Below are 54,241 nucleotides of genomic sequence, written 5' to 3' on the forward strand. Positions count from 1 at the left end.
GAACCGGTACGAAGATCAACTCCCTACCGCTAATTTCTGCACGCAGCCTCCTCGAAGGCCAAAAGGCCGCGGTCGATGTGGATCCGGTCTTCGGGAGCGCCGAGCGTCAGCTGGGGTACTGGGCTGAACGCTCGCCCGGAGTCCCTCGATCATCACGGAGAGTCACATTCCCCCGGGTGACGCCGAGCGCCGGACCCTGGCTTGTCAGCTCTTAATCGTACGGACTAGTCTGTTTGATTAAGGAGGTGTGGTGATGGCGACGCGAGTCAGGAAGACGAAATCCGAGGAGAAGATCCTCACTGCGGCGGCCGAGCTGTTCTACGCGAACGGGCTGCGCGGTGTGGGCATCGATCAGGTCATCGTGGCGTCGGGCGTCGCGAAATCGACGCTGTACGTGCACTTTCATACCAAGGAGGAGCTCGTCGCGGCGTACCTGCGCAGGACCGACGACTCCTGGATGGCGCAGCTGCAGGATGCCGCCGCACGCGCCGGGGACAGCCCTCGCGAGCAGCTCGTCGGGTTGTTCGACGCGCTGACGGACGCCTTCGACCGGCATGGCTTCTTCGGATGTCCGTTCATCAGTGCGGCGGTCGAGGCGGACCTCGACTCGCAGGCCCGGACCATCACCGTGCAGCACACTCAGCGCCGTCAGGCATGGCTGACCGAGCTGAGCGAGAAGGCCGGCGCCGCCGCCCCGCAGGCGCTCGCCCGGCATATCGGGCTCCTGATCGATGGCGCCCTGGCCTCCGGGCGCCTGCTCCAGGACCGCACCGTCGTGGATGAGGCGAAATCCGCGGCCCGCCTGCTTGTCGCCGGTTGCACCTGATCGCGCCCGAACCAGCCAGGCACCGTAACCGACATACGCGGCACCGGCCTTCATGGCAGCCGTCTCCGACGCCCCCGGCCCCACACCCACCTGACAGGACAAGAAGAAGGCACAGTCATGCGCGCAGTGGTTCTACAAGAGTTCGGCACTCCGCTGATCCTCAGCGAGATCGACAAGCCCGACGCCGGCCCGGGCCAGGTTCTGGTCAAGGTCATGGCCAGTGGCGTCAACCCGCTGGACACCAAGATATGGGCGGGCAAGGCCGCCCACGCCAAGCGCACGCTACCAGCGGTCCTCGGCCTGGATCTGGCCGGCGTGGTCGAGGCGGTCGGCACAGGCGTCAACGACTTCACGCCCGGCGACGAGGTCTACGGCATGACCGGCGGCGTCGGTGATCTGCAGGGCTCGCTCGCCGAGTACGCGGCCGTCGACGCCCGACTGCTCGCCCGCAAGCCGACCGCGCTGAGCATGCGCGAGGCCGCGGCCCTGCCCCTGGTCGTCATCACGGCCTGGGAGGGGCTGATCGACCGGGCACAGGTCCGCCCGGGGCAGAAGGTCCTCATCCACGGTGGGGCCGGCGGCATCGGTCATGTGGCCGTGCAGATCGCCCGGGCCCGCGGCGCCGAGGTCTTCGCTACCGCCTCGCCTTCGCGGCTGGAGGTCGTTGAGCGCCTGGGGGCCACCCCCATCGACTACACCACCACCGCGGTGGAGGAGTACGTCGCCGAGCACACCGGCGGCCAGGGCTTCGATGTCATCTTCGACACCGTCGGCGGGGCCGTGCTCGACGCATCCTTTGCGGCGGTACGCACCTACACAGGTCACGTTGTGAGCGCCTTGGGCTGGGGGACCCACAGCCTCGCGCCCCTGTCCTTCCGCGGGGCGACCTACTCCGGTGTCTTCACCCTGCTGCCCATGCTGACCGGTCGGAACCGGGAGCACCACGGCGAGATCATGCGCGAGGCGGCCGCGCTCGCCGACGCGGGGGCGCTCAAGCCGCTGCTCGACCCCAGGCGCTTCACGCTCGCCGACGTCGTCGACGCCCATGCGGCCGTGGAGAGCGGCGCCCTCCACGGCAAGATCGTGATCGACGTCGGCTGAGGCGGACGTCCCGAGTTCGGCCACCGTGGCGTGCACGGTGTGCGGGACCTTCTCCACCGCCGCCAAGGAGGCGCGGAGCCGGGTCCATACGTGCAGGTCGAAGCCGTGCTCGCCGATGACCTCTGCCATGGGGGCGCCCTGGTCGCCGAGACCGACGAAGCCGACCTTCCTGATCGGCACCTTCGTTGCGATGTTCTTTCGTCGTACGGGTGAGAAACGAGGACTGGAGAGCGTGCTCAGCAGACGATGTCGCTCGCCAGCTCCCAGAGGCGTTCGGCGTTCGCCGGGTCCAGCGCGTAGCGGGCCACGGCGGGAACGCCGAATCGCGTGGGCCGGGCATCGACCACCGGCGCCTCGTTGACATCCTCGAAATAGCGCCCGCCGACTCCTTCGACCAGTGGGGACGCGGCGAGGAACACGCTGGTCGCGGCACCCTGCTCGACCGTCTTGCGGTAGGGCTCCGGCGTCCTCAGGCCGCCGGTGTGCCGCTGCAGGTTGGTGGCGATCGCACCGGGGTGCAGGGCGTTGGCCATGATGCCATCGCCGGCCCAGCGGCGCTGTGCCTCGACGGCCAGGAGGACCTCCGCGGTCTTGGACTGGCCATAGGCGGTGAGCGCGTCGTACGGGCGGAAGCGGAAGTCGATGTCGTCGAAGACCACGGGGGAGAACAGGTGGCCGCCGGAGGACACCGAGACCAGGCGCGCACCGTCCGCCTCGGCGAGGGCGCGGTGCAGCCCCAGGCTCAAGGCGAAGTGCCCCAAGTAGTTGGTGGCGAACTGCTGCTCGTGGCCGCCGGTGCCGCGCTCGAGCTCCGGTGGCATCATGATTCCGGCGTTGTTGATCAGTATGTGCAGCGGGCCCTGCCAGGCGGCGGTGAACGCGCGTACCGACTCCAGGTCGGAAACGTCCAGGCGGGCGACGTGGATCGCGTCGTTCCCGGTGGTCTTGCGCAGCTCTGTCGCGGCCTGCTCGCCGGCGTCGGAACGGCGCACGGCGAGCGTGACCTCGGCGCCGCCGGCCGCCAGAGCACGGGCCGTCTCGACACCGATGCCCGAGTTGGCCCCCGTGACGACCACCCGCCTGCCGGACAGGTCGACGCCCTCGATCACATCGGAGGCGGTGCTGGTGCGGTCGAATGGGGTGGTGAAGAGCTGGGACATGTGACGTATTCCTCCCTGGTGCTCGGACTTTGCCGTCATCCTGCGCCGAACGCCGCCAGGCGGACCAGGACGGGCTGAGACTGGGACCGGCAGGGCCTCCCAGAGAACCGAAAATGCCTCCTAACCTGGAAACATGACCGCCGCCGGAGACGCCAACACACTGGGCCGATATCTGCGCGCCCGCAGGGAACTGGTCCAGCCCGACGAAGCCGGGGTTCTGGATCAAGGCAACCGGCGCGTCCCCGGGCTGCGCCGCGAGGAGGTCGCCTTCCTCGCGGGAATCAGCTCCGACTACTACAACCGCTTGGAGCAGGGCCGCGACAAAAACCCCTCCGAGCAGGTCCTGCGCAGCATCGCCCGCGCACTGCAGTTGGACGAGGAGGCCACGGCCTACCTGCTGCAGATCGCCGCACCGGCGAGAGCTCGGCGCAAACGGCCCCGCAAACCCGAGAGGGTCGGCGAGGGCATCCGCGCCCTCATCGACACGTGGCCGCTCACCCCGGCGTACGTCCACGGCAAGTACATGGACGTACTGGCCGCCAACAGCCTCGCCATCGCCCTCTCACCGTTCAACGCCCCGGGCCGCAACGGCATCCTCGCGGCTTTCCTGGAACCAGAGATGCGGGAGCTCCATCAGGACTGGGAGGACATGACCGCCCGGGTCGTCCCTTATCTGCGCTCCGTCGTCGGCGCGGACATCGACGACCCGCGCCTGGTCGAGATCCTCGGTGAGCTCTCCCTGCGCAGCGAGCGGTTCCGCAGGCTCTGGGCCCGGCAGGATGTCAAGCACAAGGCCAGCGGCACCAGCCTGCTCCTGCATCCCCAGGCCGGCCCTCTGGAGCTGCGCTACGAAAAGCTGCTGGTCCCGGGCACAGGCGGGCAGACGCTGATCATGTACCATGCGGAGCCGGGCAGCGCTTCCGAGGAACGCCTGCGCCTGCTCGCCGGCATGTACGCCCCCGAGCACGTCACCGGTACACCGGCTACAACCGTCCGACCCGTCCCCCGGCGCACCAGGCCATGACAACCGCGGACGACACACATCCGGCAGCCGCACCGCTGTTCTGAGTTTCCGTTACTGATTCCGTGGTCGGATATCAGCAACGGAGCAGGAGCGGGCCGAAGCGGGCCGAGGAACGGCAGGCCGGTGCGGCCGGGCGTCGCGCTCGTCAGAGGAAGGGCGCCGGCTCAGCGCGGCGGCCCGGTGAGGAGGGCCTCGGCCGCCTCGGTGCGCGCGTAGAGCACGAACCTTCCCGACCGGTGCGCGCCGGCCAGCCCCGCCGCGCGAAGCGCGGTCAGGTGCCGTGACACCCCGGCCATGGACATGCCGGTCCGCCGGCTCAGCTCGGTGGTGGAGGCGGGAGCCGACAGCTCGCCCAGCAGCATCGCGCGGGAGCGGCCGAGCACCCCCGCCAGCGCCTCGGGCACCTCGGTCCGGCGGTGTTCCCACAGCGTGGCGATCCCGCGCGGCGAGTAACGCAGCGTGGGCTGCCACGGCGGGACGGTGACCGAGAAGACCCGCGGCCAGATGAAGACCGAGGGCACCAGCAGCAGCCCCCGCCCGCCCAGCCTCCGCTCGTCCGACACGTGCCGGTGCCTGACGAACAGGGCGTCGTCCTCCCACCGGACGGCCGGGTCCAGGTCGTCGAGCAGCCGGCCCACGCCGCCCTCGGCCAGCAGCCGGGCCCGGTGCAGGATGTCGCCGTCGAGCAGGGCGCGGATGCCCGGCCAGTACGGTGCCAGCGCCACGTCCCAGTAGGCACGGATCACCTCCGACAGCTCCGCCAGCCCGCGTACGGGGTCCTCGCGCAGCACGGCCAGGCGGGAGCCGTCCATCCCGGTGAGGTCGGCGCGGACCCGCTCGGGCGGGGTGGCGCGCATGGTCGCCAGCTCCAGCTCCAGGCCGGGCGAGGTGGTGACCGGCGGCGGGCAGACGAACGCCGGGATCACCCGGGTGGGCACAGGCACCAGCTCGGCGAGCATGCCCCAGTCGACGCCCGCGGCCCGCAGCCTCGGTGCGACGGCCGACGTCCAGGGGCGGTGCAGCGGGTGCTCGCCGGGGCTCCTGAGCACCCGTGTGCTCGCCACCACCTCCCACAGGGGTGAGAACGCGAACCGCGTGCAGGCCAGATCGGCCAGCCCGAACTCCAGTCGCAGCACGCCGCGGCCCTCCTCGTAGGCGTTCCGGCAGCCCTCCATCGGAGCCGGAACGGTACCGCGCACCGGCCGATTCGCTCCAGCGCGAATCGATGGAGCGGACCGGGAGGCGACGGCAGGGTCGGGCGCATGACGACTTCGACGACGTCCGGCGGCGCGGTGTTCGCCGACGCCGATTTCCGGCGGCTGTTCGCCGCGGCCACGGCCAGCAGGCTGGGCACCTCGATCGGGCAGCTGGCGCTGCCCCTGGCGGCGGTGACGGCGCTCGGCGCCGGGCCCGCGGAGGTCGGGGCGCTCGCGGCGGCGAGCACCCTGGCGTTCCTGCTGATCGGCCTGCCCGCGGGGGCCTGGGTGGACCGGGTGCGGCGGCGGCCGGTGCTGGTGGCGGCCGATCTGGCGCGGGCCGTACTGCTGGGGTCGGTGCCGCTCGCCTGGTGGGCGGGGGCGCTGACCCTGGCACAGCTGTACGCGGTGGCGCTGCTGTGCGGGGCGGCCACGGTGTTCTTCGACGTCGCCGACCAGAGCTACCTGCCGCACCTGGTCGGGCCCGGACGGCTGACGGCCGCCAACACCGCGCTGGTCAGCATGGACGCGGCCAACCAGCTCGCCGGCCGGGGCGTCGGCGGCCTGCTGGTGGAGCTGCTGTCGGCCCCGGTGGCGATCGCCGTGGACGCGCTGAGCTTCCTGTGGTCGGCGCTGTGCCTGCGCTCCATCCGCCGCCCCGAGCCTCGGCCCGGTACGGCGGGGGCGAGCCTGGGCCGCGACATCGCCGAGGGGGTCCGGCTGGTGGCTCGCCACCCGATCCTGCGGGCCTTCACCGCCGAGGGCGCGCTGACGAACCTGGGCAGCCAGATCGTCCTGACGATGCTGCCCGTGCTGTTCGTCCGGGAACCGGGCCTGTCCCCGCTGTGGCTCGGCGCGTTCCTCACCGCGGGCGGGGCCGGCTCCCTCCTCGGCTCGGCCGCCGCACGCCGCCTGGGCACGCGGCTGGGGGAGGGGCGGCTGATCCTGCTGACCAGCGTCGGGATCGTGCCCTTCCTGCCGCTGGTGCCGCTGCTGGACGGCGGCGCCGGACTGTGGGCGGCCGGGGCGGCGTGGGCGGTGCTCACCGTCAAGGTCGGCGTCAGCAACGTGATCAAGGTGAGCTACCGGCAGCGGGTCACCCCGGATCGGCTGCTGGGCCGGGTCGGGGCGACGATGCGTTTCCTGCTGACCGGGGCGCTGGCGATCGGCGCCGGGGTGTCCGGCCTGGTCGGCGAGCTGGCGGGGGTGCGGGCGGCGCTGTGGGCGGGGGCAGGCGTGCTGGCGGTGAGCTGCCTGCCGATCGTGTGCTCACCGCTGCGGACGCTGCGCGACCTTCCTGCGGGTGAGGGTCCGGCGTGACCCGGCTTCGCGGGATACGGCCCACCGGTGTCCTCGCGTCCGGACGGCCGACGGCGTCTGGGACGCTGTCCGTCCTCGGCCCGGTCGATGCGGCCGGCCGCTACGGCGTCGAGTCCGGGTGACACCCCGGCGCCGCCCGGCGGAATCGACCGGGGTTGTCGTATCCGGGCCGCGTCGTTCGTAGTCAGGGTGAACGGTCGCCCACGAGGGCGCCGTCACGACCGGCTGTCACGATCAGCTGTCACGACCAGGGGAGATGCCGACCGATGCAGCAGCACCCACAGGCCAGGATCCGCCGCATGTTCGAGCTCGTCGAGCCGATCGCCACCGTCACCTTCTCCGAGGTGGTGAACGAGGCGTTCCTGGCCCTCGGCATGCGCGACTACTGGGACGGATACTTCGCGGGCCGGGCCGCACCGCTGGGGCCGGCGCCGGCCGCGGTGGTACACGCGGTCTTCTACAACTTCGCCGACGGCGAGGTGGCACGCCACATCCCCTGGGTGTGGGGAAAGGTCACCCCGCAGGAGGCGATCACCGTACGCGAACGGGGCAGCGCCGCCGCCCTGCGGCAGATGATCGGAGAGCTCGCCGACTCGCCCGGCCTGGTGCGGGCCGCCGACCTCGCCACCCGGGCGGCGGTCAGCGCGCCGGCCGAGGGCCGGCCACTGTACGCCGGGCTGCGGGCGCTCGACGTGCCCGAGGAGCCGGTGGCCAGGCTCTGGCACGCGGCGACGCTCCTGCGGGAGCACCGCGGGGACGGCCACAACGCCGCCCTTCTCGCCCACGGCATCGGCGGCACCGAGTCCCACGTCCTCATGGCCGTTTCCCTCGGAATGAGGGCGGAGGAGTTCGGCCGGATCCACCACCTGCCCAAGGCACGGCTGGCCGCCGTGGTCGACGGGCTGCGCGGCCGCGGCCTCGTGGACGCCGCCGGCGGGTTCACCGACGCCGGCCGGGAGACCAAGCGGCGGATCGAGGCGCTCACCGACGAGCTGGCCGCGCCGGCGTACGGCGTGCTCAGTGCGGACGAGCTCGACGAGCTGGCCGCGGGACTGGAGCCGATCGCCGCGGCGGTACGGGCCTTCGGCGACTGAGCGGGCACGTCAGGCCGCCGGGACGGCCACGACCTGGCCCGGCGCCAAGCTGCTCGGCGTCGGCCCGGGAACGCTGTACAACCACATCCCCGAACTGCGCGAACCACGAACCAGCCAGGCGCAGCAACTGCCGCGCTGAGACGGATCACCATTCCAGCGGAGGTCTACGCTGAGATCTTGAACAGCGGTGATGCGTTGATCCCTTGAGATCACCACCGTTTCAGAGACGCTCCTCAGCCTCCTTCGTCCACCGGGCAAGGCTGGCGCGGGCAGCTAACACCTCCGAATGCTTCGGACCCATTACCCGTTCGAGCACCGGCAGCAACGCCTCGTACTGGTCTCGGGCACCGGCCGCATCCCCCGCCTCTGCCGTCACGGCTGCGAGGTTGGTCCGGGCGGTCATTGTGCCCATATGCTCGGGACCCAGCACCCGCTCAAGTACCGGCACCAGGGCTGTGTACCGATCCCGAGCACCGGCCACGTCCCCCGCCTTTCCCGTCCAGAACGCCAGGCCGGCCCGAGCCATCAGTGTGCCCGGATGCTTCGGACCCATCACCTGCTCAAATGTCGGCAGGAGTGCCGCGAGCTGGTCCCGGGCGCCTGCCGCGTCCCCCGCACTTCCCGTCCAAGACGCCAGATTGCCCCGCGCCGTCAACGTCTCCGGATGCTTCGGACCCATCACCTGCTCAAATGTCGGCAGGAGTGCCGCGAGCTGGTCCCGGGCGCCTGCCGCGTCTCCCGCATTTCCCGTCCAGGACGTCAGGTTTGCCCGGACCTTCAACGTTTCCGGATGTTTCGGACCCATTACCCGTTCGAATACGGGCAGCAGTGCCGTGAGCTGGTCCCGGGCGCCTGCCGCATTCCCCATCTGCCCCGTCCAGGACGCCTGGTCGGCTCGGATGGTCAGTGTCTCCGGATACTCCGGACCCAGTACCCGCTCGGCAACTGGCACCAGGGCCGCGTATCGATCCCGAGTACCGACCGCATCCCCCGCCCTCCCAGTGACAGCTACGAGGTGCATCCTGACGATCAGCGTGCCCGGATGCTTTGGGCCCATTACCTGCTCGAATACGGGCAGCAGTGCCGCGAGCTGTTCCCGGGCACCTGCCGTGTCCCCCGCTCTCTCCGTGAGGAACGCCAGGTTGACCCGGGCGCCCAGCGTCTCCGGATGTTCAGGTCCAAGGGCGTGGTTCAGCACGATGTAGCGGCGGTGTTGCAGGGTTCGGGCGGTGCGGTAGTCGCCGCTGGCGTTCAAGTAGATAAGGACGGCATTCATGGCGTCGGAGCCGGCGTCCAGGACAGCCTGGGCATGTGGCAATAGCCGGGCGTAGGTCGGCCAGGAGGAGATGTGCTCGGGATTGTCGGGCAGTGCGGCCTGCAGCAGGTCGGCGGCGACGGCGCGGGTAACGGTCCGGGCGTCATCAGGCAGGGCGGCCAGGGTGACGGCTTGGACCAGGCGGTGGACGCTCACCGCCTGCCCATCCCGCGATCGGTTGATCATGCTGTAGGAGGCCAGAGTTCCCAGGGCGTCGGCGATGGCGGCGGCGTCGGTACCCTCGACCCCGGTCAGCACCTCGCACGGCAGGTCATCAGGGGCGTAGCAGGCCAGCACGTGCAGCAGCCGCATCGCCCGTGGGTTGATCCGCTCGATCCGCGCACACGTCACCTGCCATACCCGGGTGACGACCCGGTCGGTCGCCGCATCGTGCCGTGGATCGGCGCTCAGTGCCCGCGCCGGGGTGGTGCGCAGCAGGTCCAGGTAGGTGGCCGGGTCCATGCCGGGGGTGGCGGCGAGGTAGGCGCCGGCTTGCTTGAGCGCCAGCGGCAGTTCACCGAGCTCCGCCGCCAGCTCCCCGGCCACCGCCCGGTCAATGGTGGTCTCGGTGCCGATCATCTCCAGCAGCAGCTCCACCGCCTCGGCGCGCGGCAGCACCTCCAGCCGCAGCACCTCACCGACGTCCCGCCAGCCGACGGCGCGGCGGCTGGTGACCAGCACGTGTCCGGTGCGCAGGCGACCGAGGTATGGTTGCAGGTCCTCGGCATCCGCTGCGTTGTCGAAGACCACCAGCCAGTCGTCATGGGCGGCCAGCCAGGCCAGTGCCCAGGCCTCGGCCTCCTCGGCCGGCGCCTGGGCCGCAGCCGTGGAGGCTACGCCCGCGCACAGCGCCCGGCCCAGCCCGGCCAGCCCGGCCTGGATCTGCTCCGGGATCTCGGCGGTGATCCACCACACCAGCCGGTAGGCGCCTTGGTGCCGCTCGGCGTACTGCAGGGCCAGTTCGCTCTTGCCGATCCCGCCCAGCCCGACCACCGCCTGGGTGATCACCCCGGGGCCGGAGCGCAGCGCCGCCTCCAGCTGCCCCAGTTGCTCCTGCCGTCCGACGAACACTCCCGCCGGGCGGCGCGGCAGCCCGGCCAGCCCGCCCACCGGCACCTGCACCGCGTCGGCGGGCGGCAGCGGCGGCCGCACCTCGGCGGTCGTCGTGGTGATCGTGGCCCCGTCGCCGGTGATGAGCATTCCGGCGGTGAGGTCGCCGGTCACGGCCACCGCCCGCTCCGCCCCGGCTGCGGCGCCGCCCGGGCCGGTCACCGTACCGCCGGAGACCTGCCCGACGACCATGCCACCCGCCATCGCCCCGCCCACCACCGGCGACCCCGGCCCCGAGGAGGATGCTGCAGGTACGGCGGGCGCATCGGATGACGGCGTGGCCTGTTCGCGCAGTTGGGTCAGCAACCCCACTCCGGCCACCACCAGGCTCGCGACGCCGACGAACAGGCTCAGCACGCTAGCCCGCTTATCCAGCACGTCCAGCACCGCATCAGGCAGGTGCAGCGGGTCGGCGAAGAACCCCACCAGCCCGACGGTCAGCGCCAGCACCGACACGGTCACGCCCACGGCCGTCACCGCCCGACGTCGGCGGTTCCGGACCGGTGTCGGAGGTGTGCTCTGGGGCTGCGAGGCGGGGGAAGTCGACACCCTTCCAAGATTGCCGTTTGCGGCCGATACCGCGTCAAGGTGTCACGAACCCGTTACTGACATTGTCACCTAGCGGGCACCGCGTGAAATTCGACCCGGGCCGATCCCGGTCGCTGAGACTTGTCACGAACTGGTATATGTGGCGGTTCTGACCGGCCAGAACCGCCGCACTGTCCGGTATTCCCCTCGGAGGCGCCACCGCCAGCCCACCCCCCGATCTGGCCCTCGGGGCGGTCGTCGCGCAGGCGGGCGGCCAAGATGCGCTGGGTGGTCGGCCGTACCTGCAGCTCGCCCTCCCGGTCACCGTCTTCTTGCCGCGGGGCGGGTTCGGCGGGCAGGGGGACGCCGGTGCGGGCGACCCGATAGCGGCCCCGGTCGATCATGAATCGGGCCGGGGCGAGTACGCGGATCCGCAGCCGAGCGCACCCCAGGCTTCCGGGCGGCGTCACGTGACAAGCACGGCGGTGAGCATTGAGAGATACGACTCATGAGCGAGACGCAGGCCGCCGAGGTCGGACGTCTCGAACCACGCCACAGCGTCGTGCTCGTCCGGCGCGGCGTTGACGGGTGTTCCGTTCCAGCCGTCGACCAGCCAGATCCGCATGTCGAACGCCGCGGTCAGGATCCGACGCATCGGCGGGCCGGACGGCTCCGGCGCCGTGATCCCCAGCTCCTCCCGGAGCTCGCGGACAAGGCTCTCCTTCGGATCCTCCCCCTCCTCGACATGACCGCCCGGCAGGTCCCACACGTCGGGATACCAACGGCGTGCGGCGCTTCGATGACACAGCAACACCCGATCGCCGTCGCGAAGAACGGCCGTCACGATCCGGACCGGACCTGAGGCGTCGGCGGAGGTCGTCATCGGCACATTCTCACCCATGCGGATCCGCCGCGGACAAGGCGCGTCCTGGCGGCACCCGTCACCGTGCGTGAGCCGAGGCGTGGGCGACGGCCGCGGAGGCGAACGCGGTGATGGCCGGATGCGGCCTGCCGCCGTCCCCGGCCAGCTCCGGCTGGAAGAGGGTGGCGAGGAAGAAGGGGTGACCGGGCAGCTCCAGGACCCGTACGGCCCCCTCCGCGCCGCGGCCGGTGAACCTCAGCCCGCCCTCTTCGAGCACCGGCACGTAGGCGGGGTCGAGGCCGAAGCCGCAGGAGTACTTCTCCACGGTGCGGTCCGCGCCGACGATCCTCTCGATCAGCGAGCCCGGCTCCAGCCGTACCTCCTCCTCGTGGCCGGCGAGCGAGCAGGCCAGGGGGACCAGCAGGAACTCCCCGGCTCCGGGGTCGTTCTCGGCGTGCGCGACCCGCAGGCCCAGCATGTCGCGGGCGTACTCCAGCAGGGTGTGCTGGAAGCCCCCGCAGGTGCCGAGGAACGGGATGCCGTTCTCGCGGGCGGTGCGGGCGGCGTTCACCGCGCCGGCCTCGCTGCGGTAGGGGCTGCCGGGCAGCATCCAGACGCCGTCGAACCCCTCCAGCCCTTCGGCCTCGTCGGTGGGGATCCAGTAGGCGTCCACGGTCAGTCCGTCGCGCTCACGCAACGCGGCGAGGAGGGCGGGGACACGGGTGTGGGCCTGGACGGCGGGTGATCTGTCGCCCACCAGGGCGATTCTCGCGATGGTCACGCGCCCATCCTGACCGCCGCCCGCCGATGAGGGCCAACGATGATTCCTGCTGCGGCGATAAGTGATACTGATGCGCCGTGGATCCGCATCTGCTGCGCACGTTCGTGACCGTCGTCCGCCGCCGGTCCTTCTCCGCCGCCGCCGAGGAGCTCGGCTACACCCAGTCGGCGGTGTCCCAGCAGATCGCCGCGCTGGAGGCCGATCTGGGCCTGCCGCTGCTGCGCCGCCGTCCGGTGGCGCCGACCCGGGCGGGGGAGCGGCTGCTGGAGCACGCCCGGCCGCTGCTGCTGCGGCACCGGGCGGCCCGCGCGGACGTGCTGCGTGCCGCCGCCGGGCCGGCCGGGCGGCTGACCGTGACGGCCTCCCCTCTGGCGCTGGTCCCGGCGGTCGTCCGCGCCCTGGAGCCGGGCGGTCCGGCGGTGACGCTGCGTACGGCCGACCGCGATCGCGTGGCCGAGGAGGTCGCCTCCGGTGACGCCGACCTGGGGTTCGCCGACGGGATCGCGGCTCCGAGCGATCCGCTGCGCCTGGCCGGCACGGGGGCGCCGACCGGCGTGGGGATCGCGGAGGAGGAGTTGGTGGTGGTCCTGCCCGCGCGGCATCCGCTGGCGGGCGGGCGGGGGCTCGCGCTGGCCGGCCTGGCCGACGCGCTGTGGCTGCACGCCCCCGCCTTCGTGCCGGTGGAGCGGCTGCGCGAGGTGGCGGGCGGCGGCGCCTTTCGGACCGGGTTCCGCTACGACGGCCATGACCTGCGCACCGTCCTGAAGCTGGTGGCCGCCGGGCACGGCCTCGCCCTGCTGCCCGCGTCGGCCGCGGCCGACGCGGGAGCGGGAGCGCTGACGGCGGTGCCGCTGACGGCGCCGCGCCTGGTGCACCGGGTGGAGATGCTGTGCGACCCGCTCGCCTCCGGCGAGGTGCGGGCCGTCGCCGACCGGCTCGGCGCCTGACCGGGCCCCTGCGGCGTATCACGAAAAACCCGGAGAGAAGCGATGTTCGCCGTCATAGGGTGCGGGCGTGGACAATCTTGAAAGGCTCATCATCACCCGGCGGCTGCGGGTCCCCCTGGACGCTCCCGCCGGCGCCGTGCCGGGCTGGGGGGAGACGGCCGCCCGCCAGCTCGACGCGGCGCTGCTGAGCGTCGGTTTCACCTGCTCGCCGGCCCTGCTCGGCCGCCTGGCGGAGCTGCCCGGCGCCACCGTGGTGGACCTGGGCGTGCGGATCCTGGCCGCCGTCCGTGAGCTGGTGGGCGACCACGTACGGCACAACGCCTACTTCATCGACTTCCCCGCGAACGTGCCGGACACCCTGGAGTTCTGGGCGGGCCTGATGCGGGAGGCGCTGCTCGACCCGGTCACCGCCGACGGCGGCCGGCCGCCGTCGCTCGACCTGCTGGCCCTGCCGGGCTACGGCCGCTACCGGCACTCCTACGCCGACCTGCTGGCCGCGCACGCCGAGCTGGTCCCGCTGGCCGCCGACCGGGTGACCGTACTGGAGCTCGGCGGCAGCCTGGAGGCGGAGGCGTCCGCGCTCTACCTCTCGCTGGCGGGCGCGGAGACGCCCCTGGCCGCCGAGGACCTGACGGCGCTGCGCGCCCTGGCCGGGTTCTGCGCCGACCGGCCCGAGCAGCCCGAGCGCATCCCCGTGCGGGAGAACCGCGCCGTCCTCAACGAGGTACGGCTGGCCGCCGGCCGGCCCCTGCTCGTCGACACGGTGACCGACGTGCTCCGGCTCGCCTGCGGCTGCTCCGGCGGCGACGTCACGCTGGCCGTGCCCACCCGGTTCCGCTCGTTCCGCCGCGCCGAGCGGCGGATCCTGCTCGAGGCCCTGAACACCGTCGCCTCCCCGTCCGCGCTCGGCGACGTGCCACGGCACCGGGAACGGTGGAAGCGGCTCGGCGAGCGGCTGCACCCCCACGAGTACCCGCACCTGGCGCGTGCCGCCCGCGTCTTCGAGGTGGCCAGGGGCGAGCGCCGGGCGGTGAGCCTCGACGGGCGCGTCGAGGCCGCCCTGTCGGCCGGCCGTACGGCCGAGGCCGTCGAGCTGCTGGGGAACGCGCCCGGCGCTCTGCTGCGCCGCCTGGACCACCTGCTGCGGGCGGGTTCCGCGTCCGCCGTGCTGGACGCCGCGGAGAAGGCCGCCGCGGGCGCCTCCGGCCGCGTGCTGCTGTCCCTGCGCGAGCACCTGCAGAACCGGATCGCCCCCGCCGCGGGCCGCGTCTTCGCCAACCGGCACGGCAGGGCGTGGACGGCGCCCGACACCCGCCCGCCGCTCGCGGAGGAGGTCGTCACACGGGCGCTCGCCGTCCTGGACGAGGAGATCACCCGCCGCCTCCCCGACCCCGGCGAGCTCGTCGTCGACCCCGACGTGCTCGACGTCGCCCTGCCGTTGTCCGGCAAGGCCGTCGCGCCCGGGATCGGCGTGCTGCCCCGCGGCTCGCTGTCGCCGGTGGACGGCGAGCTGTTCCGGTTCTTCGTCCACTGGCGGCAGACCGCGCGGCGCACCGACTACGACCTGTCGGCCCTCATGCTCGACGCCTCCTACGGCGACCCCGAGCACATCTCGTGGACGAACTACGGCAACGGCTTCGCCGCCTACTCCGGCGACCTCACGCAGGCGCCCGACGGCGCGTCGGAGTTCATCGACGTCAGGCTGGCGGAGGCGACCCGGCCGATCATCATCCCGCAGGTGAACGTCTACGCCGGGGAGCCGTTCGACCAGGCCGCCGAGGCGTTCTTCGGGTACATGACCAGGGACGCCGCGCAGGAGGGCAGGCCGTTCGAGCCGCGGACCGTGCGGATGAAGTCCGACCTGCGCGGGTCGGGCCGCGTCGCCCTGCCGTTCGTGCTGCTGCGCGGTGACGACGGCCGGTGGCGGGTGAAGTGGCTGCACCTCTACCTGAGGGGGTTCCCGCACTTCAACCAGGTGGAGGGCAACCGGGTGACCACCTCGCTGCTGACCCGCTCGATCGTGGAGCGCGACTACCTGCGGGTCCGGTATCTCACCGATCTGCTGCGCGCCCGGGGTTCGACGGCCGCCCACACCACCTACATCGGGCTGGAGACGCCGGCCGGACTGCCGCCGGGCTCGCGGGTGTACACGCCCGGGACACTGCACGAACTGATCCCCGCCTGATACGGTCGGGGTGCGAGGCCATGGGAGGGCTTCCTTCCACCTTCTTTGGATCGGCAGGCAGGTTTCGGCCTCCTGCCGACGGTTCCAGTCTTCCCGCTTTCCTCGCACACCGGCCGTGAGGCCATTCGGGGGCTTCCTTCTTCCTGGTTCGATTCCAGGTAGGCCCATGGGCCTACTGGTGCTCTCAGCTCCCGGGCCCCCCTCACGACCGGCCGCCCTTTCCCTCCGTCTCGGTGTCAGCCGGGGGCACGCGTTCGAGCCTGGTCCAGCCCGTCCAGCCTCGCCGGCTCAGCAGCTCGATCAGCCGGCGTGCCGCCGGCACGGTGTCGAAGGCCAATCTGTCCATCAGCTCGACGAGGGACGGCTCGATATCGGTGTCGTCCATGTAGTCCTCGCCGTGCTCGCCGGCCAGCCACGTGAGGTAGGCGGCCAGCCTCTCCGCGAGTCCGGCCAGCCGCGGGTCGTCATCGGCCCGGTCGAGAGCCTGGCCGAGGGCGAGGTAGAAGTCGACGAGCCGTGGATCGGCGATCTGCTCCCGCTTGCGGGCCATCCACTCCGGGACCCGCTCGGGTGAGCGCGCGGCCAGCGGGATCCAGCCGTCGTGCTCGGCCCGGACGATCCGCTCGTCGACCCCGAGCGCCCGCAGCCGGCCGAGATACCCGACCACCTCCGGGGGCAGCGCCAGGCCGTCCCCGGAGGTGAGCCGGGCGATCCGTTCGCGGTGCCGTTGCCGCTGCCGGATCTCCGTCCGCAGCCGTTCGTCGATCTCCGCGACCGCCGCGGCGAACTCCTCCTCGCCGGCCCGCAGCAGCTGCCGCACCCGTGCGAGCGGGACCCCGGCCTCGGCGAGCGTCCGGATCCTGATCAGCTCGACCACGGCGCCGGCGTCGTATCTGCGGTAGCCGGAGTGGTCCCGCTCCGGCTCCGGCAGCAGCCCCTTGGCGTGATAGTGCCGCACCGTGCGCACCGTCACCCCGGTGTACGACGCCAGCTCGCCGATGGTCAGCATCGCACCAGTCTCCTACGGGGAGTTCAGGGACGCGCCTGGCGCACACCCCGGATGATCCGGGCGATTTCCGAGGCGTGGGTGAAGACCAGTCCGTGGTCGGCGTCGATCCAGGAGACGGCGATGTCCGGGTGTTCGCGGACGAGCCGTTCGATGCCCGCGCGCCAGTTCCGGTTGAACCGCGGTGCGTGCCCCTCGCCGCCGTCGCCGGCCATCGAGGTCGACATGATCATGCTGATCGGCCGGTCGATCCTCCTGTAGCGGTCGAGGATCCCGGCGCGCACCGCGTCGATCTCAAGGTTCACGTCGAGGATCTCCTGGGCGGTGAGCAGCACCTGACGCGCGGTGCCCCGCTCGGCCTCCCGCAGGGTCGCCATGTCCTCCCACATGGCGCGGAACTCCGGCAGGACGGCATCGGTGACGAACGGCTCGGGCACCGGGTTCGCCCCGTCGATGAGAACGAGTCCGGCGACGGAGCCGGGATGCGCGGAGGCGTGGTGCACGGCCAGGTCGGCGCCCAGCGAGTAGCCCACCAGCACGGGCGCCGCGGACAGGCCCAGGTTTCCCAGCGCCGCCATCACCGTGGCGAGGTCGCTGAGAAAGGCGTCGAAGGAGTACCGGCCGGCGGCCGAGGCGAGGCCGTGGCCCCGCAGGTCGAAGGTCACCACGTCGTGGTCGCGCCGCAGCAGCCCGGTCAGCTCGCGCAGGCCGGCCTGCGTCGAGTTCAGTCCGGGGCACAGGACCAGCGGTCGTCCCCGGCCGCCGCGGGACACCGGGATGGTGACGCCGTCATGGTGGATCGTGAAGTGTCGTGTCGTTCCGCCGTCTCTTCCTGCCCGCACGCCCTCGTCGCCGTGCTCGCCGTACCGCTCATGAGGTCCGGCGACCTCGATCGCCTCGGTTCTCTTGTTCATGCCGCCATGCTGGGAGCCTGACGCTGCGTCAGGGTCAAGCGGCGCGGTGACAGGACGTCCGCGTCCCGGCCCCGGGCTCACGCGCCGCGGGCTCCTCCGGCGGAGAACCCGGCGTCGCGTCCCCCGGGGCTCAGCGGCGCACCCGGAACCTCAGATGCAGCACCCCCTCGCTCTGGATGACCACGTGGGGGTCCTCCAGCAGATGCCGCCCATCGATGTCGCCGAAGTAGCGTCTGCCCGACCCGAACACCACCGGCACCACGTCCATCGCCACCTCGTCCACGAGGCCGGCCTCCAGGATCCGGCCGCCCACCTCGCCGGCGTTCACCGCGACGGTCCGGTCCCCGGCGAGTTCCCGGGCCCGGTCGATCGCGGCCGTCACATCGCCGGCGAAATGGCACGACGCCTCCGGGTGCCAGCCCTCGGGCTTGGGCCGATGGGACACCACGACGATGTGGTCGCCCGCGGGCGGCCGCCCCTCCCAGCCGTTCACCAGGTCGAACAGGCGCCGGCCCATCACGGTCGTGCCGATCGTCTCCCATGTCGACCGGACGTACTCCGCCGACGCGCGTGGGACCTTGACGCGGCTTCCTGAGCCGGAATGGTCGTATCCCCGGCCGTCGTCTTCGGTGACCGGGGCCTCGCCGTTGAAGTACCAGTCATGGAGCGGCCCGACGTCGTCGTTCTCGTCGGCGATGAAGCCGTCCACCGACATCACGCTGTGCATGATCACTTTTCCCACAGGGTCTCCCGAAGTCCTCTCGCGCGTTCGCCCCCGATCCTTCCGCCCTCGCAGGCCGGCGGGCTTGTAAAAAATCAATCGGCGGGCATCGGGCCGCTGTCCGGAGGGAACCCCCGTTCGGCGGGGAACCGGCGGCGCAGGGCCAGGTAGTCCGTCGGGGTGTGGCCGGTGAAGTCCTTGAACTCCCTGATGAAATGGGCCTGGTCGAAGTAGCCCGCCGTCTGGGCGAGCCGCGGCCAGTCGACCGGGCCCAGGGCGTCCACGGACACGATCAGCCGTGCGAAACGGTAGATCCGCGCCACCCGCTTGGGGGTGACCCCGACATGGGCCTTGAACTGCGCGGCCAGGTGGGTGCCGCTCACCCCGGCGGCGTCGGTCAGCGCGGCGATCGGGACCGCGCCGTGTGTGGTCTCCAGGCGGCCGCCCGTGTGCCGGACCAGGTTGAGACCGCGCGCCGGCGGCTCGGCGAGTCGTGACAGCAGTTCCTCCTCCACTGCCCGCAACCCCTCGGCGGCCGATGCGAGGCCGCCGACCCGGTTGCGGATCCGGTCCAGGGACCGCCGCCAGACGGCGTCGACCGGCACCCACCGGTTCCGCAGCTCGGCCGCCGGTACGCCGGCGAACGGCGAGAGTCCCCAGGGCTTGAAGTGCACCCCGACGAGCCGCACCGGTGTGGGGTACTCGAAGAGGAAACGTCTGGTCCACACGCCCATGAACCACCCGTCGGTGAGCGTCGCCGGCGGCGTCGAGGGGTCGGAGTCCCACAGGCGGACGGGTCCGCCCAGGTTGACGAACAGGTACGCCGACGGCATCGGCGGGACGTTCATCCGGCGGTGGCGCGGCGTCCCGGTCAGGCAGTAGATGTCGTCGATGAACCGGTCGAGCGGCGGCGGGGGCACCCGGGCGACGTATTCCATCGCGTCAGTGTGGCCGATGGGCGTCCGGCCTCGGGGGTTCACGAGCCACGGGTGCCCCGCCGGGCGGCGGAGATCACATTTCGGCTGCTCGCCCGGCGTGGGCACGGCGGCGGACGGCGGCGGACGGCGGCGCGGAACGCCCCGTTCCCATGCGAATACGGCGGATCCGCTTGAGAAATGCATACCGAATATGCATACTCAGTATCTGTGTCCATCAGGCACGGGCTGCTCGCCCTGCTCAGTAGGGGACCCCGGCACGGCTATCAGCTGCGCGCGGAGTTCGAGGCGTCGACAGGGGCGGCCTGGCCGCTCAACATCGGCCAGGTCTACACGACGCTGTCCCGCATGGAACGCGACGGCCTGGTCGCGCCGGGGGAGCCGGACGAGCAGGGCCGGGTCGTCTACACGGTCACCGCGGCCGGCCGGACGGAAATGGCGCGATGGTTCAGCACCCCCGTCGTCCAGTCCGACCGGCCGCGGGACGAGCTGGTCATCAAGCTGGCCATGGCCGTCGCCGCCGGGGAGGTGGACGTCGCCGACGTCATCCGCAGGCAGCGCACCGCGACCATGACGGCCCTCCAGCGGCTGACCAGAGCCAAGCGGGCCGCCACGGAGGGCGCGGCCCAGCGGCTCGTGCTCGATTCCATGATCTTCCAGGTCGAGGCCGAACAACGGTGGTTGGACCACTGCGAGGCCGTTCTCGAAGAGGAGCGAAGATGACGGTCGTACGGCTGGCCGGGGTGGCCAGGGTCCACGGTGAGGGGGCGACGGCCGTGCACGCCCTGAGGGACGTGAGCCTCCAGGTGGAGCCGGGAGAGCTGGTCGCGGTCATGGGCCCGTCCGGGTCCGGTAAGTCGACCCTGCTCAACGTCGCGGGCGGGCTCGACCGGCCCACCTCGGGGACGGTGCACGTCGACGGGCGGGACCTGGCCGGCGTGCGCGACCTGGCGGCACTGCGGCGCCGCAGCGTCGGCTACGTCTTCCAGGACCTCAACCTGATCGCGTCGCTGACGGCGGCGGAGAACGTCATGCTGCCGCGCGAGCTCGACGGCGTGCGGTCACGCCCCGCCCGCGAGGAGGCCGTGGCCGTGCTGGCGGAGGTCGACGCGGCGGACCTGGCCGACCGCTTCCCCGACGAGCTGTCCGGCGGCCAGCGCCAGCGGGTCGCGATCGCCCGCGCCCTGGTCGGCGAGCGGCGCCTGCTGCTGGCCGACGAGCCGACCGGCGCGCTCGACACGCGCACCGGCGACGAGATCATGCAGGTGCTGCGCGCCCGCTGCGACGCGGGCGCGGCGGTCCTGCTCGTCACCCACGAGCCCCGCTACGCCGCCTGGGCCGACCGAGTGGTGTTCCTCCGCGACGGGATGATCGCCGACTCCACGGACGTGCCGCTGGCGAGCGCCCGGTGAGCGCCGTCGCCGCCGCGCTGCGCATCGCCCACCGGACCGCGTGGCGCTCCCGGGGACGCAGCGCGCTCATCATGGTGATGATCGGCCTGCCCGTCCTGGTGATCACGACGCTGCTCACCCTCACCGAGACCATGAGCGTCACCCCGCGGGAGGGGCTGACGGCCGAGCTCGGCGCGGCCGACGTCCGCCTCGTCCAGACGCCCGCGGGCACGGAGCTTCAGCAGCAGCCCGGCGGGGCGAGCTGGAGGACGGACGGCGAGAAGACCGCGCCCCGGACCGCCGCCGAGGTGACGGCGCTGCTCGGACCCGGAACCCGGCTGATCCCCTTCGGCACCGGCGTGCTCCGGCTGGACGGCGAGCGGGTCGAAGCGCTGGAGACCGACCTGCGCGACCCCCTCACCCGGGGGATGCTGACGCTGAGCGAGGGCAGGCTCCCCGCCACCGGAGAGGTCGCGGTGACCCCCGCGCTCGGCCTGCGGCCCGGCGACCTCCTGCGGCCGTCCGGCGCGGCGCCGCTGACGGTGACGGGCGTGGTCGAGCACCCGCACCTGCCGTCGCTCAAGCGGGTCGTGGGCCCGGACATCCCGGTGGAGACGCCGGATGAGCTCTGGTCTCCGCACCATTACGGCACCGGCTGGCTCGCCGACACGCCCAAGCCGGTGACCTGGGCCGACGTGCCCGCGCTGAACAAGGCCGGCCTGGCCGTCACCTCCCGCGTCACGCTCACCGACCCGGCGAACGCCCCGGTCCGCGCCTCGGACCTCGGCGCCCGGCAGGCGGTCGGGCTCGGCGCCATGGTGATCATGGTGGTGCTGGAGACCGTGCTGCTGGCCGGGCCCGCCTTCGCGGTCGGGCTCCGCAGGCGGCGCCGGGAACTGGCGGAGATCGCCGCGCAGGGCGGCTCGGCCCGGCACCTGCGGACGATCGTGCTGGCCGACGGGCTGGTCCTCGGCGGTACGGCCACCCTCGTGGCGACGGCGCTGGGCATCGGGGCCGGAACGCTGGGCGCCCCGATCGTGGCGCGCTGGGGAGGACGGGTCGGCCCGCCGGAGGTGCCGTGGCCGCCGGTCCTCGGCGTCGCCGCGCTGGGCCTTCTCGCCGGGCTCGTGGCGGCGCTGGTGCCCGCCGTGCAGGCGGCCCGGCAGGACACCGCGACCGTGCTGGCCGGCCGCGCGCCCGCGACGGCCGACCGACCGGGATGGCCTCTGGCCGGAGCCGTGCTGGTGCTGGCGGGGCTGGGGGCGACCGTGGTGGCGCGGCGTCAGCCGGACTCGATGTGGGTGTCCGCCTCCGCGGTGCCGATCCTGCTCGGGCTGGTGGCGTTGACGCCGTGGCTGATCGGCCGCACGGGACGGCCGGCCGCGCGGCTCTGGCTCCCGCTGAGGGTGTCCGTCCGCGACGCGGTCCGCCACCGATCCCGTACGGCCAGCGCCGTGGCGGCCGTCATGGCGGTCACGGCCACGGTCGTGGCGGTGGGCATCGGCGCCCACAGCGCGTACACCGACCAGCGCGACGCCTACACCTCGGCCCGGCCGACCGGCATGCTGGCGATCTGGGGCGGCAGCATGGGCGACGCCACCTGGAACAGGCTGCGCGCCGAGGCGGAGCGTCTGCTGCCGGGGGTACCGCTGACCGCCGGCCACCAGGTGAGGGACGCCGAGGGCCACCGCTACGCGCTGCGGTACACGGTGCGGTGGAACGGGATACGGAAGCGCCGCACGGTGGTCGTCGGGGACCGGGATCTGCTCAGGCTCCTGCAGGGCCGCGACGATCCGCGAGCGGCCGCGGCGCTGGCGAGCGGCAAGGCCGTGGTGTTCGACGCGGCCGCGGTGCGCAACGGCAGGCTGGCGCTGCGGGCGGGCTCCACGGGCGGCCCCCCGCGCAAGCTGGAGGTGCCCGCGGTGGTGGCCACGCCCGCCGACGAGCACCAGGGCGGCGCCCTGCTGCCGCGCGCCCTGGTCGAGCGGTCCGGTTTCTCGACGGTGGAGCGCCAGCTCTACGCCATGCACCGGTTGCCGGCCGACTCGACACTGGGACGCGATCTCACCAGGGTGGTCCCCCGGGTGACGGTCGCCTCCGAGGAGGGTTACCGCAACCTGCCCGAACCCGGGCTGTGGGGCTGGCTCGCGGGCGCCCTCGTCCTCGTGGTCGGCGGCACGCTGGCCGCCACCCGCCTGGCGTCGGCCGACATGGGGCCCGAGCGGGCGGCGATGTCGGCCGTCGGCGCCCCGCCCCGGACGTTGCGGGCGGTCGTGGCCGGTCAGGCCCTCTACATCTCCGGGCTCGGCGCGCTGGTGGGGCTGGCCGCCGGAACGGTGACGGGCGTGGCGCTGAGCCGGCCGATGACGACGCACGGCGCCGGGGATCCCGCCACGATCGCCGTGCCGTGGCCGTTCGTGATCGCCGTGGTGGTGGGCCTGCCGGTGCTGGCGACCGCGGCGGCGCTGGTCACCCGGGTCAGGACGCCCGTCGCCCGCCGGCTCGTGTGACGCCGGCCCCGGACCGCCCGCGGCCGTGGCCCCGGACGGGCGGCGCGTCAGCCCGCGGTCCAGGGCCGGAGCTTCTCCGGATTGCGCACCGCCCAGATGCGCGTGATCCGGCCGCCCGCGACCTCGAACGCCACGACCACCACGGTGACGCCGTCGTGCCGGACCACCAGGCCGGGCTGGCCGTTGACCGTACGCTCCAGGAACGTCAGGCCGGGCACCCCGGCGGTGATGCCGGCGAAGGCGCGCGCGATCCGCCCGGCGCCCTCGACCGGGAGCAGCAGGGCGCTGGCGACGCCGCCGCCGTCGGCGACGACCGTGGCGCCGGGGTCCAGGAGGCAGATGAGGGCGTCGACGTCGCCGGCCGCCCACGCCCTCCTGAAGGCGCCGACGACGCCGGTCCGGTCGGCCACCGGGGTGACGGGGGCCTGGGAGGCGCGGACGCGGCGGCGGGCCGAGGAGGCCAGCTGACGGCACGCCGCCGGGGTACGGCCGACGATCTCGGCCACCTCGGCGAAGGAGTAGCGGAAGACGTCGTGCAGGACGAACGCGACCCGCTCGGCCGGGGTCATCGCCTCCAGCACGACCAGGAAGGCCATGGTGACCGACTCGTCGAGGGTGACCTGGTCCGCCGGGTCGGTGGCGATCTCGCCCGGCCGCCCGCCGGGCCATTCGCCGCGGTCGGGCAGCGGCTCGGGGATCCATTGCCCCACGTACCGCTCCCGCCGGGCCCGCGCCGAGCCGAGCACGTCCAGGCAGACGCGGCCGGCGACCCTCATCAGCCAGGCCCCCGGGGACTCGACGGCGTCCCGCCGTTCGAGGGGCATCGCGTACCAGCGGGCGTAGGTCTCCTGCACGGCGTCCTCGGCCTCGGCCAGGGAGCCGAGGAGCCGGTAGGCGAGGTTGATCAGCTGACGCCGCTCGCTCATGATCGCGTTCAGGCCCGGATCGGGCCGGCCGTCTCCCGGCCCGGACGGGATGGTCATGGTGCCCCCGGCTCTCCTCGGTGCGTCGGCGTCTCACGGGACCGACGAGACGGCCCCGCGGAATGTGAGGCCGGATTGTTCGGAAAGCCCGCCGGGCCCCGCGGCCTGCGGGACCCGGCGGTCAGCCCTGCAGATAGCGCAGGACGGCCAGCACCCGGCGGTGGTCGCCGTCGGACGGGGACAGGCCGAGCTTGGTGAAGATCTGCGCCACGTGCTTCTCCACCGAGCCGTACGACAGGAACAGCGCCGTGGCGATGGCGTTGTTGGAACGCCCCTCGGCCATGAGGGAGAGCACCTCGCGTTCCCGGGGGGTGAGCGCGGCCAGCGCCTCGGCGCGATGACCGGCGCCCATGATCTGGGTGACCACCTCGGGGTCGAGGACGGTCTGCCCGGCCGCGATCCGGTCGAGGGCGGACAGGAAGTCCCCGACGTCGGCGACCCGCTCCTTCAGCAGGTAACCCACCCCGTGAGCGCCGTCGGCGAGCAGCCGCGCGGCGTAGCGCGTCTCGATGTACTGGGAGAACACCAGCACGCCCAGACCCGGGTGGGCGCGGCGGACCCGGAGCGCGGCCCGCAGTCCCTCGTCGGTGTGGGAGGGCGGCATGCGCACGTCCACCACGGCGACGTCGGGCCGGTGCTCGGCCACGGCCGCCTCCAGCGCCTCACCGTCGCCCACGGCGGCCGCGACCTCGTGACCCCGGGAGGTGAGCAGCATGCACAGCCCGTCCCTGAGCACCGCCGCGTCCTCGGCTATCACGATGCGCATGGGCGTCTTTTCCGTTCAGATGTGGAGGGGAAGCTCGACGGTGACCACCGTAGGCCCTCCCGGCGGGCTGTGGACGTCGATCGTCCCGTCCACCGGCGCCACCCGGCCGGCCAGGCCCCGCAGCCCGGACCCGGTGTCCGCCGCCGCGCCGCCGTCGCCGCCGTCGCGGACGAGCAGGGTCAGCAGGCCGTCCGATGCCCGCACGCCGAGTACGGCATGCCGGGCTCCGCTGTGCCTGGCCACGTTGGCGAGCAGTTCCGCGGCGCAGAAGTAGGCGACGGCCTCGATCGCCGGGTCGGGCCGTTCCGGCAGGTCGGCGTCGAACCGGACGGGGACCGGGCTGCGCGCGGCGAGCGTGGCCAGGGCGGTCTCCAGCCCCTCGCCGAGCGCGGACGGGTGGATGCCGCGGATCAGGTCGCGTAGCTCGGCCAGGGTCTCCTTGGCGTCGCGGTGCGCGTCCCCGACCAGGGCGCGGGCGCGGGCCGGACGCTCCGGCCGGTCGGCGCGCTCCAGCTCCTCCAGGGCCATGCCCAGCCTCATGGCCAGCGTGACCAGCCGCGCGGCCGTGCCGTCGTGCAGGTCGCGTTCGATCCGGCGCAGCTCGGCGGCCGCGCCGTCCACCGCCATCGCCCGCGCCCGCTCCAGCCTCCGGGTCCTGGCCTCGCCCGGAGCCGGTCCCAGCAGCGTCCGGGCGAGCAGCCGCTCGGGGGCCAGCGCGAGATGGACGCCCCACGGAGCCGACAGCAGCAGCGCCGCCCCGGCGGCACTCGCCGTCACCGCACCCGGCGGGCCGTCCGGAAGGACCGGCAGGGCGCCGGAGTGCCACAGGGGGTGGCAGAGCAGGGCCAGGCCGCCTCCCCACAGCCCGGCGGCCACGGCGAGGGCCAACAGGGCCGACGGCAGCCGGACCAGGCCGTGGATGACGGCGCGCCATCCCGTCAGGTCGCCGAGCGCTGCCACGAGCCGGTCCGCCAGGCCCGGACCGGACCGGAACGGGGCCGGATCGGCCACCCGCACCCCGGCCAGCGCGCGGGCCAGCCATCTGTTGGCCGTGCCGAGACGCCTGGCCGCCGGGACGCCCAGCGCCAGCAGCGGCACGCCGACGACGCCGGCCGCCGAGGCGACGCCCAACGCCACCACCACGGCGTAGACCAGGCCGATCACGGCCATCAGCGGCGCCACCAGCGCGTAGGCGAGCTCACGCCACGCCCGCGCCCACACCGGAGCCGCGACCATCGCGCGCCGCATGTCCGGGAGCCCATCTCCTGCCCGGCTCCCCATGCCCCTCGTCACCGTTCCTCCTCACCGCGCGGCGCCGCCGGCGGCCTCTTCGCGGTGGCGACGCCGTACAGCCTGGCGGACGTGCGGGCGCGGGCCCAGCCGGACGGCACCCGGGGGACATCCCGAACCCGGTACGGAGGACATCCCCGTGGCGGGCGCCCGCCCGGCCCGGCCACGGTGGAGCCATGACGACGACGAAGCGACGACATTCCTTCGGCAGGACCGGATGGCTGGTCATCGGCATGGCCGCGGCGGCGCTGGCCGGGATGACCCCGGCGGCGTCGGCCGCCCGGGACGACGGGCCGACGTGGGGCGACTGCGCCGGGAAGGACGCGCCCCAGGACATGCGGTGCGCCGCGATCGAGGTGCCGGTGGACTGGTCCCGGCCGGACGGGGCGAAGATCACGCTGAAGCTGGCCCGGCTGGCGGCCACCGAGCCCGCGCAGCGGATCGGCAGCGTGCTGGGCATCCCCGGCGGGCCCGGCAACAGCGGGATCGACGACCTGAAGCGCGCCGCCGCCGACCTCACCGACCTGCGGCGCAGGTTCGACATCGTCGCCTACGCCCCCAGGGTCACCGTGTGGCTCGGTCAGATGCCGCCGGTCTGCGGGCGCCCTGGGACGACGCTGCGCGAGCCCCGCGACCGCAAGGACTACACCGCGCTGACCACGGCGATGACCAAGGCGTTCAAGGCGTGCCGGGACGCGGACCGCACCGGGCTGTTCGAGCACCTGGACTCCCTGTCGGTGGCCAGGGACATGGAGGCGATCCGGAAGGCCCTGGGGGAGGAGCGGCTGAGTTTCATGGCCAATTCCTACGGCGGGGTCCCCGCCGCCGCCTACGCCCGGCTGTTCCCGCGGCGCATCCGGGCCATGTATCTCGACGGCACGATCAACCATATGAACGGCTGGACCGACCAGGCACTGCGGACATATCCCGTCGTAGAGAAGAAGTTCGCCGAGTTCACCCGCTGGTGCGCGGAGACCCCCGCCTGCGCGCTGCACGGGCAGGACGCCGGGAAGGTCTGGCGCCGGCTGGTCCGCGACGCCGACCGCAGGCCCATCCAGGTCACCTCCGCACAGTTCGGGAAGGGCGAGCTGACCGGCTGGCACCTGAAGATCTTCGGCTTCAGCGCAGACCCCGGGCCGGGGAACTCCCGCTGGCTGGCCTTCGCCGAAGCGGTGGACAAGGCCCGGCGCGGGGACGGGTCCGGCTTCGCCGACGTCGCCCTGGGCAACGCGCAGGTCTGGGCCATGCCCGGGGTGCCGGCGATGAGTTGCGGGGACGGCCGGGGATACGCCGGGTACACCGAGCTCCAGGCGCACCTCCGGAAGGTGCGGAAGGCCTCGCCGAACTTCGGGGCGGCCGGGTTCGACGGGCTGGCCTGCGCCGGGTGGCCGTTGCCGGTGGCCAACCCGTCCCGCCCGCTGCCGGTCCGCGGCCTGCCGCCGTTCCTGGGAGCGGGCAGCACGTGGGGCGACTACGCGTGGACCGAGAGCTTCACCCGGCTGGTGCCGGGGTCGGTCACCGTCGCCTACGACGGGCCCGGTCACGCCCTCTACCTGTCGGGGAAGAAGTGCCCGATCCGGCACGCCACCCGGTACCTGACCGACCTCACGCTGCCCGCGCCGGGCACGGTCTGCCCCGCGGAGTGACTCGTCCGGTGTCCGCCGGGCCACGGTGGGGGAGCGGGGCGCGGACCGGCACACCCGGCTTTTAATGAAATTTCCGAATATTTCGTCTATCATCTAATATTTCCTTATTCGGGAAATTTTAGATGAGAGGGGGATGGAAAAAATCGAAGAAACGCCGAACCTCGGGAGCCGGAAGGCCATCTAAAAGGCCGTAGAGCGGAAGGGCGAGGCCCTTCCCCGGATTTACCGGAAAGGACGGCGAATGACTCACCGAAGGATTCGCAACGGCGCACTGGCCCTGTCCGCGGCGGCACTGCTGACCGTCGCCGCCGCAGGTCAGGCCGGCGCCGGCACCGCCGCGTCCACGTCCGTCGCGTCCGCGCGCGCCGCGAACTGCGTGCACGTCAGCCACTCGTCCGGCTACGTCACCCAGACCGTGAAGGTCACCAACGACTGCGCCTCCACCATCTCCTTCTCCGTCCGGCGGGTCGGGCCGGACAGTCCCTGCTTCATCGTCGGCCCGAACCGCTGGCGGTCGTACAAGTGGGGCAACGGGCTGAACTACCAGGGCATCAGGTGGAACTGCTCCTGAGCTCCGCTTGGCGGGCGTCCGCCGCCGCGGGCGCCCGCCACGCCGGAACGAGGCGGGCGCGAGAGGAGAGCCGTACGCGGGCCGGCCGGAGACCGGATGCGTCCTCGCCGGATCCGGGTCAGGTCCGGGCGGGCCCCGTCCCCCGGCGACGGTGTTCGGCGAGCATCCGGCCTCCGAGGTCGACATAGCCGGCGAAAAGGCCGATCACATCATGAAGCCGTTCCTGCGCCGGACCGCTCCGCACCAGTGACTCACCCTCCCGCAAGGCGGCGATCAGAGTCCTGGCCCGCGCCTGGCTGGCCTCAAGCAGCGACTCGATCCCTCCCGTGGCCTCGACCAGGAGCCGCCGGCTGCCAGGCTGCGGGATCACCCTGGCCAGCCCCCAGGAATCCAGCTGCCGTACCGCGGTGCTCACCGCCCCCTTGCTCAGTTCCAGCTCGGCGGCGATCATGTCGAGAGAGATCGGCTCCTCGCTGAGGAGCAGCAGGCCGTAGGCGCGCCCGGTCGCGTGCGGCAGATTCCAGGAGGCCAGCAGGTCACCCACCGAGGTGATGAACGCCCGGCGCCCGTCCGCGCTCATCGCCGTGCTCCCTTCTCCGCCGGGACCGTACGCAGGAACGCGCCGATCGCCGCGTTGACCGCGTGGGGGTCGTCCTGGCCGGCGATGTGACCCGCGCCGGGGATGACGATCTCCTCGATCCCTTCGGCCTCGGCCCACCGGGGCATGGCCGAGGCGATGTTGCCGGTGCGGTCCCGCTCGCCACGGATCAGGCACAGGGGAACCGGCGTGCGATAGCCGGGGTCCGGGATGAGAAACCCGACGGTCGCCCGCCACACCTGGACGAACTCCTTCTTCGACAACTGGCCGAAGGCCCGCCGGGCATCCGCTCGCGCGGCCGGGGTGACCGCGGAGGCATCGGCCATCACCCGCGGGAAGGCCCTGGCCGGGATCATCGACAACATCGGCGCGGCCGACCGCAGCAGCAGGCGTTCGTTCCAGGACAGCGGCGCCGTGTTCGGCGTCGCGCCGATGACGACCAGGGCGCGGGCGAGATCGGGATGCCGCCGGACGACGGCCTGGCTGAGGTTGCCGCCGAGGGAGTGCCCCACGAGCACCGGCCGGTCCACCCTCAGGTGCCCGATCAGCGCGCACAGGTCCGCGATCGCCTCCTCGGCGGTGAACCGCACTTCGGAGGGGCGGGAGAGGCCGTGACCCCGCAGGTCCCAGGTGACGACGCGATGCCCCCGCTCCCGCAGGTACTCCCGCTGGGCGTCGAACATCACGTGGTCGGCTCCGGCCCCGTGGGTGAGCACCACCGGCACGCCGTCACCGCCGCTGTCGGCGTAACGCAGGTCGCAGCCGCGGAGGGGGAGGGCGGACGTCATATTCACCATGGTCTAAATATAGTGAATATGGACCTCGTCCTTCGCCGCTCGCGCGAGTCGCGCGGGATCGGTCCCGTCCACCGGGATGCGCCCCATGCCCGTCCGGCTGAGCGGCCGTGGCGGCGCGCTCCTGGCGGAGCCCGCGCTCGAGCCCCTCGCCGCCCGCTGTGCCGGCGAGGCGTCACGAGGCGTTATGAGGTCTTATGAGACTCCACCGGATATCGGCCGCACCGCCGGGACGCCGCGCCCGCTGTCACCCGGCGGTCCCGCGGCGGGCTCGATCTCCGGCGGGGTGGCGGCGCCGCCGGAGACCTCGCGCAGCCGGGTGAGGGTGCGGTCGAGCTGGCTCGCCAGGTGGGGGATGGTCGCCGGCGGCAGGTACGCCTCCGCGCCGGCGTCCAGCATGCGCCGTACCGGGCCGTGGTAGTTGACCCCGAGTTCGTCGTCCTCGATCTCGGTGATGACGACGCGAGCCTTCGGATACATCGACCGGAGGCATGCGATCAGCTGGGGGCTGGACGGCGGCGCCAGCAGCACGTCGGTCGTCTTGGGGGCGGCGTGCATGTCGAGCACGACGTAGTCGGGGCCGAGCCGGTCGGACAGTGCCACCCGGGCCGACGCCGACAGCTTCATCGCCGTGGCGACGACCGTCACGCCGTCGTAGTCGGCCGCGGGCTCTTCACCCGCGTCCTCGACGGCCTCCTCCGCGGCGGGATCGACGACGGCGCCGTCGAGCACGCGCAGGGTGCTGGAGATCACCGCGATCGTCTCACCGTCCCGTGTGACGGCCAGTTCCTCCCCGGGTTCGAGGGCGTCGACGAGCGCCAGGACGTCCTCGGGAAGGCGGGTGACGTCGATCGACCGGGCGGCCCGCGCGGCGCGCCTGCCCGCCATCAGGGCGGTGATGGACGGAAGCGTGGCCATGGCCCGGGATTCTTCCACATCGACCGGACGCTCTCCCGGATCCCGGACGGAAGGCGCGCCGCGCGCCCTCGCCGCAGCGGACCTAAGCGCGGAGGCCGCGCAGGACCCTTTCCACCGTGCGGGCGCAGAGCGCTCTGAAGTCCTTCTCGTCCATGCCGACGCGTCCGCCGAGATACAGCTGGACGAGGCCCTGGACGGACGAGGTCAGGGCCAGGGCGGTCTCCAGCGGGTCGTCGGGACGCAGCAGGCCCAGGCGCATACCCTCCTCGGCCAGTTCGACGACGCGGGCGAACGCCGGTGACCCGTTCCGCCGGAAGTCGTCGGGGAAGCGCCTGACCCTGTCGCGCCGATCGGTCATCAGGAACGTGTACAGATGCGGGCGGCCGAGGGCGAAGTCCAGGAAGTCCTCCAGCAGGCACCTCACGCGGGTCTCCCAGTCGCCGTCCGGGACCCTCGTTCCCCAGCCTTCGCCCAGTTCGTCGAAGGTACGGTCCGCCACCACGGCGAGGAGGGCCTCGCGGCTGGGGTAGTGCTTGTAGATCGCCATGGCGGTGACACCGACCATCTCCGCCACTCTGCGCATGGTGACCGCGTCGGCTCCTTCGCCGGCGAGGATCGTCCGCGCGGCCTCGGCGACCCGCTCCCTTGTCGCGTTCACGGTGTACAACATAAACGACGTGCGCCTTCGGAAGGTTCTCGAAGAGGCCGTCGCGGAGGATGTCGAGAACGGCTCGGCGGCTCCGTCCCAGGAGTGCACGCGGCCACCGTGGCCGTACCGGACCGGGGAGACCCGCATGACCATTCAGCGGATGGACAACGTCCTCATCGTCGTCGAAGACCTCGACGCCGTCATCGCGTTCTTCGTCGAACTCGGCATGGAACTGGAGGGCAGGGGGCCGATCGAGGGACGCTGGGTGGAGCGCGTCATCGGGATCGACGACGTCCGGCAGGACGTCGCGATGCTGCGGACCCCGGACGGCCACGGCCGGATCGAGCTGGCGATGTTCCACGCGCCGAAGGCGATCCGTCCCGAGCCGAAGGACGCGCCGGCGAACACGCTGGGAATTCGCCGCGTCATGTTCGCCGTCGACGACATCGAGGACGCCGTCGCCCGCCTGCGCGCCCACGGCGCCGAACTCGTCGGCGAGGTGATGCGGTACGAGGACGTCTACCTGCTCTGCTACGTCCGCGGCCCCGAGGGAATCGTCGTCGGACTGGCCGAGCAAATCGGCTGAAGGGGACCGCACGCCCGGACGGGGGACCTTCCGGGCCCCGGGCACGGGGTCGGGCGCCGTGCCCGGAGTGTCCTCCCGAGGAGGGGCCTCCGGTCGGGCCGGGCTCATCCCTCCGGGGCCGGCGGGGGATCGCGTCTTCGGGCGAGGGCGGCCAGCAGGGCTCGCCGTTGCCGTTCGGTGAGGTCGGCGACCCACTGCCGGCCGTCGAGTCCGGTACTCATCAGCAGGGTGTGGACGGTGACCGGGGTGGCGCCGGGCAGGGCGAGCAGGATCCGGCGGATCGGGGTACGGCGGGTGATCTCATCGTCGCGCCGGAAGACCTCGGCCAGGCCGATCCGCCCGGCGGTGAGCTCCTCGCGGAGCTGCGCCCTGCTGAGCGGGACGGCCGGCGCCGGGCCGCGCGGCGGCGGAGCCTGTGCGGGCGCGGGCAGGGTGGCGTCCGGCCCGGGGCGGGGGAGGCCGGCCGGGGGAGCAGCCGTCGGGGCGGGGTGGGACGCCTTGGCGGGGCCGTCGCCGCCGCCCAGGACGTTCGCGGTGACCAGCAGGACGCCCGCGCAGGCCGCCGCGGCGCCCGCGACGGCGATCTGCCGCCGGGACAGCCGGCCGCTCCGCTGCTTTCCGGCGGCGAGCTTCATCCCGACGATCGCGGTCCGGCACAGCACGCCCATGACCATGCTGAGCAGGATCGGCACCAGGGCGGCGGGCAACGGGCTGATGGTGGCGACCACGACTCCCGCGGCGGGGCTGAGGCAAGAGACGATCAGCCAGGGGGTCAGGCGCTGTTTGGCGATGTCCAGCAGCGCGGCCAGGGCGAGGCCCTCGCTGGCCGAGTGCACGACGAGCGCGATGATGACGACGACGGACGCGGTCAGTGCCAGGGCGGCGCCTTCGATGGCGCGGTGCAGGGTGAGCGCGGCGGCGGTGCCCATGCCGCCGAACACCGCCGCGTCCATCCCCTGCTTGATGCGGCGGTGCAGTCCGGGACCGTGCAGCGCGGTGCGGGCCGCGGCGTCCTCGGGGCAGGCGCAGCCGCGGCGGGTGAAGTAGGTGATGACCAGGAACCCGAACAGGGCGGCCAGCGCCAGGCCCCACAGCGGGACGCCGGTTTCCGCCGCTTCGCCCCAGGCGTCGGGCAGCAGGTCGACGAGCGCGGTGACCAGCATCATCGCCGAGGCGACGGCCAGCCACAGCGTCATCCGTTCCGAGTCGCGCCGGGCGAGGTAGGCGCCGACGAGGGTGGAGACGCAGACCAGGAGCACCGCGCCCCAGGCCGCCTGGCGGGGAGGTTGTGCCTGCAGGGCCGGCCCCATTGCCCAGACCAAGGCCGATGGTGGCATCGGTGAGCACCTCCTGATGATCTGAAGGGGTGGGTGAACACGGTGGAAGGAGAGCGGGAGGCGGGGGGACCGCGTGGCCGGAGGATCTGCCGTCCGCCCGCGGGAAGAGGGCGGAACAGCCGGTGGTCGTCAGTCGGTGGGCCGTTCGGGGGCGGCGTGCCGGGCGGACGGCGGGGCCTGTCCGGGCCGGGTGAGGTCCCGCAGTTCGTCGAGCAGGGTGTGCAGCCTGCTGATCTGGCCGTCGATCGCGTCCCTGAGGCCGCTGCCGGACGCGGCGACGGCGGTGTGCAGGCGCTGGATCCGCTCGTCCAGTGCCTCCGGGGAGACGGAGGGGCTCCGGGGGTGCCGGGCGGAGGCGTTGCGCCAGGCGGCGCGTTCCAGCTGCTCGGCCGTACGGCGGGCCTGTTCCAGGATCGCCCGGGCCTCCTGGTGGGCCAGGGCGAGGGTGCGGTCGGCCGCCCGCCGGGCGATGCCGGAGACGCGCTCGTCCTCACCGCCGCCCGCCCGTCCGCCGTCCCCGTCCGCCGCGCGGGCCCGCAGGTCCGCGTTGTCGCACAGCACCCTGATCAGGGTGGTCTCGACCTGCCCGAGGAACTGGTCGACCTCGGCCAGGTCGTAGCCCTCGCGCAGCCGGACGACGGTGAACACCTGGTTGCGCACCGCGGCGGGGGTCAGCAGTCCCGCGGCCGCGGGCGGGTCGGGGAGCGCCGGCGCGGCCGGCGGGCCGTCCTGTCCGGCGTGCTCGCCCTGTCCGGCGTGCTCGTCCTGCCCGGCGGATCCGTGTCCGTGTCCGTGTTCTTCGCCCATGGGCGTCTTCACCGTTCTTTCGCCGTTTCGGGGTTCTGAGATTCCGAGGTGAGCGGGAAGGAGCAGAAGGGGGCGGGCGCAGGTTTCACCGGCCGCGAGTTCGCAGGTTTCCGCCGGAGGTTCGTCATCGGGTTCTCCTCGCAGAGAGGCGGTGAGAGCCCGATGACGAGCGGCGCCGGTGGTCAGTCGTCGTGATGGCAGGGGCAGGCGTCGCCGCCGTGACCGTCGTCTTCGTGGTCGTCACCGTCGTGGGGGTGGGAGCGCTGGCCGTCCCACTGCGGATGAGCGGCGTGCTGGTCTGCTGGAACGTCACAGCCGGTGCCGGCGCACTGCGGGCCCTGAGCCGGGGTGCCAGGTTCGTCTGTCATGGAAACGCCTCCGGTGTGTCCTGTTCACTGAGGTCGCAATCGGGTCGATGGAGTCGCCATGGAAGACCGCGGCGTGGAACACGATTCCGGGCGCGATACGGCCTTTGCCGCCAGGAGCGACTCGGCGTCCGCGGCGGGGCCGATGGTGCCTGTCCCGCCGCGGAGGCGCGGGTTTTCGCCTACGGCACGGGATCGGCCGTGCACGAGAGGCGGTGCCGGCCGTACCGGGCGGATGCCGTCGGCCGGATCACCTCCCGTCTACCCGGCGCAGGTAGTAGCCGTAGGACCAGCCGGACCTGCCGGTGGGGGCCTTGACGGAGATCCAGCCGCGGCGGGAGGTGCAGGAGCCGTAGACGCGGCCGTCGGCCACCCGCAGCCGTCCGATGGGCCGGTAGCGCAGCCCCGGTCCGGAGCGGATGCGCAGGAAGCTGCCGCGCCGTACATGGACGACCCGGTAGGCGCAGGTGCGTGCCGCGGAGGTGGCCCAGGCGGCAGGGACGTTGACGCCGGTTGGGCGGGGGACGGCGACGGGGGTGCTGACGCCGCTGGGCCGGGGAGTGCTGGAGTCGGCCTGCGCGGGTGCGACGCCGATCGCGAGCAGGCCGGCCGCGGCGCATGCGGCCAGTGCGGGGAGGATCCGCTGGATGTTTCGCATGGGACTTTTCCTTCCTGTGAGCATCGCCGTAACCGGTTGAGCGCCGGGGGCCGGACGGGTCTAATGGGGGTCGACCTGCGATGTTCACTCTTCGTGGTTATCCGACTACTGAAGCATCACACAATTGAGCAACCATGCAAGTAAAGTTTTGCTCCCCTCGGCGCGGAGCCGGCGGCCCACCGGGCAGGGTCACCGCCGGACGTGTTGACGTACGGCGACGGAGTCTCCACACTTGCACAAGTGAACAGTCATTCAGTTGTTTCCTTGCGACCCGACCGCGACTGCTCGGTCACGGTGGTCGACGCCGAACGGGTGGCCGGCGTCCGGGACGCGCTGCCCGCGGACGAGTCCATCGAGGAACTGGCCCAGATCTTCGGGCTGCTGGCCGACCCCCGGCGGCTGCGGCTGATCGCCGCCCTGCTCGAAGGCGGCGAGATGTGCGTGTGCGACCTGACCGCGCTCACCGGGCACAGCATGTCGGCCGCCTCGCACGCGTTGCGGCTGCTGCGCGCCAAACGGGTGGTGAAGGTGCGCCGCAGCGGCCGGATGGCCTACTACCGGCTCGCCGACTCCCACGTGCGGATGCTGCTGGACGTGGCCCTCGCCCACATCAGGCACGAGCGGGGAGAGCGCGATGACTGACCTGCACACCCCCGGCGTGCACGACGCCGGCGAGCCCGGCCCCTCCGCTCCCCGCGGTCGCGGACATGGACACGGTCACGGCCACGGGCACGCCGTCAGCGCCCAGGCCGACCGCCGCTACCTGACCGGCGCGCTCGCCCTGATCGTCGTCTTCATGGCGGCCGAGGTGGTCGTCGGCGTCATCGCCCGTTCCCTCGCGCTGATCTCCGACGCCGGGCACATGCTGACCGACGCCTTCGCCATCGTCTTCGCCCTGGTGGCGATGCGGATCGCCGCCCGCCCGCCGCAGGGCGGCTTCACCTACGGCCTCAAACGCGCCGAGATCGTCTCCGCCCAGCTCAACGGCATCACCCTGCTGCTGCTGGCCGCCTACTTCGTCTACGAGGGCGTCCATCGCCTCATCGACCCGCCGCAGGTCGCCGGCGGCTACATGCTGGCCACCGGACTGGCCGGCATCGCCGTCAACCTCGCCGCGGCCTGGCTGCTGCGCAGGGCCGACCGCTCCAGCCTCAACGTCGAAGGCGCCTTCCAGCACATCCTCAACGACCTGTACGCCTTCATCGCCACCACCGCCGCCGGGGCGGTCATCATGGCCACGGGCTGGGCGCGGGCCGACGCCGTCGCCGCGCTGGTCGTGGCCGCCCTGATGCTCAAGGCCGGCTGGGGTCTGGTGCGCGACGCCGGCCGCGTCTTCATGGAGGCCGCCCCCGTCGGCGTCAGCCCCGCCGAGATCGGCCGGAGGACCGCCGCCCTGCCCCACGTCGTCGAGGTCCACGACCTGCACGTGTGGGAGGTCACCTCCGGCTATCCGGCGATGTCGGCCCACATCCTGGTCGTCCCGGGGGCCGACTGCCACGCCGTACGGCAGGCCGTCGAGCGTCTCCTGCACGACGACTACGGCATCGGGCACACCACCCTGCAGGTCGACCACGCCACCTCCGAGCCGCACGCCGACGACCCCGGCGCGTTCCACTGCGCGGATCCGCACGGACCCTCCCACCGCTCCGACGGCCCGCCGTCTCCCGAGACTCCGCCGAGCGCACCGGGCGGGGTCCCCGCCTCCGGATGAGCGGAACCCGGCGCGGCGTTCCTCCCCGGCGTACGTCTACAGGGCACGCCCGGCCCGCCGAGGTCACCGAGGTAGGACGTCCTCCCGGGTCGCGGCCTCGGAGACGACCGGATGCGAGGGCCACGGCCGCGCGTCCGCCGCGCGACTCCGACGCCGTACTCGGCGAGATCGCCGCACGCACGGCAATGCGTCAGGATATCCTGACGTTCATGACATTCAAGAGCCCGGACATCCCCGGCCACGAGGGCTTCGCCGCCCCGGTGCTCCCCAATGGGGATCTGGCCTCATCCGCCGGCGCCTTCACCAGGACCTTCGTCGGCTACCAGGCCGGATGTTCCTGCGGATGGACAGACCAGCGCCGGTTCCCGCCCACGGAGGAGGGGACCAAGGAGACGGAGTACCGCTGGTGGAGCAGGCACGCCGCTCCGCTGCTCGCCGCCGCGCCCCCCGGCGAGCTGGTGACCACGTCGAATCTCCTGTGCGAGCGGATCGTCAAGCTCGCCGCCGAACGTCCTCTCGCCGCCCTCACACTACTGTCCCAGGTGGAGAGCTGGCACCGCACCCTGCTCGACCAGGTCGTCGCCGGCGCCCGGGAGACCGGCGCCTCCTGGGCTCAGGTGGGGGAGGCGATGGGAATCTCCAAGCAGAGCGCCCACGAACGGTTCAGGGCACACGTCAGCACGTGACGCGACCCGTCGGGCGCCTTCCCTGTGCCGGCCGGGGCGGCGTGGCCGGCACCGAGGCGTCGCGCGCTCTCAAACCCTGAGCGGGCGCAACGCCGTGCTCCAGGAGACGACCTGGTCGAGCAGCCCGTCCAGCGCGTCCTCCTGGTGCGCGGCGGGCTTGAAGACGGTGAAGTCCTCGAAGTCGCTGCGCAGCAGCAGCTCCACGGCCATCTGGACGTCGGCCACCTTGACCTGGCCGAGCACCTGCCGGAGGTGCTCGGCCGCCCGCACGCCGCCACTGACGCCGTAGCCGACCACGCCCGCGGCCTTGTCGTGCCACTCGGCGAACAGGAAGTCGATGGCGGTTTTGAGCACGCCGGTGGTCGAATGGTTGTACTCGGGGGTGACGAAGACGAAGCCGTCGAAGCCCGCGACGGTGTCGGACCACGCCTTGGTGTGCGGGTGCTCATAGACCCCGCCGGCCGCGGGGAGCGGCTCGTCGAGGTGGGGAAGGTCGTAGTCCTTCAGGTCGACCAGCTCGTAGTGCGCGTCGCCGCGCCTGACCGCGCGGTCGTGGACCCAGCGGGCGACGGCCTCGCCGTTGCGTCCCGGCCGCGTGCTGCCGATGATGATGCCGATCCTGATCACTTCTCCACCTTCAGTACGATTTTTCCGCGGATGTCGCCGCGCTCCGCGGCTCGGTGCAGGTCCGCCAGGGACTCCAGCGGACGGACGTCCGCCCTGACGTCCACCACGCCCTCATCGATCAGCGCCACCAGCTCGGAGAGCTGTCCCGGATCGTTGCGGGTCACGAACCGGACGGCGCGCGGATGCTCGATCGGCTCGGTCACCGAGACGAACTCCCCGGCCAGCTCCGTCACCGAGCCGGGCACGCCGGGCACCAGGTTGATCAGCACGTCGTTGCCGCCCGGCAGGGGATCGGCGGTGTAGTCGACGATCTCGTCGGCGCCCAGCGCCCGCACGGCGGCGGCGCTGCGCGCACTGGCGGTCGCCACCACGTGCGCGCCCGCGTGCTTGGCCAGCTGTACGGCGAACAGCCCGACGCCGCCGCCGGCCCCGTTGATCAGCACCCGGGTGCCGGGGTGGACGCGGGCGTGCTCGAAGACCGCCTGCCACGCGGTGAGCCCGGCCACCGGCACGGCGGCCGCGTCCGTCAGTGGGATCCGCTCCGGCGCCCTGGTCAGCACGCTCGCCCTCACGACCGCGTACCCGGCCGCCGCCCCCTCGATGAGCCCGATCACCCGGTCGCCGGGGGCGAGGCCGTCCGCCCCGGTGACCACGGTGCCCGCGACGTCCGCGCCGAGCGTGTACGGGAGCGTGACGCCGAGCACGTCGTGCAGCAGGCCCCTCCGCAGGCCCACCTCCGAGGGGTTGAACGACGTCGCGACGACCCTGATGAGCACCTCGCCCGGCCCTGGCCTCGGCACCGGCACCTCGTCCAGCGAGATCACCGAGGCGTCGCCGTACTCGTGGATGCGGGCGGCCCGCATGGTGCCGGGAAGGTCCGCGGCGTGTTCGCCCGCCCGCGTCTCGGACTCGCTCAAGGGTGCTCCGACGGCTTTTCGGCTCACCGGGGGACGACCGGTCGCACCGGCTGCCCCATCGACCGGGGATTCTGTCATGCCGTCAACCATAGGAGCCGTGACAGAGGCACCCAATGCGCTGCTGTCTGTGATTCATACGCGATCGTCTTGCTGATTAGACTCATGTCATGGACGTGCTGAGCGACGTGGTCGCCTCCATGCGCATGGGCGTGCCGCGCTCGGCACGCGTCGAGTGGGCGGCGCCGTGGGGGCAGCGGTTCCCGTCGGTGCCCGGTTCGGCGGGTTTCCAGGTGGTGCTGCGGGGTTCGTGCTGGGCGATCCCGCCGGAGGGCGAGCCGATTCCGGTCGCGCCGGGCGACGTGCTGTTCTTCCCCCACGGGCACGGCTACGCGCTGGCGGACTCGCCCGCCACCCCCGTCGCGGAGCCCGACTGCGACCCCCACGCTCCCGCCGGACTGTTCGCCTCGGCCTCCATGGAGGGTGCCGGGCCCGTCACCGTGACGCTCTGCGGCGGTTACCGGCTCGACCCGAACCGGGCGCATCCGCTGCTCACGGGGCTGCCCGAGATGATCCACCTGCCCGCCAGGCTGGGGCACGACACCGAGCTGCGCGCCGCCGTCGAGCTGCTCGGCAAGGAGATCGAAGCCCCGCGGCCGGGCGCGGACCTGGTGGTGCCGGCGCTGCTGGACACGCTGCTGCTGTACATCCTGCGCGCCTGGTTCGACGCCTCGGTGGAGCACTGCAGGGCCGACGGCTGGGCCGCCGCGCTGGCCGACCCGGCCGTCGGCGCCGCGCTCGACGGCATCCACCGCGACCCCGCCCACCCGTGGACGGTCGAGTCGCTCGGCCGCCGCGCCGGGCTGTCCCGCGCGGCGTTCTCCCAGAGGTTCACCCGGTTCGTCGGGCAGCCGCCGCTGACCTATCTGACCTGGTGGCGGCTGGGTACGGCCGCGCGCATGCTGCGCGACTCCGACGCCTCGCTGAGCGAGATCGCCGCCGTCGTCGGCTACGGCTCGGAGTTCGCCTTCGCGAACGCCTTCAAGCGCGAGTACGGCATGGCCCCCGGCAGGTACCGCCGCCTGGGCTGCCCCTCGCCCACGGGCTGAGCGGCACCCGGCGTCCTTCCGGTCCCGGGGCCCGCGGTGACGGCCGCCGAGGCGTCCGCCGTCAGAGGGCGTAGGGGCCGAAGCGGCCCCACGCGATGACCGCGGCCAGTGCGAGCAGCACCACGTTGACGGCGATGGCCGCCGGCTCCCCGCGGCGGGCGTGGGTGGCGGCGGCGGCGAGCATGGTGACGGCCAGGCCGGTGGCGGCCAGCGGGGTCAGGATCGGGGCGATGCCGGTGACGGCGGGCAGGATCAGGCCGAGGGCGCCGAGGAGTTCGGCCGCGCCGATCAGGCGGATCCGGGTGAGGGTGAAGTCCTCCACCCACGGCGCCATGGGGCGCAGTCCCTCCTTGGACCGGGTGGCGTGCATGATCCCGGCCAGGCCGAAGACGGCGGCCAGGAGGGCCTGCAGTACCCACAGGAACACGTTCACGTCGATTGCTCTCTTTCCTTCAGGTTCTTGGCCTGGTGGCGGGTTCGCGGGTCAGTAGCGGCCGAGGGTGCCGCGGCGCCGGGCGAGGTCTTCGAGCCGGTCGAACAGGACCACCCCGCCCACCGTGATGAGCAGCGGCTGGGCCAGCAGCCAGCCGAGACCCCATCCGGTGGGGAGGGCGGCCAGGGAGTGCCCGCCGAGCAGGATGTCGCGCATCGCCTCGATACCGGGCGCGATGGGGACGACGAGCCGGCTGAGGAAGGCGACCGGGTCGGGCATGGCTGCCAGGGGGACCAGGGTGCCGCCCGCGATGGCGTAGACGGCCACGGACAGCTGAGTGATGATCTCGATGCGTTTGAACACCAGGGTCAGGCCGCACAGGATGAGCGCGAGCCCGCAGGTGCCCAGCACGATGGCGGCCAGCGGCACGACCACCTGCGCGTCGAAGGGCGGTCGCCCGCCCTGGAGGATGATCGCGGTGGCGCCGGTGGCCAGGACGGCCAGCGCGGTGGGCACGGCCGCGATCACGGCGGCGACCTGGCGGCCGAGGACGCGCGCGGCCGAGGGCAGCGGGGTCAGATAGGTCTGTTCCAGCACGCCGGACTGGATGTCGCCCAGGTAGCTCCAGAACACCCGGTTGACCTGCTCGTGGATGAAGGTCAGAGCCACCATGCCGAGAAGCACCGGCGGCAGCAGATCCGCACGCAGCTGCCCGCGCCCCATGAACAGCACGATGAGCAGGTAGAACAGTGGAAACGTGATCATTTCCATCAGGGTTTCGCGCCACCCGGCGAGCAGGTTGAGCAGGCCCTTGCGGACCTCGGCGGCGAATCCGCGGACGAACGTCATGACGACTCCAGGGCTCGTCGGTGGTTGCGGGCGAACAGCAGGCCGGCGACGGCGACGAGGGCGAGGGTGTGGGCCAGCAGCCAGGGCAGTGCGCCGCCGGCCCAGACCTCGGCCAAGGTGCGGTCCTCGAACAGCGTCTGGGTGAGCGCCTCGACGCCCAGCGTGGTGGGCAGGAGCCTGGCCGTCGCGGCCAGCCAGTCCGGATACAGGTTCAGCGGCAGGAACGAGCCGTTGAGCAGCAGCACCAGCGAGGTGAACAGCGACTGCAGGGCACCGATCATCGGGGAGACCAGGGCGAGGGCCGCCAGCAGGAAGGTGAAGGCCAGCGCGTTGATCATCAGAAGTACGGCGGGCAGGAGCGCCGCCCAGCGCAGGGGGACGGCGATCCGGGCCAGGAGCATCGGGACGAGGGCGGCGACGGCGGCCACGGCCAGCCCGAACAACGAGGCGGTGATCAGCCGGCCGAGCATCGGCAGCCACGGGGGCGCCGGGCTCATCCGGGACTGGGCGAAGGTGCCCGCGCGTTTCTCCTCGATGAGGTCGGCCACCATCACCAGGCCGGCATACTGCAGGAACCAGTAACCGCCGATCGCGACCAGGGTCGGCGGCAGCAGGTCCTGGCGCAGTTCGCCCTGGCCCAGGACGAACTGCAGGCCGAGGTACATCACGGTGCTGATCAGCAGCGTGACGACGTGCCCGATCGGGTGGGCGAGCTGGACGCGCAGACCCTTGCCGATCTCCGCGCGCAGAACGTCAGCCGGCATGGGAGGGCTCGTTCACCAGGGCGAGGAACACGTCCTCCAGGCCGGGCTGGATCTGGGTCAGCGACTCCAGTACGGCTCCGTGCGCGCGCAGCCGCTCGACCACCTCGTACACCTCGCGCGGATCGCTCACCCGCACGCTGATGACGGTGACGCCGTCACGGGTCACGGTGTCGAGGCCGGGCGGGGCCGTGCCCTCGACGCGGATCTCGTACCGGTCGCGTTCGCGGAAGCGCGCCAGCAGCTCGCGGGTGGGCAGGTCGGCCACGAGCCGTCCCTGCCGCATGACGGCCACCCGGTCGCACAGCTCCTGGGCCACGTCGAGCTGGTGGGTGGTGAGCAGGACGGTGGTGCCGAGCTCGCGGGCCTGCTCGGCGATCCGGTTCTTGACGGTACGGGTGGCCTCGACGTCCAGGCCGAGCGTCGGCTCGTCCAGCAGCACGATCGGCGGGTCGGCGATCAAAGCCGCGGCGATCGCGACCTTCTGCTGCATGCCCCGGGAGAAGCCGCCGACCTTGTCGTGCCGGCGTTCCCACAGGCCCAGATCGGCCAGCAGGTCCTGTGCGCGCTCGGCGACCCGGGCCTTGCGCAGGCCCTTCAACCGGCCGAAGTACATCAGGTTCTGCCAGGCGGACAAGCTCCAGTAGACGTTGCGGGAGCCTTCCAGCACGGCGCCGAACTGCGCCATCGCGGACGAACGCTGCCGGGCCACGTCGAAGCCGCCCAGCCGGACCCGGCCGGAGGTGGGCGTCAGCAGGCCGGCCAGCATCTTGATGGTCGTGGTCTTGCCGGCGCCGTTGGGGCCCAGGAAGCCGAAGACCGATCCGGCCGGAACGCTCAGGGACACCTCGTCGACCGCCCGGACCCGCGCCGAGCCGTACACCTTGGTCAACGCGTCGACCTCGATCATGTCATTTCCCGGGGGAGGGAGGGTCATCGTCACTGGTCCTCATCTCTAGAGTTGACTTCTAGCGAACGAATCTAGAGATAGACTCTAGCCATGAGCGGTGTCAAGCAACCCGGCAAGCGGGCGCAGAAGGCCCAGGAGACCCGGCGGCGCATCCTGTCGGCGGCTCTGGAGCTGTTCGTGCAGGACGGATACGGTGCGACGAACCTTCAGGACGTCGCCGACAAGGCCGGGGTCGCGGTGCAGACGATCTACTTCGTCTTCGGCAACAAACGCGTCCTGCTGAAAGAGCTGGTCGACGTGACGATCGCGGGCGATGACGAGCCGGTGGCCACCATGGACCGGCCCTGGTACGTCGACGCGCTGGCCGCCGGCACCGCCCACGACATGCTGTGCGCCTACGTCGCGGGCACGACCTCGATCCTGGAGCGGGCGGCGCCGATCGGCAGGGTCCTGGACGGAGCGTGCGCGAGCGATCCCGAGGTCGCCGCGCTGTGGCCCCGCGACGTCGATCCGCGGTACGTCGTTCACGAGAGGGCGGCCAGGGCGCTCGTCGGCAAGCCCGGCGCACGGGCGGAGGTGCCGGCGGAGGAGGCCGCCGACCTGCTCTACGGGCTGCTCAGCCCCGAGCTGTACCTGTTGTTCGTGCACACGCGCGGCTGGCCGCGCGAGCGCTGGGAGCGATGGGCTCTCCGGACCCTGCGCGCCCAGCTCTGCTCGGATCAGGGCCGCTGACGGCGCGGCCGGGGGCCGTGTCCCGGCCGCGCCCGATCCGTGCGCGCCCGATCCGGGCGCGGCCGATCCGGGCGCGGCCGATCCGGGCGCGGCCGGGACGGACGGCGCGCGGGCGGGGGAGGCTCCGCGTCAGGCCCTGCGGCGGAGGACGCAGAACTCGTTGCCCTCCGGGTCGGCGAGGACGACCCACGGGACGTCGCCCTGTCCGACGTCGGCGGGCGTCGCGCCGAGGGCCCGCAGCCGGGCCACCTCCGCCGCCTGGTCGTCACCGGGGTACGGCAGCAGGTCGACATGGACGCGGTTCCACGCGGTCTTCCCGCCGGGCGTCACGCGGAGGAACTCCAGATACGGCCCGACGCCCCTGGAGGAGCGGAGCCTCGCGTGGTCGTCGGTGACCTCGTGCAGCGTCCAGTCCACCGCCCGGTCCCAGAACCTGGCCATGGCCCGCGGGTCCGCGCAGTCGACCACCACCGCGGCGATCGGGCCGGTGTCCCGGTAGATCTCCCGGGGCTCCAGCACGCAGAACACGTTGCCCTCCGGGTCGGCCAGAACCGTCCACGGGACGTCACCCTGGCCCACGTCCGCGGGCGTCGCGCCGAGTTCCTTCAGCCGCGCCACCAACTCGGCCTGATGGGCCGCGGAGGTGGTGGCGAGATCGAGGTGCACGCGGTACTTCACCGTCTCGGGGTCCGGGACGGCGACGAGGTCGATGTAGAAGGCGGCGGGATCCGGCCAGGTGAAGCCCAGGGGTTCGAGGTTGGTCACGCCGGGCCCCTCGCTGGAGACGCCCCAGCCGAGCGCCTCCGCCCAGAACCGGCCGAGCGCCGCGTCGTCCCGGGCCTTGAAGTTCACCTGGATGAGATTCAGTGCCATGCCGGCCACCCTATTCCGGGCGGAAGGCCGGGCTCTCCGCGAAGCCGTACGGTCCCCGCGCGGCGCGCACCCCCCAACCTGTACGGCCCGCAGCCCGGGTGCGCCCCTTACTTCCCTCTCGCCCGCGATGCAACTCCGGCGTTGACAGGATGTTGATATTCACGGGCAACTTGCTGACTCGGCTTTTTCTGGAATGTCCGCAGTGAATGGCGCAAAGTTGTTCTTGTAAGGGCGAGCGATCGCCGGAGAAGAACAGAGAAAAGCCAGAGAAGGCAAGAGAGAAGGAGCAAGGAATGCAGAAGACCGGTCTTTTCGCCAAGCTGGGTGTCGCCGCCGCCGTCGCGATGGGCGGCCTGGCCCTGGTGTCGCAGCCGGCGGCCTTCGCCGCCGCCGCCCCGGCTTTCTCGGTGACGCCGGCCACCGGCCTGTCGGACGGCGCCTCGGTCACCGCCTCCGCCACCGGAGCCGCGGCCGGGGAGCAGATCACCATCCTGCAGTGCGCCACCGTGAAGGACCAGCTGGCCTGCAACCCGGCGACGGTGAAGACGGTGGCCGCGGACGCCGCCGGCTCGGCGAGCACCTCGTTCGTGGTCAACAAGGGCTTCCAGGCCGTCACGCCCGACGGGGCGGCCGTGGGCTCCGTGGACTGCGCGGTCACGGCCTGCTACGTCAGCGCCGGGAGCCCGAACGGCCTCCTGGGGTCCACGCAGCTGTCCTTCCGCTGACCTCCACCCATCCGGATCGGGGAATCCTCCTCCGGCCGGCCGGGAAAAGGGACGCACATTGAAACGGCACTTGACTGAATAAGTAAATATTTCACGAAATGAGCGAGAAAGGAGTCCGAGTGCGAAAGCGCGGCCGCCGGGAGAGTCCCCGGCGGCCGCCGGCGCGCGGCCGTCCGGACGACCGCGCGGGTGCCGCTCCCAGCCGGGAGCGGCGGCCGTCGGGCACGTCGGACACCGGGCCCGTCCGGCCGGCCGGCTCGGCGGCCCCCGTCAGGCGGTGAGGCCGGGGGACCCCTCCCGGCCGAAAGCGATCACGATGTCCCTGCCGTTGGCGTAGCTGACCACGGGCCTGCCCAGCGCGTCGCCCACCCTGCGGGCCACGCGCTGGAACAGCTCCACCATGTCCGGGGTCTCGGCGGTCACCCGGAACCGCCCGCTCGCCAGGAGGTGCTCGGTGACGAGCGGGGAGAAGGCCGCCTCGCTCCGGGCCATCTCGTCCGCGTCGAGCGGAGTGTGCCGGGGCACTGGCCGTGTGGCGGGGGAGTGGGGGGTCATCGGTTCTCTCCTCGTGGTCGACGTCACCCCAGGATGCCACCCGGATCACCGCCCCGGGCCGCCGGGGAATCGGCGGCCACCCGGGACCTCCGGCCACGGGCACGGCGCCGGCCCGGGAGGCGCCGCCGTCTAGGCGGGATCACCGCCGCGCCGGGGCATCGTCCCGGCGTACCGGCGGACGATCGGCTCCAGATAGTCCACCCGCGGCCCGCCGAGACCGGCCAGCTCGGCCGGGGAGCGGACCAGGGCGATGCGGTCCAGCTCCGGCACCCGGCCCAGCGCCCTCTCCGAGGCCACCACCGCCGCGAACCGCTCACGCAACAGCGGCTCCGGCCGGGGCGGCGCGAGGAACAGGACGCCGGCACCGCCGTCTCCGCTGCGGATGACGGACCACAGTGTCAGTTCGTCCGGCGCCGTGTCCAGGCCCGTCTCCTCGGCCAGCTCCCGGACGGCGTGCCGGGTGAGCGCGGCCAGGTCGAGGGGCTCGGCGTCCCCGGGCGGCTCGGCCGATCCGCCCGGCGGCTGCCAGCGGCCGGGCGCGGCGGTCGACGACGACATCCGCCCCACCAGCAGCCGGCCGTCGTCGGTCGGCTGCGCGACGGTGACGAAGAGGGGCGGCAGCCGTGCGGTGGCGCCCGGGACCCGGCGCAGGGCGTTGCGCCGGTAGGTGATCCTCGCCCAGGTCAGGACCACGTTGCGCGGCCCCTCCCACGTGAGCCCCGTCAGGGCCGCCACCGGCCCGTCGAAGAAACTCGGGTTGGCCCGGACCGCCTCGTCCCAGGCGCGGTCCATGGCCGCCCGCTCCCCGGGCGGCACCGGGGGCGCGGGGATCTCGACCAGACGGATACGGTGCACGTCCAGGAGCGCGGCGCCGCGCCGCGGCGATGACTCGGTCACCGCACAATGCTGGCACACGAGGTTTCACCTCTCCCGCGGCTCGGCGCGGGACGGGGCGGCCTTCCGAGGACGTCACCGTCCTCGGAAGGCTGCCCCGTGGCGGAGCACGGCCCCGGGTCGCGATCGCCGCGGGGCGTGACCGGTCCGGCCCCGGCCGCGGCCCGGCGCGCCGGTCGCCCGTGGCGGTGACGACTCCGGCGGGCGAGGGCCCGCCCGGGTGTCAGGCGCGCCAGCCGCCCTCGTCCACCCCGCCCGGCACCCCGGCAGCCGGGTCGTAGGGGGTGCGGGTGAAGACGAAGGTGTTCAGATCGAGGTGGCTGACCGTGCCGTCCGCGCGGCGCACCAGCCGCAGCGTCTCCCCGGCGTAGTAGCCGTCCAGGCCGATCCAGGTGCCGTCGGCGCGGGCGGTGAACCGCGAGGCCCGGCCGGGGCCGCCGACCGGCGACAGCGACAGGTCCCGTCCGCCCAGCAGGCGCAGCGCGTAGGCGGCCGGCCCCCAGTACCACGGACCGGTCAGCTCCAGCAGGGCGGGATCGGCGGCCGCCGGCTCCCACTCGGCGGGCAGGCGCGGCTCGTGCTCGTCGAGGATGGCCAGCAGGTCCGTCGTCAGGGCCCGGCTGGCCCCGGAGGTGGCGTTGGTCAGGAACAGCACACCGGTCGCGTCACCGGGATCGGCCCACACCGAGGCCAGGAAGCCCGGCATGGAGCCGCCGTGACCGGCCAGGCGGCGGCCGCCCGCGCGGGCCAGCTGCAGGCCCAGGCCGAAGCCGCCGGTCCAGGCGTCACCGTCGTCGACGGTCGCCGGCTCGCGCATCTCGGCCAGGGTGTCGGCGCTCAGCACGTCACCGGTGTCGCCGGCCAGGAACGCCGCCCACCGGGCGAGGTCGGCGGGGGAGGACCACATCTGCCCGGCCGGGGCCAGGGCCCCCGCGTCGTGCTCGGGCTCGGGCAGCAGCACGTCGGCCCACGGGTGGACGGCGAAGCCGGTCGCGTGCGGGGCGCGGGGCCGGGGTGTGGTGTCGCGCATGCCCAGCGGCTCCAGCACCTCCTCCCGCACGGCCCGCGCCCAGTCCGTCCCCCGGTGACGGGCGACCATCTCGCCCAGCAGGGCGAAGCCGAGGTTGGAGTAGTGGAAGCGGCGGCCGGGACGGTGCCGGGCGGTCTCCGGGCCGAGCACGGCCAGCAGCTCCTCCACCGGCATTCCCGGGGTGCGCTCCCACCACTGACCCGGTGGCTCGGCGGTCAGCCCCGCGGTGTGCGACAGCAGCTGGGCGATGCTCACCTCGCCCACCGGCGTGCCGGGGACGTGCTTGCCGATCGGGTCGAGCAGGGCGATCCGGCCCTCGTCACGCAACCGCATGACGACGACGGCGACCATGCTCTTGGTGATGGAGCCGATGCGGTACTGGGTGGCCTCTGTGGGCGCGGCGCCGTCCACCCGGCCGCGGAAGCCGAACCAGGCCGGCCTCCCGTCGCGCACCACGGCGGCCGCCAGAGACGGCAGCCGCGAGTCGGCCTGCTCCTGCGCGATCCTGTGCAGCAGGGCGCGGGCCGTACCCTCCAGAACCGGTGCCACCATCTGCTCCCTTCCACGTCCTGACACTGATGAGGTCCCAGGCTAGGCCATGCGCGCCCGCCTGAGCGGCCGGGATCTCCAGGCCGGGACGCGGCGGGTGACGGCGTTTCCCGGATGTCACGCTTCGGCGAAGCGCCGGGCCAGGCGGGCGAAGGCGTCCCTGAGCTCGGCCGGGCCGACGACCTCGACGTCGGCGTCGAACCTGCCGATGGCGGAGGCCAGGGCGATCCACGACCACGACCCCAGGACGAGACGGCAGCGGCCGGGGCCGAGCTCCTCGACGACTCCGTCCCGGATATGGCGGGACACGGCGGCGGCGGGCAGATCGAGGATCACCTCACCGCGGCACGGCCAGTCGGCGGAGACGTCGTCCGAACCCCTGAACCTGGCGGTCACGAAGGCGGACACCGTGCCCCCGGGCGGCTCGCGGGGCGTGAAGCGGGGCCCGGCAGGGGTGCGCGGGGTGATCCGGTCGACGCGGAAGATGCGCCAGTCCTCGCGGTCGAGGTCCCAGGCGACGAGGTACCAGCGCCCGCCCCGGGTGACGAGGTGATGGGGCTGCGTCCGCCGCGGCGGCGCCGGCGGGCCGCCGTCGTCGCCCGCTCCTGAGGCGTAGTCGAAGCGCAGCTCCTCGCGGGCGTGGACGGCGGCGCCGAGCGCCATGAGCACGTCGCCGCCGGCCTGCGGTTCCGGCCGGGGCTCCGGCCGCTCGGCGGCGGTGACCCGGAGGGCGTCGACGCGGTGGCGCAGCCGTGCGGGCATGAGCCGGCGGACGGTGTGCAGGGCGCGTGCCGCACCCTCCTCGATGCCGGCGCCGGCGCCGGCGCCGCCGGTGGCGGCGAGCCGGAGGGCGATGGCCAGGGCGACGGCCTGCTCGTCATCGAACAGCATCGGGGGCAGCTCTGCGCCGGCGTCGAGCCGGTACCCGCCGTCGGGCCCCCGGAAGGTCGTGATGGGGTAGCCGAGCTCGCGCAGGCGGTCGACGTCACGGCGTACGGTGCGGGGGCTGACGTCCAGCCGCTCGGCCAGCAGCCCTCCCGGCCAGTCCCTGCGGGTCTGGAGCAGTGAGAGCAGCGCCAGCAGCCGCGCTGAGGTCTTCGGCACATCATCCATCCTGCCGGACGAAGAGGACACGACCTGTCCGCTTCTCCCGCGGCCGTCTTCCCCGGCCGGGGAGGTCCGCGACCGGTGGTGCCGATCCCGTGGTGGGGCGGCGGTTCCCGCCGCTCCGGCTCAGGAGGTCAGCCGGAACCGCCTGCGGTAGGCGGTGGGGGTCAGTCCGGTGCGCCGCCGCAGCTGGGCCCGCAGGTTCGCCGCCGTCCCCAGGCCGCTGTCCCGCGCCACCGCCTCCATCCGCTGCTCGCCGCGTTCGATCAGCCGGCACGCCAGCGTGACGCGCTCGGCGGTGAGCCAGGCCAGGGGAGTGGTGCCGAGCTCGGCCTGGAACCGCCGGTGCAGGGTGGCCGGGCTGACCGCGGCGCGCCCGGCCAGATCGGTCACGGTCAGCGGCCGGTCCAGGTGCCGCCGTGCCCAGGCCAGCACCGGAGCCAGGGAGGCGTCCGGTACGGCGGGCACGGGCCGTTCGACGAACTGCCGCTGGCCGCCGTCGCGGTGGGCGGCGAAGACCAGTCGCCGGCTCACCGCGTTGGCCACCTCCGCGCCGTGGTCGCGGCGGATCAGGTGCAGGCCGAGGTCGAGCGCGGCGGCGCTGCCGGCCGCGGTCAGCACGTCGCCGTCGTCGACGAACAGCACCTCCGGTTCCAGGCGGACGGCGGGATGGCGGGCGGCGAACTCCCCGGCCCAGCGCCAGTGCGTGGTGGCCCGCCGCCCGTCGAGCACGCCGGCGGCGGCCAGGGTGAAGGCGCCGGTGCAGAAGCTCACCAGGCGGGCGCCGCGCGCCGCGGCCCGCCGTACGGTCTCCAGCACCGCCGGGTCCTGCCCGGCCAGCGGGTCGGGCCGGTTGGGCACGATCAGGGTGTCGGCGCCGTCGGCGGCGGCGAGCCCGGGGATCTCCGACAGCGTGAAGAACCCGTTGTGCATCGGCACGGCCGGCGTCGCGGCGCACAGGGTGAAGTCGTACCAGAGCCGCTCCAGCTCCGGCCGGCGCAGCCCGAACAGTTCGGTGGCCACGCCCATCTCGAACGGGTTGGACCCAGCATCGACGATCATGACCACCCGGTGCGGCCGTCCGGCCGGGCCGTGCGAGGATTCATGCGGCATATGCGATTCCTAGCACTCGCCGTCGCGGGTCGCCACCGGCCACGATGGCCGCATGACACGTGAACCCATCGACCTGGGGGCCGCGCTGGCCTCCTTCGACCGTCTGTGGAGCCCCCGGATCGTCACCCGGGTCAACGACTACGACGTGCGGGTGGCCAAGGTGGCCGGTGAGCACGTCTGGCACGCCCACGACGACACCGACGAGTTCTTCCTGGTCCTCGCGGGGGAGCTGCGCATCGCCCTGCGCGACGGCGGGCCCGCCCCGGAGGGCTCCGGCTCGGACGGTCCCGGTTCGGACGGCTCAGGGGTGGGCGGCTCAGGGGTGGGCGGCGAGCGCGTCGTGGTCCTGCCCAGGGGCTCGGTGTTCGTCGTCCCGCGCGGCGTCGAGCACCGGCCGTCCTCCGACGGCGGCGCCTCGATCCTGATGTTCGAGCCGTCGGGCACCTCAAGCGTCGGGGACCGGCACGAGGAGGTTCCCGCCCACGTCGACGCCACCACCGGTCACGCTCTCGGCTGACGCCGCGCCGTTCCGGACGCCCTGGGCGCGCAGCCCGCCGGCTGCGGGCTGCGGGCGGCGGGCGGCGGCTGTCGTTCCACAGCGCGACGGACCGGATCAGGCGAGCAACCGGCCGACCAACCCGTCGAGGTAGTCAGGGGTGAGGGGACCCAGGCCGAACAGGACGCGCATGTAGATCGGCGCCAGGAGGTGGTCCAGCACCTCCAGCGCGGCGGGCGGGTCCTCGCCACGGTCGCGGGCGCGGTCGAGCATGGCCTGCAACTGCCTGGTGCGGTCGGCCAGGAGGTCGTCGCGCACCTGAAGGCCCGGCTGACCCTCGCCTGACAGCGCGATGGTCAGCCGCACCACCGCCAGGCCGTCGGGTCCGGTGACCTCGCGGGCCACGGCGGCGGCGTAGGTGCGCAGGTCGCCGGCCAGGCTGCCGGTGTCAGGCATCGGTGACCGCGCGTTGAGCCGGGTCAGCAGCACATCGCCGAGCAGGGCCTGGAGGTTGCCCCACCGGCGGTAGAGGCTGGTGTCGGCCACGCCCGCGCGGGCCGCGATGTCGCCGACGGTGAAGTTTCCGTAGCCGCGCTCGCCGACCAGTTCGGTGACGGCCTGGTGCACCGCCGCGCGGACCCGGGCACTGCGCCCGCCGGGCCGTCTGCCCCGCCCCTGCTCATCCATACCCTCACCCTAACGCAGTCCAGACTTGCGTTAGAGTCTCTGCTAACGCAGCCAATGACTGCTTTTAGGAGAGATGTGCGGAAAGCTCTACTCACCCTGACCTGCGCGGGTCAGTTCATGGTGCTGCTCGACAACACGATCGTCGGCGCCGCCCTGCCCGACATGCAGCAGCGGCTCCACACCGGGCTGACCGGCCTGCAGTGGATCGTCGACGCCTACGTGCTGCTGGTGGCCATGCTGCTGCTGTCGGGCGGCGTCTTCGCCGACCGGTTCGGCCGCAGGCGGGTGTTCCTGACCGGGGTGGTGGTGTTCACGGCCGCGTCGGTGGTGTGCTCGCTCGCGCCCTCGATCGGCTGGCTGATCGCCGGACGGGTGCTGCAGGGCGTCGGGGCCGCGGCGCTGAGCCCCGCCTCACTGGCGCTGCTCACCGCCGCGTATCCCGCCCCGAAGGAGCGCGTCAGAGCGATCGGGTCGTGGGCCGGGTTCAGCGGCATCGGCCTGGCCGCCGGACCGCTGGCGGGCGGGATCCTGGTGGAGGCCTTCGGCTGGCCCGCCATCTTCCTGGTCAACGTGCCCATCGGGGCGGTCCTGCTGCTGGCCGGGCTGCGCGTGCTGGGGGAGTCCCGCAACCCGGGCGCGCCTCCGATCGACGTCCCCGGCACGGTCCTGTCCGCCGCGGGCGTGGGCGCCGTGACCTACGGCCTGATCGAGGGCGGTTCCCGAGGGTGGACCTCGCCGGTGATCCTGGGCGGCTTCGCCGCCGGGCTGGTGCTCCTGGCCGCGTTCGTCGTGGTCGAGAGTCGTGTGCCGACGCCGATGCTGCCGCTGCGGCTGTTCCGTCAGCGGCTGTTCACGGTGTCCAACACGGCGATGGTCGTGGTCGGGTTCGCCCTGATGGGGTCGTCGTTCTTCTTCTCCCAGTTCTTCGTCCACGTCCAGGGCACCTCGATCCTGGTCGCCGGGCTGCGTACCCTGCCCACCTCGCTGGCCATGGTGATCGCCAGCCCGTACGCGGGCCGGCTCGCGGCCAGGTACGGCTTCCGCGTCGTCGTCACCGCCGGCCTGGCGCTGGCCGGGCTGGGACTGCTGGCGCTGGGCTTCGTCCACGCCGATACCGGCTACGGAAACGTGTGGTGGCGGCTGGCGGTCGTCGGCATCGGGTTCGCTCTCACCATGTCGCCGCTGACCGGGGCCTCCGTCCAGGCGGTCAGCCCGCAGGAGGGCGGCCTCGCCTCGGGCGTCAGCAGCACCACCCGGCAGATCGGCGCGGTGCTCGGCGTGGCGGTGCTCGGGGCGATCGTCCACACGCGGGAGTCCGGCGGCGCCTCCTTCGAATCCGGCCTCGACAGCACCTTCCTCACGGCGGGAGCCGTGACGCTGGCCTGCGCCGTGTTCACCGGCCTGTGGCTGACCCCGGCCCGGACGCCGGGGGACGTCCGGGCCGGACGTTCAGGAGGCCGAGCGGTCGGCGAGCCGCCGCAGACGACTCCTGCCGGCCGGCTCACGTCCTGAACCGCTCGGCGTAGGCCCGCCGGGCCGGCTCCGCCCCGGTCCCGCAGCGCCATGGGGCGGCATTCCTTTCCCCGGCGGAAACCGGCGGCGGAGACGGGGGCGGGGGCGAGGGCGGGCGTCAGCGGCGCAGGCGCGACAGCATCGGCGGCAGCTCGCCGCGGCAGGTGACGGCCAGGCGCCGGGTCGCCCGGGTGATCGCCACGTACAGGTCGTTGCCGCCCGTCGGGGACCGGGTGAGGATCTCACCGGGCTCGACGACCACCACGGCGTCGAACTCCAGCCCCTTGGCGGCGGTGACGGTCAGGACCGCGACGGGGGAGTCCAGGACGTCGCCCTCGCGGGGGAAGAGCCCGGCGAGGGCCTCCTGGCGGTCGTCGGGGACGATGACGGCCAGGCGGCCCTCACCGATCGCGGCGAGTTCCTCACGCACCAGGGCGGTCAGGGCGGCGCGACCGGCGGGAAGACCGGGGTCGAGGCGTACGGCGCGCGGGGGAGCGCCGCCGTCGCGCACCGACTCCGGCGGCTCGGCGCCGGGGGAGACCGCCGAGAGGACGTCGGCGGCCACCTCCATGATCTCCGCCGGGGTGCGGTAGTTGACCCGCAGCCGCTCGGTGCGCAGGCGGCCCCGGAGGTAGGGGTCGAGCATCTCGCCCCACGAGCGGGCCCCGGCCGGTGAGCCGGTCTGGGCGAGGTCGCCCACGATGGTCAGCGAGCGGGCCGGGACGCGGCGCATCACGGTGCGCCAGGCCATCGCCGACAGCTCCTGCGCCTCGTCCACGATGACGTGACCGTAGGCCCAGCGGCGGTCGGCGGCGGCCCGCTCGGCGGTGGTGGTCTCCGGTCCCGGCGCGCGGTGGCGGCCGGCCAGCGCGGCGGCCTCCATCATGCCGTCCTCGAACAGGCCGGTGTACTCCAGCACGCCCAGCGCGTACCGCTCGTCGTCCTCGCGTTCGGCCCGCTCGCGCTCGGCGCGGGAGAACGTCCCGGCCGCCTCGGCGTCGCCGACGTCCTCGCCCAGCAGCTCGGCCGCCTCGTCCAGCAACGGGACGTCGTCCGTCGTCCACGGCGCGCCGT

At 73.1% G+C, this 54,241-nt stretch carries 55 protein-coding genes and 1 pseudogene (1 of these 56 cut by a window edge); 21 read left to right on the forward strand and 35 right to left on the reverse strand.

Features of this window, described 5'->3' with window-relative positions; translation table 11 throughout:
* Positions 1-253: 253 nt before the first annotated feature.
* Positions 254-826 carry a TetR/AcrR family transcriptional regulator gene (locus ACZ6W9_RS10360; RefSeq protein WP_389969273.1) on the forward strand — a complete coding sequence of 191 codons (573 nt, stop codon included), beginning with the start codon at positions 254-256 and terminating at the stop codon, positions 824-826.
* Positions 827-943: 117 nt separating this feature from the next.
* A complete protein-coding gene (locus ACZ6W9_RS10365; RefSeq protein WP_470117347.1) occupies positions 944-1,927 on the forward strand; it encodes a zinc-dependent alcohol dehydrogenase family protein in 984 nt (327 codons plus the stop codon).
* A 15-nt stretch (positions 1,928-1,942) separates the two neighbouring features.
* On the opposite strand, the pseudogene ACZ6W9_RS10370 reads toward ACZ6W9_RS10365, so the two are convergent.
* A pseudogene (locus tag ACZ6W9_RS10370) lies at positions 1,943-2,107 on the reverse strand (NAD(P)-binding domain-containing protein); the annotation flags it as partial.
* Positions 2,108-2,163: 56 nt separating this feature from the next.
* On the reverse strand, positions 2,164-3,087 hold the full coding sequence (locus tag ACZ6W9_RS10375; protein ID WP_389969269.1) for an SDR family NAD(P)-dependent oxidoreductase: 924 nt from the start codon (positions 3,085-3,087) through the stop codon (positions 2,164-2,166).
* 133 nt (positions 3,088-3,220) lie between these two features.
* On the opposite strand from ACZ6W9_RS10375, the gene ACZ6W9_RS10380 reads away from it, so the two are divergent.
* Positions 3,221-4,111 carry a helix-turn-helix transcriptional regulator gene (locus ACZ6W9_RS10380; RefSeq protein WP_470117349.1) on the forward strand — a complete coding sequence of 297 codons (891 nt, stop codon included), beginning with the start codon at positions 3,221-3,223 and terminating at the stop codon, positions 4,109-4,111.
* A gap of 164 nt (positions 4,112-4,275) precedes the next feature.
* Here the strand turns inward: ACZ6W9_RS10380 and ACZ6W9_RS10385 are convergent, their stop codons facing one another.
* The gene (locus tag ACZ6W9_RS10385) at positions 4,276-5,286 is read right to left on the reverse strand and encodes a DUF5937 family protein (protein WP_389969265.1); all 1,011 of its coding nucleotides are present in this window, start codon (positions 5,284-5,286) and stop codon (positions 4,276-4,278) included.
* A gap of 87 nt (positions 5,287-5,373) precedes the next feature.
* On the opposite strand from ACZ6W9_RS10385, the gene ACZ6W9_RS10390 reads away from it, so the two are divergent.
* Entirely contained in the window at positions 5,374-6,627 is a 1,254-nt protein-coding gene (locus ACZ6W9_RS10390) for an MFS transporter (RefSeq protein WP_470117350.1), read from the forward strand.
* Between the two features lie 266 nt (positions 6,628-6,893).
* The gene (locus ACZ6W9_RS10395) at positions 6,894-7,721 is read left to right on the forward strand and encodes an SCO6745 family protein (protein WP_389969261.1); all 828 of its coding nucleotides are present in this window, start codon (positions 6,894-6,896) and stop codon (positions 7,719-7,721) included.
* Positions 7,722-7,941: 220 nt separating this feature from the next.
* Here ACZ6W9_RS10395 and ACZ6W9_RS10400 read toward each other — a convergent pair whose 3' ends face one another.
* From ACZ6W9_RS10400 to ACZ6W9_RS10410, 3 genes are all read right to left on the reverse strand, one after another.
* Entirely contained in the window at positions 7,942-10,614 is a 2,673-nt protein-coding gene (locus ACZ6W9_RS10400) for a tetratricopeptide repeat protein (RefSeq protein WP_470117353.1), read from the reverse strand.
* Between the two features lie 526 nt (positions 10,615-11,140).
* On the reverse strand, positions 11,141-11,557 hold the full coding sequence (locus ACZ6W9_RS10405; RefSeq protein WP_389969257.1) for an NUDIX domain-containing protein: 417 nt from the start codon (positions 11,555-11,557) through the stop codon (positions 11,141-11,143).
* A gap of 58 nt (positions 11,558-11,615) precedes the next feature.
* Complete coding sequence (locus ACZ6W9_RS10410) at positions 11,616-12,317, reverse strand: CTP synthase C-terminal region-related (seleno)protein (protein ID WP_389969255.1); 702 nt, start codon at positions 12,315-12,317, stop codon at positions 11,616-11,618.
* 77 nt (positions 12,318-12,394) lie between these two features.
* Here ACZ6W9_RS10410 and ACZ6W9_RS10415 point away from each other — a divergent pair, with 77 nt between their 5' ends.
* Together ACZ6W9_RS10415 and ACZ6W9_RS10420 are read left to right on the forward strand one after the other, a co-directional pair.
* Entirely contained in the window at positions 12,395-13,264 is an 870-nt protein-coding gene (locus tag ACZ6W9_RS10415) for a LysR family transcriptional regulator (RefSeq protein ID WP_389969253.1), read from the forward strand.
* A 67-nt stretch (positions 13,265-13,331) separates the two neighbouring features.
* Positions 13,332-15,449 (forward strand): TerD family protein, encoded by a 2,118-nt coding sequence (locus ACZ6W9_RS10420; protein WP_470117356.1) that lies wholly within the window; start codon positions 13,332-13,334, stop codon positions 15,447-15,449.
* A 202-nt stretch (positions 15,450-15,651) separates the two neighbouring features.
* On the opposite strand, the gene ACZ6W9_RS10425 is transcribed toward ACZ6W9_RS10420, so the two are convergent.
* The 4 genes from ACZ6W9_RS10425 to ACZ6W9_RS10440 all read right to left on the reverse strand — a co-directional run bounded on the left by ACZ6W9_RS10425 (position 15,652) and on the right by ACZ6W9_RS10440 (position 19,028).
* The gene (locus ACZ6W9_RS10425; RefSeq protein ID WP_470117358.1) at positions 15,652-16,458 is read right to left on the reverse strand and encodes a MerR family transcriptional regulator; all 807 of its coding nucleotides are present in this window, start codon (positions 16,456-16,458) and stop codon (positions 15,652-15,654) included.
* A gap of 23 nt (positions 16,459-16,481) precedes the next feature.
* Complete coding sequence (locus ACZ6W9_RS10430) at positions 16,482-17,369, reverse strand: alpha/beta fold hydrolase (RefSeq protein WP_389969247.1); 888 nt, start codon at positions 17,367-17,369, stop codon at positions 16,482-16,484.
* A gap of 130 nt (positions 17,370-17,499) precedes the next feature.
* Positions 17,500-18,111 (reverse strand): dihydrofolate reductase family protein, encoded by a 612-nt coding sequence (locus ACZ6W9_RS10435; RefSeq protein WP_389969245.1) that lies wholly within the window; start codon positions 18,109-18,111, stop codon positions 17,500-17,502.
* Positions 18,112-18,185: 74 nt separating this feature from the next.
* Positions 18,186-19,028 carry a helix-turn-helix domain-containing protein gene (locus tag ACZ6W9_RS10440; RefSeq protein WP_389969243.1) on the reverse strand — a complete coding sequence of 281 codons (843 nt, stop codon included), beginning with the start codon at positions 19,026-19,028 and terminating at the stop codon, positions 18,186-18,188.
* A 207-nt stretch (positions 19,029-19,235) separates the two neighbouring features.
* On the opposite strand from ACZ6W9_RS10440, the gene ACZ6W9_RS10445 reads away from it, so the two are divergent.
* From ACZ6W9_RS10445 to ACZ6W9_RS10455, 3 genes are read left to right on the forward strand one after another with little or no spacing between them, the layout of a single operon-like run.
* A complete protein-coding gene (locus ACZ6W9_RS10445; RefSeq protein WP_389969241.1) occupies positions 19,236-19,748 on the forward strand; it encodes a PadR family transcriptional regulator in 513 nt (170 codons plus the stop codon).
* The gene (locus tag ACZ6W9_RS10450) at positions 19,745-20,437 is read left to right on the forward strand and encodes an ABC transporter ATP-binding protein (protein ID WP_389969239.1); all 693 of its coding nucleotides are present in this window, start codon (positions 19,745-19,747) and stop codon (positions 20,435-20,437) included. Before ACZ6W9_RS10445 ends, ACZ6W9_RS10450 begins: the two co-directional genes overlap by 4 nt.
* Positions 20,434-22,926 (forward strand): ABC transporter permease, encoded by a 2,493-nt coding sequence (locus ACZ6W9_RS10455; RefSeq protein WP_470117362.1) that lies wholly within the window; start codon positions 20,434-20,436, stop codon positions 22,924-22,926. The genes ACZ6W9_RS10450 and ACZ6W9_RS10455 overlap by 4 nt, the downstream gene beginning before the upstream one ends.
* A 47-nt stretch (positions 22,927-22,973) precedes the next feature.
* Here the strand turns inward: ACZ6W9_RS10455 and sigJ are convergent, their stop codons facing one another.
* The 3 genes from sigJ to ACZ6W9_RS10470 form a co-directional block, all read right to left on the reverse strand.
* Positions 22,974-23,909 carry an RNA polymerase sigma factor SigJ gene (gene sigJ / locus ACZ6W9_RS10460; protein ID WP_389969236.1) on the reverse strand — a complete coding sequence of 312 codons (936 nt, stop codon included), beginning with the start codon at positions 23,907-23,909 and terminating at the stop codon, positions 22,974-22,976.
* A gap of 121 nt (positions 23,910-24,030) precedes the next feature.
* The gene (locus ACZ6W9_RS10465) at positions 24,031-24,675 is read right to left on the reverse strand and encodes a response regulator transcription factor (protein ID WP_389969234.1); all 645 of its coding nucleotides are present in this window, start codon (positions 24,673-24,675) and stop codon (positions 24,031-24,033) included.
* Positions 24,676-24,690: 15 nt separating this feature from the next.
* Positions 24,691-25,923, reverse strand: coding sequence for a sensor histidine kinase (locus ACZ6W9_RS10470; protein WP_389969232.1), 1,233 nt, complete (start codon positions 25,921-25,923; stop codon positions 24,691-24,693).
* 218 nt (positions 25,924-26,141) lie between these two features.
* Here ACZ6W9_RS10470 and ACZ6W9_RS10475 point away from each other — a divergent pair, with 218 nt between their 5' ends.
* The gene (locus ACZ6W9_RS10475; protein ID WP_470117365.1) at positions 26,142-27,611 is read left to right on the forward strand and encodes an alpha/beta fold hydrolase; all 1,470 of its coding nucleotides are present in this window, start codon (positions 26,142-26,144) and stop codon (positions 27,609-27,611) included.
* A 241-nt stretch (positions 27,612-27,852) separates the two neighbouring features.
* Positions 27,853-28,182 (forward strand): hypothetical protein, encoded by a 330-nt coding sequence (locus ACZ6W9_RS10480; protein ID WP_389969228.1) that lies wholly within the window; start codon positions 27,853-27,855, stop codon positions 28,180-28,182.
* A gap of 118 nt (positions 28,183-28,300) precedes the next feature.
* Here the strand turns inward: ACZ6W9_RS10480 and ACZ6W9_RS10485 are convergent, their stop codons facing one another.
* The 4 genes from ACZ6W9_RS10485 to ACZ6W9_RS10500 form a co-directional block, all read right to left on the reverse strand.
* On the reverse strand, positions 28,301-28,762 hold the full coding sequence (locus ACZ6W9_RS10485; RefSeq protein ID WP_389969226.1) for a GbsR/MarR family transcriptional regulator: 462 nt from the start codon (positions 28,760-28,762) through the stop codon (positions 28,301-28,303).
* Entirely contained in the window at positions 28,759-29,577 is an 819-nt protein-coding gene (locus ACZ6W9_RS10490; protein ID WP_470117367.1) for an alpha/beta fold hydrolase, read from the reverse strand. Before ACZ6W9_RS10490 ends, ACZ6W9_RS10485 begins: the two co-directional genes overlap by 4 nt.
* Before the next feature lie 192 nt (positions 29,578-29,769).
* Positions 29,770-30,492, reverse strand: coding sequence for a hypothetical protein (locus ACZ6W9_RS10495; protein ID WP_470117369.1), 723 nt, complete (start codon positions 30,490-30,492; stop codon positions 29,770-29,772).
* An 82-nt stretch (positions 30,493-30,574) separates the two neighbouring features.
* Positions 30,575-31,150 carry a TetR/AcrR family transcriptional regulator gene (locus tag ACZ6W9_RS10500; RefSeq protein WP_362931742.1) on the reverse strand — a complete coding sequence of 192 codons (576 nt, stop codon included), beginning with the start codon at positions 31,148-31,150 and terminating at the stop codon, positions 30,575-30,577.
* Between the two features lie 151 nt (positions 31,151-31,301).
* Here ACZ6W9_RS10500 and ACZ6W9_RS10505 point away from each other — a divergent pair, with 151 nt between their 5' ends.
* Positions 31,302-31,727: a VOC family protein gene (locus ACZ6W9_RS10505; RefSeq protein ID WP_470117574.1), complete on the forward strand. Its 426-nt coding sequence runs from the start codon at positions 31,302-31,304 to the stop codon at positions 31,725-31,727.
* 104 nt (positions 31,728-31,831) lie between these two features.
* On the opposite strand, the gene ACZ6W9_RS10510 is transcribed toward ACZ6W9_RS10505, so the two are convergent.
* The 4 genes from ACZ6W9_RS10510 to ACZ6W9_RS10525 all read right to left on the reverse strand — a co-directional run bounded on the left by ACZ6W9_RS10510 (position 31,832) and on the right by ACZ6W9_RS10525 (position 34,894).
* A complete protein-coding gene (locus ACZ6W9_RS10510) occupies positions 31,832-33,064 on the reverse strand; it encodes a hypothetical protein (protein WP_389969218.1) in 1,233 nt (410 codons plus the stop codon).
* 129 nt (positions 33,065-33,193) lie between these two features.
* Positions 33,194-33,871, reverse strand: a complete 678-nt coding sequence (locus ACZ6W9_RS10515) for a DivIVA domain-containing protein (RefSeq protein ID WP_389969217.1) — start codon at positions 33,869-33,871, stop codon at positions 33,194-33,196.
* 182 nt (positions 33,872-34,053) lie between these two features.
* Positions 34,054-34,239: a hypothetical protein gene (locus ACZ6W9_RS10520; protein WP_389969216.1), complete on the reverse strand. Its 186-nt coding sequence runs from the start codon at positions 34,237-34,239 to the stop codon at positions 34,054-34,056.
* A 247-nt stretch (positions 34,240-34,486) separates the two neighbouring features.
* Positions 34,487-34,894: an SH3 domain-containing protein gene (locus ACZ6W9_RS10525; RefSeq protein WP_389969215.1), complete on the reverse strand. Its 408-nt coding sequence runs from the start codon at positions 34,892-34,894 to the stop codon at positions 34,487-34,489.
* Between the two features lie 264 nt (positions 34,895-35,158).
* On the opposite strand from ACZ6W9_RS10525, the gene ACZ6W9_RS10530 reads away from it, so the two are divergent.
* The 3 genes from ACZ6W9_RS10530 (at position 35,159) to ACZ6W9_RS10540 (ending at position 37,291) form a co-directional block, all read left to right on the forward strand.
* Positions 35,159-35,536: an ArsR/SmtB family transcription factor gene (locus ACZ6W9_RS10530; protein WP_389969213.1), complete on the forward strand. Its 378-nt coding sequence runs from the start codon at positions 35,159-35,161 to the stop codon at positions 35,534-35,536.
* Positions 35,529-36,605: a cation diffusion facilitator family transporter gene (locus tag ACZ6W9_RS10535; RefSeq protein WP_389969211.1), complete on the forward strand. Its 1,077-nt coding sequence runs from the start codon at positions 35,529-35,531 to the stop codon at positions 36,603-36,605. The genes ACZ6W9_RS10530 and ACZ6W9_RS10535 overlap by 8 nt, the downstream gene beginning before the upstream one ends.
* Positions 36,606-36,814: 209 nt before the next feature.
* On the forward strand, positions 36,815-37,291 hold the full coding sequence (locus tag ACZ6W9_RS10540) for a hypothetical protein (RefSeq protein WP_389969209.1): 477 nt from the start codon (positions 36,815-36,817) through the stop codon (positions 37,289-37,291).
* Between the two features lie 69 nt (positions 37,292-37,360).
* Here ACZ6W9_RS10540 and ACZ6W9_RS10545 read toward each other — a convergent pair whose 3' ends face one another.
* Entirely contained in the window at positions 37,361-37,918 is a 558-nt protein-coding gene (locus ACZ6W9_RS10545) for an NADPH-dependent FMN reductase (protein ID WP_389969207.1), read from the reverse strand.
* Positions 37,915-38,835, reverse strand: a complete 921-nt coding sequence (locus ACZ6W9_RS10550) for an NADP-dependent oxidoreductase (RefSeq protein WP_389969205.1) — start codon at positions 38,833-38,835, stop codon at positions 37,915-37,917. Before ACZ6W9_RS10550 ends, ACZ6W9_RS10545 begins: the two co-directional genes overlap by 4 nt.
* Before the next feature lie 167 nt (positions 38,836-39,002).
* Between ACZ6W9_RS10550 and ACZ6W9_RS10555 the strand changes: the two genes are divergently transcribed.
* A complete protein-coding gene (locus ACZ6W9_RS10555) occupies positions 39,003-39,941 on the forward strand; it encodes an AraC family transcriptional regulator (RefSeq protein WP_389969203.1) in 939 nt (312 codons plus the stop codon).
* 61 nt (positions 39,942-40,002) lie between these two features.
* On the opposite strand, the gene ACZ6W9_RS10560 is transcribed toward ACZ6W9_RS10555, so the two are convergent.
* The 4 genes from ACZ6W9_RS10560 to ACZ6W9_RS10575 are packed head-to-tail and all read right to left on the reverse strand — an operon-like array spanning position 40,003 to position 42,894.
* Positions 40,003-40,374, reverse strand: coding sequence for a DoxX family protein (locus tag ACZ6W9_RS10560; RefSeq protein WP_389969201.1), 372 nt, complete (start codon positions 40,372-40,374; stop codon positions 40,003-40,005).
* Positions 40,375-40,425: 51 nt separating this feature from the next.
* Complete coding sequence (locus tag ACZ6W9_RS10565) at positions 40,426-41,223, reverse strand: ABC transporter permease (RefSeq protein ID WP_389969199.1); 798 nt, start codon at positions 41,221-41,223, stop codon at positions 40,426-40,428.
* Positions 41,220-41,987, reverse strand: coding sequence for an ABC transporter permease (locus ACZ6W9_RS10570; protein WP_389969197.1), 768 nt, complete (start codon positions 41,985-41,987; stop codon positions 41,220-41,222). Before ACZ6W9_RS10570 ends, ACZ6W9_RS10565 begins: the two co-directional genes overlap by 4 nt.
* Entirely contained in the window at positions 41,977-42,894 is a 918-nt protein-coding gene (locus tag ACZ6W9_RS10575) for an ABC transporter ATP-binding protein (protein ID WP_389969195.1), read from the reverse strand. Before ACZ6W9_RS10575 ends, ACZ6W9_RS10570 begins: the two co-directional genes overlap by 11 nt.
* Before the next feature lie 90 nt (positions 42,895-42,984).
* On the opposite strand from ACZ6W9_RS10575, the gene ACZ6W9_RS10580 reads away from it, so the two are divergent.
* Positions 42,985-43,626, forward strand: coding sequence for a TetR/AcrR family transcriptional regulator (locus ACZ6W9_RS10580; protein WP_362931708.1), 642 nt, complete (start codon positions 42,985-42,987; stop codon positions 43,624-43,626).
* A 129-nt stretch (positions 43,627-43,755) separates the two neighbouring features.
* Here the strand turns inward: ACZ6W9_RS10580 and ACZ6W9_RS10585 are convergent, their stop codons facing one another.
* Positions 43,756-44,499 carry a VOC family protein gene (locus tag ACZ6W9_RS10585; protein ID WP_389969193.1) on the reverse strand — a complete coding sequence of 248 codons (744 nt, stop codon included), beginning with the start codon at positions 44,497-44,499 and terminating at the stop codon, positions 43,756-43,758.
* Positions 44,500-44,792: 293 nt separating this feature from the next.
* On the opposite strand from ACZ6W9_RS10585, the gene ACZ6W9_RS10590 reads away from it, so the two are divergent.
* Positions 44,793-45,224, forward strand: a complete 432-nt coding sequence (locus ACZ6W9_RS10590) for an enediyne antibiotic chromoprotein (protein WP_389969173.1) — start codon at positions 44,793-44,795, stop codon at positions 45,222-45,224.
* 270 nt (positions 45,225-45,494) lie between these two features.
* Here ACZ6W9_RS10590 and ACZ6W9_RS10595 read toward each other — a convergent pair whose 3' ends face one another.
* From ACZ6W9_RS10595 to ACZ6W9_RS10615, 5 genes are all read right to left on the reverse strand, one after another.
* A complete protein-coding gene (locus ACZ6W9_RS10595) occupies positions 45,495-45,779 on the reverse strand; it encodes a hypothetical protein (RefSeq protein ID WP_470117376.1) in 285 nt (94 codons plus the stop codon).
* 129 nt (positions 45,780-45,908) lie between these two features.
* A complete protein-coding gene (locus ACZ6W9_RS10600) occupies positions 45,909-46,676 on the reverse strand; it encodes an NUDIX hydrolase (protein ID WP_389969169.1) in 768 nt (255 codons plus the stop codon).
* A 220-nt stretch (positions 46,677-46,896) separates the two neighbouring features.
* Positions 46,897-48,255 (reverse strand): serine hydrolase domain-containing protein, encoded by a 1,359-nt coding sequence (locus ACZ6W9_RS10605; protein WP_389969167.1) that lies wholly within the window; start codon positions 48,253-48,255, stop codon positions 46,897-46,899.
* 114 nt (positions 48,256-48,369) lie between these two features.
* Positions 48,370-49,356 (reverse strand): helix-turn-helix transcriptional regulator, encoded by a 987-nt coding sequence (locus ACZ6W9_RS10610; RefSeq protein WP_389969165.1) that lies wholly within the window; start codon positions 49,354-49,356, stop codon positions 48,370-48,372.
* A 129-nt stretch (positions 49,357-49,485) separates the two neighbouring features.
* Complete coding sequence (locus tag ACZ6W9_RS10615) at positions 49,486-50,472, reverse strand: GlxA family transcriptional regulator (RefSeq protein ID WP_389969163.1); 987 nt, start codon at positions 50,470-50,472, stop codon at positions 49,486-49,488.
* A gap of 52 nt (positions 50,473-50,524) precedes the next feature.
* On the opposite strand from ACZ6W9_RS10615, the gene ACZ6W9_RS10620 reads away from it, so the two are divergent.
* Complete coding sequence (locus tag ACZ6W9_RS10620) at positions 50,525-50,989, forward strand: cupin domain-containing protein (RefSeq protein ID WP_470117379.1); 465 nt, start codon at positions 50,525-50,527, stop codon at positions 50,987-50,989.
* A gap of 96 nt (positions 50,990-51,085) precedes the next feature.
* Here the strand turns inward: ACZ6W9_RS10620 and ACZ6W9_RS10625 are convergent, their stop codons facing one another.
* A complete protein-coding gene (locus tag ACZ6W9_RS10625; RefSeq protein WP_470117381.1) occupies positions 51,086-51,655 on the reverse strand; it encodes a TetR/AcrR family transcriptional regulator in 570 nt (189 codons plus the stop codon).
* Positions 51,656-51,730: 75 nt separating this feature from the next.
* Here ACZ6W9_RS10625 and ACZ6W9_RS10630 point away from each other — a divergent pair, with 75 nt between their 5' ends.
* Positions 51,731-53,167, forward strand: coding sequence for an MFS transporter (locus tag ACZ6W9_RS10630; RefSeq protein WP_470117383.1), 1,437 nt, complete (start codon positions 51,731-51,733; stop codon positions 53,165-53,167).
* Between the two features lie 118 nt (positions 53,168-53,285).
* Here ACZ6W9_RS10630 and ACZ6W9_RS10635 read toward each other — a convergent pair whose 3' ends face one another.
* Positions 53,286-54,241 carry the 3' end of a HelD family protein gene (locus ACZ6W9_RS10635; protein WP_470117385.1) on the reverse strand. 1,342 nt of this gene lie beyond the right edge of the window, so only the last 956 of its 2,298 coding nucleotides appear in the window; the start codon falls outside the window, past its right edge; it ends in the stop codon at positions 53,286-53,288.

This window comes from Streptosporangium sp. NPDC053982 (genome assembly GCF_055585205.1).

Coding starts and splice junctions, on each gene's coding strand:
- ACZ6W9_RS10505 (WP_470117574.1), top strand. CDS start 31,302: ATGGACAACGTCCTCATCGTCGTCGAAGACCTCGACGCCGTCATCGCG.
- ACZ6W9_RS10510 (WP_389969218.1), bottom strand. CDS start 33,064: ATGCCACCATCGGCCTTGGTCTGGGCAATGGGGCCGGCCCTGCAGGCA.
- ACZ6W9_RS10540 (WP_389969209.1), top strand. CDS start 36,815: ATGACATTCAAGAGCCCGGACATCCCCGGCCACGAGGGCTTCGCCGCC.
- ACZ6W9_RS10480 (WP_389969228.1), top strand. CDS start 27,853: ATGACTCACCGAAGGATTCGCAACGGCGCACTGGCCCTGTCCGCGGCG.
- ACZ6W9_RS10440 (WP_389969243.1), bottom strand. CDS start 19,028: ATGGAATACGTCGCCCGGGTGCCCCCGCCGCCGCTCGACCGGTTCATC.
- ACZ6W9_RS10625 (WP_470117381.1), bottom strand. CDS start 51,655: ATGGATGAGCAGGGGCGGGGCAGACGGCCCGGCGGGCGCAGTGCCCGG.
- ACZ6W9_RS10565 (WP_389969199.1), bottom strand. CDS start 41,223: ATGACGTTCGTCCGCGGATTCGCCGCCGAGGTCCGCAAGGGCCTGCTC.
- ACZ6W9_RS10515 (WP_389969217.1), bottom strand. CDS start 33,871: ATGGGCGAAGAACACGGACACGGACACGGATCCGCCGGGCAGGACGAG.
- ACZ6W9_RS10465 (WP_389969234.1), bottom strand. CDS start 24,675: ATGCGCATCGTGATAGCCGAGGACGCGGCGGTGCTCAGGGACGGGCTG.
- ACZ6W9_RS10605 (WP_389969167.1), bottom strand. CDS start 48,255: ATGGTGGCACCGGTTCTGGAGGGTACGGCCCGCGCCCTGCTGCACAGG.
- ACZ6W9_RS10590 (WP_389969173.1), top strand. CDS start 44,793: ATGCAGAAGACCGGTCTTTTCGCCAAGCTGGGTGTCGCCGCCGCCGTC.
- ACZ6W9_RS10595 (WP_470117376.1), bottom strand. CDS start 45,779: ATGACCCCCCACTCCCCCGCCACACGGCCAGTGCCCCGGCACACTCCG.
- ACZ6W9_RS10475 (WP_470117365.1), top strand. CDS start 26,142: ATGACGACGACGAAGCGACGACATTCCTTCGGCAGGACCGGATGGCTG.
- ACZ6W9_RS10385 (WP_389969265.1), bottom strand. CDS start 5,286: ATGGAGGGCTGCCGGAACGCCTACGAGGAGGGCCGCGGCGTGCTGCGA.
- ACZ6W9_RS10580 (WP_362931708.1), top strand. CDS start 42,985: ATGAGCGGTGTCAAGCAACCCGGCAAGCGGGCGCAGAAGGCCCAGGAG.
- ACZ6W9_RS10495 (WP_470117369.1), bottom strand. CDS start 30,492: ATGGCCACGCTTCCGTCCATCACCGCCCTGATGGCGGGCAGGCGCGCC.
- ACZ6W9_RS10485 (WP_389969226.1), bottom strand. CDS start 28,762: ATGAGCGCGGACGGGCGCCGGGCGTTCATCACCTCGGTGGGTGACCTG.
- ACZ6W9_RS10405 (WP_389969257.1), bottom strand. CDS start 11,557: ATGACGACCTCCGCCGACGCCTCAGGTCCGGTCCGGATCGTGACGGCC.
- ACZ6W9_RS10535 (WP_389969211.1), top strand. CDS start 35,529: ATGACTGACCTGCACACCCCCGGCGTGCACGACGCCGGCGAGCCCGGC.
- ACZ6W9_RS10395 (WP_389969261.1), top strand. CDS start 6,894: ATGCAGCAGCACCCACAGGCCAGGATCCGCCGCATGTTCGAGCTCGTC.
- ACZ6W9_RS10470 (WP_389969232.1), bottom strand. CDS start 25,923: ATGCGGCGCGCGATGGTCGCGGCTCCGGTGTGGGCGCGGGCGTGGCGT.
- ACZ6W9_RS10365 (WP_470117347.1), top strand. CDS start 944: ATGCGCGCAGTGGTTCTACAAGAGTTCGGCACTCCGCTGATCCTCAGC.
- ACZ6W9_RS10585 (WP_389969193.1), bottom strand. CDS start 44,499: ATGGCACTGAATCTCATCCAGGTGAACTTCAAGGCCCGGGACGACGCG.
- ACZ6W9_RS10430 (WP_389969247.1), bottom strand. CDS start 17,369: ATGAACAAGAGAACCGAGGCGATCGAGGTCGCCGGACCTCATGAGCGG.
- ACZ6W9_RS10525 (WP_389969215.1), bottom strand. CDS start 34,894: ATGCGAAACATCCAGCGGATCCTCCCCGCACTGGCCGCATGCGCCGCG.
- ACZ6W9_RS10570 (WP_389969197.1), bottom strand. CDS start 41,987: ATGCCGGCTGACGTTCTGCGCGCGGAGATCGGCAAGGGTCTGCGCGTC.
- ACZ6W9_RS10390 (WP_470117350.1), top strand. CDS start 5,374: ATGACGACTTCGACGACGTCCGGCGGCGCGGTGTTCGCCGACGCCGAT.
- ACZ6W9_RS10575 (WP_389969195.1), bottom strand. CDS start 42,894: ATGATCGAGGTCGACGCGTTGACCAAGGTGTACGGCTCGGCGCGGGTC.
- ACZ6W9_RS10360 (WP_389969273.1), top strand. CDS start 254: ATGGCGACGCGAGTCAGGAAGACGAAATCCGAGGAGAAGATCCTCACT.
- ACZ6W9_RS10425 (WP_470117358.1), bottom strand. CDS start 16,458: ATGCTGACCATCGGCGAGCTGGCGTCGTACACCGGGGTGACGGTGCGC.
- ACZ6W9_RS10555 (WP_389969203.1), top strand. CDS start 39,003: ATGGACGTGCTGAGCGACGTGGTCGCCTCCATGCGCATGGGCGTGCCG.
- ACZ6W9_RS10615 (WP_389969163.1), bottom strand. CDS start 50,472: ATGCCGCATGAATCCTCGCACGGCCCGGCCGGACGGCCGCACCGGGTG.
- ACZ6W9_RS10490 (WP_470117367.1), bottom strand. CDS start 29,577: ATGGTGAATATGACGTCCGCCCTCCCCCTCCGCGGCTGCGACCTGCGT.
- ACZ6W9_RS10620 (WP_470117379.1), top strand. CDS start 50,525: ATGACACGTGAACCCATCGACCTGGGGGCCGCGCTGGCCTCCTTCGAC.
- ACZ6W9_RS10375 (WP_389969269.1), bottom strand. CDS start 3,087: ATGTCCCAGCTCTTCACCACCCCATTCGACCGCACCAGCACCGCCTCC.
- ACZ6W9_RS10520 (WP_389969216.1), bottom strand. CDS start 34,239: ATGACAGACGAACCTGGCACCCCGGCTCAGGGCCCGCAGTGCGCCGGC.
- sigJ (WP_389969236.1), bottom strand. CDS start 23,909: ATGACCATCCCGTCCGGGCCGGGAGACGGCCGGCCCGATCCGGGCCTG.
- ACZ6W9_RS10380 (WP_470117349.1), top strand. CDS start 3,221: ATGACCGCCGCCGGAGACGCCAACACACTGGGCCGATATCTGCGCGCC.
- ACZ6W9_RS10450 (WP_389969239.1), top strand. CDS start 19,745: ATGACGGTCGTACGGCTGGCCGGGGTGGCCAGGGTCCACGGTGAGGGG.